The organism is Aquibacillus sediminis (genome assembly GCF_005870085.1).
GTDB classification, from domain to species: Bacteria; Bacillota; Bacilli; order Bacillales; family Amphibacillaceae; genus Aquibacillus_E; species Aquibacillus_E sediminis.
Genome location: NZ_SZNM01000013.1, coordinates 57,672 through 108,437, shown reverse-complemented (window position 1 = coordinate 108,437; position 50,766 = coordinate 57,672). Strand labels below are relative to the sequence as shown.

The following is a 50,766-nucleotide window of genomic DNA, read 5'->3' as shown; positions in this document are numbered from 1 at the left end:
CTGTTTCTTGCTTAAACTGCTCACTATATCTTTGCCTATGTTCACCCATGGAAACCCTCCTAGTTATTATCATCATATCCAAATATGACTTTCGTTAACGGGGTATCCACTTTTTATTCTAGCTTCAGTGATTCCGCTATTAGTAGAAAACAGCTAGTAAAATAGGTAAAAAGAGAAGAATAGTGGAATGAGGAACCGGAAAGAGAGCAAAAATGTTGTGTTTTCGTGAATTAACGGAATGAGAGACCACCCATCGAGGTGAAGCGGATCCTCATTCCGTTAAATTATCAATCTTACAAAGTCTGTTCAGCCAGATAATCCTCTGCATCTAGCTTCACGTTCACATTCTCATATGCTTCCAACAACAAATCCACAATATGAACAGCTCGCATCTGATCTGATAAGCCTTCTTTTTCAATGCCGAGCTTCATTTGCAATAGGCAACCAGGATTGGTGGTGACGACTGTTTTGGCCTTTGTTGCTTTGGTTTGTTTCATTTTGTAATCTAGAATTTGCATCGACATCTCAGATTCTACTAGGTTATAAATACCCGCAGAACCACAACAACGGTCAGCATCTTTCATTTCTACATACTGGGTACCATCAATTGATTCTAGTAATTGTCTTGGCTCCATAAAGGTTCGTTGGCCGTTTTTTAAGTGACAGGAATCTTGGTAGGTGATGATTTGTTCATCTAATTGAAGGGCCTCTTTATGAAAGTCAAGTTCCACCAATACCCGCGTGATATCCATAATTTTATTCGAAAAAGCTTTCGCGCGCGCAGCCCATTCAGGATCATCTTTTAACAAATGACCATAATCTACTAAAAAGGCACCACAACCACCAGCATTTGTAATGATATAATCAACATCAGCCTCTTCAAAGGCTTGAATATTTTTCTTTGCCATTTGTTTCGCTTGATCTCTTTCCCCGCTATGCCCTTGTAATGCACCACAACATCCTTGTGTCTCAGGAATCACAATTTCACAACCTGCATATTGCAATAATTTCGTTGTCGCATCATTGGTCGGTAAAAAGATCGTATCCATTAAACATCCTGAGAAAAAGGCGACACGCTTGGTTTGTTTTTTAATCGGCTCTAAATAGGTTGGACGGTCTCTCATCACTTTTTTCGTTGGTACATCAGGTAAAACTTTTTCCATTAATTGCATGGACTCTGGTAATTTGTTCATTAAACCTGTTTTTCTAGCAAAATCCTGTATTCCCGATCGTTGATAGAATCCTAGTAATCCTGTCATCTGAACCATTCTATTATGATAAGGAAACATGCCTTTTAAGGTCACAGAACGTAATGCACGGATTGGTGCAGAGGTCTTTTTATTTTGGTAAATGATGTCCCTTGCTTGCTCAAGCAGATGACCATAGTTAACTCCTGATGGGCAGACAGGTTCACAAGCACGGCACCCAAGGCACATATCAAGCGAGCGTTTGACATCATCATCAGGTTCAATGTCGCCATCAACAACTGCCTTCATTAACGCAATTCGCCCTCTTGGTGAATGTGCTTCGTCTTTCCCTGATTCAATGTAAGTTGGGCAGCTAGGTAGGCAAAAACCGCAGCGCATGCAGTTTAGGAGTTCATCATAGTCCATTTTTTCTTGGAACTGTTGTTGGATTCGTTGTTTTTCTGCTGTTTTCATGTTTGACTCACCACCACTCGTTTTCGATTTGATTTGGCGAATATTTTTCCTGGGTTCATTATCTGATTCGGGTCAAAAGCATCTTTGATAGTAGACATCGCCGCAATGCCTTCTTCTCCTAATTTTAGATGTAAGTATGGGGATTTCATCGCCCCAACACCATGTTCGCCTGTAATCGTGCCACCTAGTTCGACTGCTTTAGCAAAAATTTCATCGAGTGCTTTTTCGACGCGCTCCATTTCCTCTTTATCTCGAACATCTGTGAGACAAGTAGGGTGGAGGTTCCCATCACCGGCATGACCAAAGGTACAAATGTCTACTTGATTTCTTTCTGCGATTTCATTTATTGCTTTCACCATTTTTGCAATTTCTGAACGGGGAACAGTTGCATCTTCTAAAATAGTAGTTGGCCGCAAGCGTGCTAATGCAGATAATGCAGACCTGCGAGCGGTCGTTAGTGCTTCCGCTTCTTCATTTGACCTGGCTACTTGTACATCAACTGCTTGATTGGCTTTGCAAATGTCAACGATTTTATCGATATCTTTGTCTACTGTTTGGGCATCGCCGTCTTGTTCAATTAATAATACCGCCTTTGCATCGGTTGGGAGACCAATTTTGGAAAAGTCTTCGACGACTTCAAGTGTTGGTTGGTCTAAAAATTCGAGTGTTGTAGGAATGATGCGATTGGCAATAATTTTTGATACCGTTTCCGCTGCTGCATCCATATCCTCATATAAGGCAAGCATCGTTTTTTTCGTCTCTGGCATTGGAATCAACTTTAACGTTGCCTTGGTGATGATCCCCAAAGTCCCTTCAGAACCAACGAAAAGTCGTGTTAAATCATAGCCTGCTACATCTTTAGCTAACTTGCCACCCGTCTCAATAATATCGCCGTTAGGCAAGACGATTTCTAAACCGATGACATAGTCCCGTGTGACACCATATTTTAGTCCGCGTAATCCACCTGAATTTTCATTAATATTTCCTCCAATCTGGGAAATCTTCATCGAGCTAGGATCAGGTGGATAAAACAATCCGTTTGCTTCCACTACTTGTGTCATTTCTAATGTGTTGACACCAGGTTGAACGGTAATGGTTAAATTTTCTTCATCTATTTCTAAAATTTGATCCAAGTGTTTAAATAACAAAACAATCCCACCTTGTAATGGGGTTGTTCCAGCGCTCAAATTTGTGCCAGACCCCCTTGGGACAATCGGAATGTTGTGTTGATTACATAGTTTTACCACTTCAGCTACTTCGCTCGTATTACGAGGGGAGACAATTGCATCTGGCATCGATTGAAATTGAGGTGTCGCGTCAAACGAATAGACAAGCTGGCTTGCTTTGGAAGCAGCTACATTTTGTTTACCGACAATGTTTATTAAATCTTGTTTTATTTGTTCTGTTAACATAAAATTTCCTCCTTTTCTATTTGAATCGTTTTGTAAGGCTTGTTAATATTTGAATTCGTAGCTGATAGAAACTCCGACGTAACTGACTTCCTTACATCCTTTATAAAGATGAGTGCTAAATTACCGCTGCGGAAATACACTTCGCTTTCCGCGGGGGGCTGGTGAGCCTCCTCGTGCTGTCGCACTGCGGGGTCTCACCGAGGAAAATTAAGGACCACAGGCTAAAACCGTCCTTGTCGGACAACGCCTGCGTGACCCTTGCCGGGCCTCAGGAGTCTCCGTGTATTTCCTCCGCTTTGTTGTGTGCACCGTAATTTTATAGCTTTTTGCTTGATTATATACGTACAGAAAATCCCTTTTGTTGTAAATAACAATGTACTCAGACCCAGCAATTGGTTTAGGTGTTTTATTTAATGTTAATCAGAACACCACTAATAGCGTAGGTAGAATACGGAGCCTCCTCGAAAATAAAAATCGATTTTCTTCGTGCGATGTATCGCTTCCGCAGCCTTCCTTGTCCTAAGGGAACAGCGCGAGCTGAAGATCCACTTGGTAAAGTAAGGAACGTAGGCTAAGTTCGCCACGTCCTGTGGCAACGCCTGCGTGACCAACATCCTATTGGCCCGAGGCCGTGCCCTTGGAAAGCGGAGTATTCTACCGAAGCGATGTTATTTCACTCATTTGCAATCAGAAAATGGAATCATCTATTAAAGTTACGTCGGATTTTATGTTTGTTGTGATCAAAGCAACATGTTATGGAAATATTTTTTAATAAAAAGTTTAACTACATTTTATAAATAATATTCTGAAAAGTATATGTATGATGAAACAAAAACACAAATAGTTTTTAGTCACTATTTGTGTTTTCATCTAAAAAGGTGAGGGCGAGATATATGGTTACTAAAGAATCAACATTTTTAGGGTCTAGGGAAGTGATGTCATAAATTTTTCGTAACCGATAATGGACGGTATTAATATGGACATTCATCGTTTTAGCTGTTTCAGCTAAATTGAGGTTACTAGAATAATAGGTTTTTAATGTTTGCATGAGTTCATTTTCGGCAAGGATTGGACCGATTGTTCTGCCAATAAACTCCTTCCTTGTGTTCGGTAGAATATCTTGCAGGCAAATTTCTAGTTGTAAATCTTGGTAAAAGACAATCGTATCTTTTTGAATCGAGGCAACCATAGCTTTTTTTGCCTTTTGAAAGGATTGATGGACATCTAACATTGTCGTAGATGGACCAACACCAATCGCTGCAGTACAATCAAATCGTTTTCTTAGTTGTTGTTGGAATTGCTCAAATAAATAATGATAATAAGATACTTTAGGCTGTGAATGGTTATCCTCATTATGAAGAATAATAAATTTATCGTTTCCCCATCGAGCAACCACACCATTGATTACTTGTTGTAATTGGTGGTGTGAATAGTGCAGCATATCATGGGAAATAGGTTGGGCATTAGCTGTCAATGTGATGACGGTGCATCGTTTATTACTTGTCATATCAATCCCTAACAATTGCCCTTTTTCGATGTCCTCATCTATAGGGCGGGGACGTTGTAACATATCAATTACAAAGCTTTCTAATGCACGTGCTTCCCATTCAAGTTCTTGAAAGTAAAAATTTTCTTGAATGAGAAGTTCTGTCATTTTTTTCACTAAGGAACCAAATGGGATTACATTGTTGGGTTCTCCAGTTATACCAATCACACCAATTGGGACATCATGGACAAAGATAGGCAGGTTGATTCCAGCTTTAACCCCTTGGAGTCGGTGTTCATCTTCCACCGTAATCGTTCTTTCTTGTTTTTCCATACATGTACGTTTGGCCCCTTCATGAAAAGTGCCTATTCTATTTCTATCTGTTGAAGCAATGATTACACCTTCAGGATTAGCAATGATTAAGTGTTCATCAATTAAAGGTCTGACCTCTTGGACGATTTTCGATCCTAGATTTGAGGTAAGGAGCATGGCAGCTGGCCTCCTATGTTATCTCGGTAATTGAATTTTATATTTATATCGATCTGCACGATAAGCGGTACGAACATATTCGAAAGGTTGCTTTCCACTTACATAGGTTAAACGGTGAAGTAGTAATACTGGATCACCTTTTTTTAAATGTAAATGCTCAATTTCTGCTGGACTTGCTAGCGTTGATTCAATTTCTTGATCCCCATGGGTGATCGTTAGCCCTAACGTATCCTCTACATAATGGTAAAACGATTCTGAAAAATCTTGCTCGGTCATGTTCCCGACAATTGCTTTCGGTGTAAAAGTAGTTTCTACAGCTAAAGGGACATGATCTGCCAGTCGAATACGATAAATTTCTAAGATTGGATCATCTGGGTTAATACCAAGTTTCTCCGCAATGTGAATTTCAGCAGGTTCTTCTTGATAATGAATGATTTCTGTAGATGGCTCAAGTCCGCGAGCTTTCATATCTTCGCTAAAACTCGTGATCCCTTGTAAAGCTTGTTCAATCTTTTGTTCGGCGATGAATGTTCCTTTTCCTTTTTGTCGAACAAGTAATCCTTCTGAAGCGAGATTGTTAATTGCTTGTCTGACAGTCATTCTACTAATATCATATTTTTCTGCATATTCACGTTCTGATGGCAATAATTCGCCAGGTTTCAGTTGACCATTTTCGATCATAGTGCGGATGGATTGTTCTAGTTGGTAATAGATCGGAAGTGGTGAGTTTTTATCTAACATAAGATCCCTCTTTTAATGGCTATTTTCCCTCATTTTAACAAAAAATTGAAAACGTGTATACATGTATAGACAACTATATAACTATATGATAAAGTGAAAGTAGATGAAATACGAATGTAGAAGGAGTGGGAGCATGAAAGAAGCAACGTTACTAATTAAAAATGTGGAAGTTTATACGGAAAATGATGTGATAACTTCTGGGTATATACTTGTCAATGGGACAGATATTGTGGAAATAGGTATCGAAGAACAGCTAGAACACATTCCTTCATCTGTTGAGGTGATTGATGGTAAGGGAAAGAAAGCAATACCTGGATTTATTGACGGACACATTCATGGGGCAAATGGAGCAGATGTGATGGACGCCACTCCTGAAGCATTACGTGCAATGGCGACTATTTTACCCAAAGAAGGTACGACCAGTTTTCTAGCGACCACGATTACACAATCTCCTACTAATATAGAACATGCATTAAAAAATGTGGCAACATATCGAAATGAGGAAGGCGAAGCAGAAATCATTGGCGTACATTTAGAAGGACCTTTTATCGAGGAAAAAAAAGCAGGCGCACAGCCAAGGGAATATATTTTAGCACCAAGTAAACAACAATTTGATGAATGGCAACAATTGTCTGGTAACAAAATAAAAACAATTACACTTGCGCCAGAGAAAGATGTTGACGGTTCATTTATAAACTATTTATATGAGCAAGGGGTAAACGTATCGGCAGGGCACACAGAAGCAAGTTTTGAAGATATGAAAAGAGCAGTTGAATTTGGTGTAAGACAAGTTACCCATATTTGCAATGCGATGACTCCCATTCACCATCGTGACATTGGTGTAGTTGGTGCAGCGTTTCAATTAGAAAAATTACGTAGTGAATTGATTTCAGACGGTATTCACGTTAGTCCAGCAATGATGGATCTAATTTATCAAAATGTTGGTAGTGACCGATTAATGTTAATTACCGACGCATTACGGGCCAAATGTTTGCAACCAGGAACTTACGATTTAGGTGGACAAGAGGCCACAGTTTCCGAGGATCGGGCAACTTTAGCAGATGGTACGTTAGCAGGAAGTATCTTACGTCTAATTGATGGTGCGAAAAATATGATCGACTATACGGACGCCACGATGAAGCAGGTGATTGAAATGGCATCAACAAACCCAGCCAAACAACTCGATGTGTTTGACCGAAAAGGGACGCTAGCAATTGGCAAAGATGCGGATATTGTAGTAGTGGATGACGAATTGACCATCCACTATACGATTTGCCGAGGGAAGATTTCTTATAAGGAGGGATCGTAAATGAGACTTATTGAAGTGGAAAACTACCAAGAGATGAGTGAGAAGGTTTGTCAGCTAATGATTAATCGGATCACAGACCTAACCAAACCTGTACTTGGACTGGCGACAGGTTCTACACCTGAACGTCTCTATCAATTATTAGTTGAGGTTAATCAAAAAGACGTTGTTTCCTTCCAAGATGTGACAACATTTAATCTTGATGAATATATTGGACTTGAAGCAACCGATCCAAACAGTTATCGCTATTATATGAATGATAAGTTGTTTAACCATATCGATATTCCAGATGAACAAACTCATATTCCAAATGGACGTGCAGATGACTCGGAACAAGAGTGCGCTCGCTATGAAGCACTGATTCAACAAGTGGGTGGTATTGATATTCAGTTGTTAGGGCTTGGCTTGAATGGTCATATTGGTTTCAATGAACCTGGCACATCTTTTAAGCAAAAAACACATGTTGTGGAGTTAGAAGAATCGACAAGAAAAGCGAATGCTCGTTTCTTTGAAAGCATCGATGACGTGCCAACCCATGCGATTACGATGGGAATAAATACCATCATGCAAAGCAAAGAAATCATGCTTATGGTGTCTGGGGAAAAGAAAGCAGGCGCATTGGATCGATTGCTGAACGGAGAAGTGACAGAAGAATTTCCAGCATCAATCTTGAACGAACATGATCATGTAACTATTGTAGCCGATAAGGCAGCATTGTTAACATCTTCTAAAACAAAATAAATGAGACTATATAAAGGTCGAAATCATTTAAGGGTGGTTTCGGTCTTTTATGTTTTTACATTTTTATATAAAAGAAGAGTAGGGTGAGTTGTCACGGTAGATTCAGCCGGAAAATGACTGTGAATCAACCGAGAGAAGGTCAGTCACGGTAGATTCGGTCGGAAAGTGACCGCGAATCAACCGAGAGAAGGCCAGTCACGGTAGATTCAGCCGGAAAATGACTGCGAATCAACCGAGAGAAGGCCAGTCACGGTAGATTCAGCCGGAAAATGACTGCGAATCAACCGAGAGAAGGTTTGTCACGGTAGATTCAGCCGGAAAATGACTGCGAATCAGCCGTGAGAAGGTTTGTCACGGTAGATTCGGCTGGAAAGTGACCGCGAATCGACCGAGAGAAGGTCAGTCACGGTAGATTCAGCCGGAAAATGACTGTGAATCAGCCGAGAGAAGGTTTGTCACGGTAGATTCAGCCGGAAAATGACCGCGAATCGACCGAGAGAATGGCCTAATCATATTAGATCGCCTTACCCGACTTTAAATAAACAAAAATAGCATACCAATTGCAACTTGGTATGCTATCTGCTATGTTTGTTATTTTTAATAATGGGCTATTATTTTAATTGTATAGAACGCATAAATTAAACGTCAAATAAAGGACTAACAGATTTCTCTTCAAACACACGGATAATTGCTTCACTTAAAAGTGGAGCAACAGTTAATTGGGTGAGTTTATCATTATGCTTTGATTCATCTAATTTAATACTGTTCGTTACAACAAGCTCTTTAAGATCGGAGTGTTGCAGATTTTCAACAGCTATCCCTGATAATACAGGGTGTGTACAACAACCGTAAACTTCTTTTGCCCCGTTTTCCATTAATGCACGAGTACCGCGTGACATCCGTCTACCGGTATCGACAATGTCATCAATTAGGATAGCAGTTTTTCCTTCGATATCACCGACCACATTTAATTCTGCGGAAGGATTGTTTCTTGGGCCTCTTCGGTCAATGATCGCTAAAGGTGCTTTTAATCGATCTGCCATTTGTCTTGCACGTTTCACACTACCGTGATCAGGAGCTACAACAACAATCTCATCTAACTCTTTTTTTTCAAAGTATTCACTAAGAATTGGAATCCCTGTTAATTGGTCAACAGGAATATTGAAAAAACCTTGGATTTGAGGTGCATGTAGATCTAATGAAATAATTCTCGTTGCACCTGCTGTTTCAATTAAATCGGCAACTAGTTTTGCGGTAATTGGATCTCGTGGTTGTGTTTTTCGATCCTGACGAGCATATCCATAATAAGGGATGACCACATTTATGGAATTAACCGATGCTCGTTTTAATGCATCAATCATCACTAATAATTCCATGATATGTTGGTTAACAGGGTCACTAGTCGACTGAATGATGAATACATCACTGCCTCGAACACTTTCTTCCATGTTAATTTGAAATTCTCCATCACTGAATGTTGCAACCGAACTTTGTCCAAGATCAACCCCAATGGTTGCTGCGATTTCTTCTGCTAGTGGGCGATTGGAGCTAAGCGAGAAAACTTTAAGCTTTGAGTCATGGTATGTGTTTGCCAAAAAAATCCCTCCATCTCTTCTTCCTTTATAGCTAGTTGTTTTATGGTTTATTTATGTAAAACATTATTATATTAATTATCTCAGATATGTTGATTATTAACAAGTTATGTCGATTAATAGTTTGCAGAAAAGAAACATTTTGTTTAAAAAAGTTAATTAAACGTTTGATTAATGTGAAAGAACTCTACTAGCTTTCACATTCTGTTGATATGTTTGACAACCTTTGAATGGTAAGTTTTAGCCGTTCAAAATGTCGTATTCGGTAGAGAATACAATGTGGTGTTGCTGTGGAACGAAGGGGGACTCCTCACTCCGTCTCCGTTATTTTATTCTTTGCTATTACATCGCATTCTATAATAATTTGCCCTCCACCTACCTTATACTTTAGCTTTCCATGAAGATGAGCAAGCTAGATCAGAACACAAAATCTTTCTTAGGACATTCACCTATTTCATGTTCGAACATATAATAAAGGAGAAGAGCTAATCAAAAAAGGGGAGTGCTTTATGTCAGGGAAAGCAATTAACTATTATGCTGGTGGAAATACAGCAAAAGGTTTTTATGATTTACTCGCCTCTAATTTACAAGGATTAGAATCTGTTTATATCGTGAATGGTGGCCTTGGTACGGAAACTTCAACACTAATGAAAAAATTGGCTCAAACATGGCAAGAAAAAGGATATACAATTGAATTAATCCATAGCTCTTCCGACAACGACAGTTTAGATGGCGTCATTATTCCAAAGTTAAAGTTTGCCATTGTGGATGGAACGGCACCATACACGATCAAGCCAAAAGCTCCTGGTGCAGTGGAGCACTATGTGAACTTAGGAACTGCTTGGGATACAGCGGTATTAGCAGAACATCGAGATGACATCATTGAGTACCAACAACAAATCGATGAATTGTTTACAACAGCACATCAATCATTTAAAACAGGTCTGGAAATACATGATTATTTGGAAGAGATTTATATAAAAGAAATGGATTTTGAAAAAGCAAATAAGCTGACAAATCTGCTAATTGACACGATTTTTATTGGGGAGCAAAGTGCGACAGGATCAGCGAAAACGCATCACAGATTTTTTGGTGCATCCACCCCTGAAGGAGTCGTTGATTTTATCCCAAATATAACAGAAGGATTGGCTAAGCGTTATTTTATAAAAGGTCGTGCAGGAACAGGGAAATCAACCGTATTGAAAAAACTAGCCAATGCTGCCAAAGAACGAAATTTTGATATTGAATTGTACCATTGCGGCTTTGACCCGGACAGTATGGATATGTTGATTGTAAGAGAACTAGGTGTTTGTATATTTGATAGTACCGATCCCCATGAATATTTCCCTAATCGCCACGGGGATGAGATTGTTGACTTATATGAACAAACAGTAACACCTGGTACGGATGAAAAGTATGAGCAAGAGATAGCTGAATTCACCAACCGTTATAAGCAACGAATGAAAGACGGGGTTGCCTACTTACAAGAAGCGAAAGTGTATCATGATAAAGTAGCAGAGATCTATCATGATGCGATGGATGAAGCGGTTGTGGATGAAATATATGAACAATTGAATGAAGAACTTCTCAAACTAGAAAATCGGTAAACACATGGAAGCCTAAAGGCTGTCTTTCCAGGTCTTTAGGCTTTCATATAAGTATAGTGGATTACGATTGAAATTGATTATAATGAACAAGTTCATCCTTTGGTAAATATTTTTTCGGTTTTGGTTCTTGGTCAGGATAACCTAGGCCTAAAACTGCCACAACTTTTCGATCATTTGGAATATCTAAGTTTTGTTTAACATGCGATTCGCGTTTTTCAGATTCTTGTTGGTCTTGTGCATGATAGACAGCTCCGAATGCCGCTCCAATATCTGCTTCAACAGTTTCTAGCCATGCAAAAGCAGCGGCAATCGATGCGTCTTGTAACCAGTATTTGCTAACGTCTGGTCTTCCTGTAATGACAATTGCTGCAGGCGCTTGTTCAAGCCATTTCATAAAAGGCGTCGTTTTTGCTAAAACTTGAAGCTTTTCTTTTTCCGTTACAACAATAATATCTTTCGATGGTAAGTTATTCCCACTTGGTGCTAAATAAGCTGCATCAACAATAGCTTCAAGTAGGTCTGACTGAATGGGTTCATCTTTAAAATTGGTAATCTCTCTACGGTTTTTAATCGCATCTAAAACATTCATTTAAAATACACCTCCAGGAAGTTATAGGTTCATCCTAACATAAATGGTCTAAATTTTTATAATATTTAATCATCAAGAGGAATTCCGACGTAATTTAACTATTCTTCCTACTATTAAATGGATATAAATCAAGAAGCGACGAGAAAACAGCGAGAGTAGAGGATTTCCTGTCGTGATCGCTCCGAAGCGCCATGAAAACAGCGAGGATAGAGGATTTTATGTCGTGACTGCCGAGGACCAAAGGAGAATGAACATGCCGTGTACACTTGTTCGGTTAACAAATGGAATAAGAAGTAGGGTGAAATCTAGCTATATGGCAGTGCCGGTGACATCAAGTATGTTACGGTTTGTTTTAAATAAAAAAAGAAGAATCAACCAAATCAATGTGTTTATCACAAACGAACAGGTCATCATTTCAGGAAAAGTATGCTTGAAAAAGGTCGCTTTCCTACATGCGATTCCGTTTCGGGTGACATTAAAGCCACTTTGGGCAGAGGGAAGGAGGATGGCGTTTCAATTAGTCAAGCTTAGACCAGTTAATATACAGTTTATAACAAAACGAGTTCTAACTAAATCCTTTTTAAAGTATGAGAAATCGGTATTATATATTGATCTCAACCAAATACGTCCCCTTAACAGAATTCCGATCGGCAAGTTGAAGGGCATCATGTTAAAAGACGAAATAGTATACGTATGGATCGGGATATAAAAAAGGTGCCTCTTAGAAAAGAGACACCATCGTTTTACTATTTATTCTTATTGTTTTCGTCAGTTGTCTTTGATTCATCGGTATCTGAATCAAGCTCATCAATGATTTCTTCTTTCATCTCATCATAAGCTTCTTTTTTGAATTCGTCATAGACTTCTTCTTTCATCTCGTCATAAGCTTCTTTTTTGAAGTCATCATAGACTTCTTCTTTAAAGTCATCGTACACTTCTTTTTTCATTTCATCGTATACTTCTTCTTTAAATTCATCATATACTTCTTTTTTGAATTCGTCGTATATTTCTTCTTTGAAGTCATCGTATACTTCTTCTTTCATCTCATCGTAAATCTCTTCTTTAAACTCATCATAAAATTCTTCTTTGACTTCATCATAGACTTCAGATTTCACATCATCTAGAAACTCGCCACGAACTTCTTCTTTAACTGTATTGACTTGTCTTTTACGTCGACGTTTACGATGAATGCGGTAATCTTTCCCAAACATGATGAGAATCGAAACAATCATTGCAATCATCACAATCGAAAATGGCAAGGCAGCAATGATGGAAGCCGTCTGCAGTGCACCTAGTCCGCCACCACCACTAAATAGTAGAACACTGGCGGTACCTGCGATTAAGAATCCCCATATTAATTTTACATAGGTTAATGGTTCTAAATTACCACGAGAGGTCATCACACCAAGTACATAAGATGCTGAATCTGCTGAAGTAATAAAGAATATTAATATTAAAATAACCGCCAGTAAATTCGTGATCGCACTCAATGGTAATTCAGCTAATGTTGCAAATAGTGCTAATTCAACTTGTCCTGTAACAAGTTCTGAAAGTCCACCAACACCGTACATTTCGATGTTCAAAGCGGTTCCGCCAAAGGTGCTAAACCAAACGATTGCTAACAGTGCTGGTACAATCAACACGCCGCCCATAAATTCACGAATCGTACGACCACGCGAAATGCGGGCAATAAATAGACCCATAAATGGTGCCCAAGATATATGCCAAGCCCAGAAAAAGATGGTGTTCGTACCAAGCCATTCGCTTTCTGAGAACGGGGTTAAGGTTAAACTCATTGGTACAATATTGGAAACGTAACCACCAAGTGTTGTGACAAAACTTTCGGCAATAAATAAAGTAGGGCCAACCATAATGACAAATAATAATAACAATCCGGCAACAACAAGGTTAATATTACTTAAAATTTTAATTCCTTTATCAACCCCAGTAGAAGCAGATAACATGAATAATGCTGTTACAATTAAAATGATAATCAGTTGTGTGACTGCATTGTTTGGAATAGGTGAAATATGTGATAATCCACCTGTAATTTGCATGGCACTTAAACCAAATGTAGTCGCAACACCAGTAGATGTTGCTAGTACAGCTAAAATATCAATCGTTTTGCCAGCCCAACCTTTTGTATGTTCACCGAGAATTGGGTAAAAAGCAGAACTAATTAATGCTGGTTTATCTTTTCTAAATTGAACATAGGCTAGTGTGAGTCCAACGGTTGAAAAGATTGCCCAAGGATGTAATGCCCAGTGATAAGAGCCATAACGTAGACCAGCTAAGGCTGATTCTGTTGTTCTTGGTTCATATCCTAACGGTGGGTCCAAGTAGTAAAGGACAGGTTCAGCAACTCCCCAGAAAACGAATCCAACACCGATACCCGCTGCAAATAACATTCCGATCCAAGAAAACCATGAATATTGTGGTTGGTCATCAGGTTTTCCTAAGCGAAGTCTTCCGTATGGGCTAAGGGCAAGGACGATAACAAACAAAACAAAAAAAGCAGTGATAAGCATATAAAACCATCCGAAGTTTGTAATCATCCATCCTAGTGCATCGTTTGCAGCAGTGTTTAAAGAACTAGGTGATAATGCTCCCCAAAGGACAAATAATGCAACGACAATTGCTGAGACATAAAATACGGTTGCAGGTTTTTTATTTGAATATGTAAGATTTGGTTTGTCCATAAATAAATTGTCTGTTTAGGACACAGACGCCTCCTTTCGATAATTATCCCTACTATGTTTTGTCGTAGAGGAAATTTCTATTCTTGCAGAGATATTAGTTAATGTACCACTATTTACCAAATAATTAAACATAGGAGAAAATCTTCAAAATATTAGGAAAATAGATGAGGATGGAATAAGATAATAAAGAAAAGCAGAGTTAGGTGATCGGTGTGGCAACAGCAAAAAGCACCCAGAATTCTGGGTGCTTCTTGTGTACATTGTTATTACTATTTCCAGTTATGTTAGAAACAGAAATTAAGCGTTTGGTTTTACTGCTTAACATGATTCTACATAATGGTTTTCGACCATATATATTCAACACCCATACCTCCAAAAAATAATGGATGATTCTAAGTATTCGACAACTGGCTAGCCTAGTTTCCACCTTAGCCCCTTTAGTTTTGCGTAATTACTTTTCAGCAATCTTGCCTTTTTCGTACCTTTATGGGTAATGCCAATACATGTTAAGCTTGAAGAGCATTAAGTAAATGATGTAACGTTCATGTTACTTTTTCTTAGGTAACACGATGAATTCATTTAACAAGTCATCAAGTTTTTGTGATATATTGACTACTTCTTCCCCATAACGATCTTTTTTAAAGGAAAGATACATTTCTGAACGTAATTTTTCGATTTGTCTTTCTCGCATTGATAGATGTCCCAAAACTAAAAACCCTTTCATGTCTAAGATTTATTGTGAGATTCTGACCTATAAAATCAACTACACACGATCAGTATCCTATTCTAGCAAGATCTCTTAGCTTATGAATAAGCTTGTTGATTACTTATGTGTGTTGCTGAAAGAGCATGTGCGGAGTTATTTCTTGATGTATGTAAGGATTTCGATACGGTTCTCTCTATTTATATCCAGTCAGATAATCTACCTGTTATGTGTGTAGGGGATTCCTACATACATAACATACCCCCGTGAGCAAAACGTCACTTAAAACTAGTATTCTAAACTAGAATAAGTACTTCATTTCCCCCCCTTAGTATTGTAAAAGTATTGTAAATTCTTGCTTCATTTTTAGTTTATTATGACTATAAGTATCTGTAAATGGATGTATTTTTTGTTTTTTTGTCGAAATGCAAGTTTTATTGGAAAAATAGGTTTAAACGTAGATTTATCAAGGAATATAGTGTGTTAACCTTTCACTATTTTTAATGGTATGATGGAGTTTAGTATTGGAAACTAATGATAGAGAAAGGTTGTTGAAAAGGGGTTCCAACAGTGGAAGTTAGCTACTATTTACTTTTAGCTTTTTTATTAACAAAGTTGCCGGTTATTGGTAATTATCTTAAATTATTAAATACAATGGTACATGAGTTATTTCATGTACTGGCTGCAACATTAACGGGAGGTAAAGGATACCAAATAAAACTTTTTGCTGATACAACTGGACAAGCGAAAATTCATTCTAGTTCATGGATTAGTGGAGTGCTCGTTTCTTACGCGGGTTATACGGGCTCATCACTGATGGCGTTATTGTTATTCTATTTGCTTCATGAGGGGTATTATACCCCTATTATTGTATTGTTTTTCATTCTATCAATTACCACTGTTTTATTTTGGATTAGAAATTGGTTCGGTTTCTTATGGATTACGTCTTTCATCGTGATCTTATGGTTAATACTCAAGTATCAGTTAGTGTCAGTGATACAACATTTGAGTTATTTGTTGGCATCGATTATTCTAGTGGAATCAATCGTCAGTACTTTACATATTATGCTGATTAGTTTTCGACATCCACAACATGCTGGTGACGCAACTAGTTTGCAACAAACGACAAAACTTCCAGCCGTGCTATGGGGGAGTGCTTTTTTTGTTCAATCGAGTTATATTGGTTACACAGTTCTGCAAAACTATGTATTTTGAGAGAGTGGGGTGCCTTACTTGGACATTTGATCCGCTATTTTATAGAAAAATACGTTTTTTGTCAGGCGAACGGACATTTAATTCTCTATTCAAGCAAATATACGGCCAATGGACCGTTTTTTAGATGAAGGCTGTTTTGGTAAAGTTATGTTTCGTAGTTGATAAAAACCCCGTTCCACTCGTGTGATGTGTCACACAGTATAGCGGTGCGTATATGGTATACTTTTTGAAATAAGAAGTTACAAAGGGGATAGTTGGGATGGATCAAAATCATAATGAAAGGCTAGCAAAGTGGTTAAAGCGCTATCAAGATTATCGATATCAAGGAACAGAGGATACTACTGATCATGGTTGTAACCAAACGAAAGAGGCCAAAGAATATATTCATACTTATCAACCAAAACAAACAGAGGAGCAGTTTTTTGTTGGTTTTCAGCAAAGGTTTTATGCATTTGTGATTGATACACTAGCATTAAGTATATGCCTTTTTGAAATAGGGAGCTTGCCAGTGCTTCTGTTTATTTATTCACTCTATTATAGTGTCCTAACAGCATCTCCATTAAAAGGAACACTTGGAAAAGTAGCAATTGGGGCAGTAGTGGTCGACCAACATGGTGAACAAGTGACATTTATAAAGGCGGTAATAAGGTTTTACCTTAGTATTGTTTCTATATTATTGTTAGGTGTAGGTAATTTAATGGTTATTTTCCATTTTGAGAACAGAGCCTTGCATGATTTATGTTGCCATACATATGTGATCAATAAGCAATGGGATGTTGCAATGAATCCACATTGCTAACAGAATTTACCCCATATTTACAATAACATATTATTCGACGTATCATGGTTTGTTTACTTCCCTTATAAATAGATAACAAAAAAACCTCCATTCTTACATTAGTAAGGATGGAGGTTTTTTTTAGGAATCAACCAGTATTACGAAGGCCTGCTGCAATACCATTAATCGATAACAGTGCTTGTGTTAATAGATCACTAGATCGTCCACTAGATTCATCTGCTTGACGTAGTTCAGAGATCAGTTGAACTTGGAAGAAGTTTAATGGATCTACGACCGGATTACGTAGTCGGACAGATTCTTTAATATTTGGTTTATGATCCAATAGTTCCGTTTGTCCAGTAATTTTTAATAACATTTCCTTGGTTAAATAGTATTCTTCTTTAATTTGTGTGAAAATACGTTCTCTTATTTCGTCATCTTCCACCATTTTCGTATATTCTTTTGCAGTTGAAAGATCAGCTTTGGTTAATGCCATTTGTAAATTATTAATGGTGGTTTGGAAGAATGGCCATGACTGATACATGTTTTGTAACAGTTCAAGGTCACCACTTTGGTCTATAAATTTCTTGAAGCCTGTACCAGCTGCATACCATGCTGGGAGTAGTTGACGACTTTGCGTCCAAGCGAATACCCATGGAATCGCCCGTAAGTCATCAAATTTAGCACTACCTTTACGGCTCATTGGTCTTGAACCAATATTTAGATTACCAATTTCAGATAATGGTGTCGCTTGATTAAAGTAATCTAAAAAGCCTGGATCATTAAAAATGAGAGATTGATATTTGTCTAAAGCATAACCAGAGATGAGACTCATCGCTTGTTCTGCTTGTTGTGTTGGCATTTGCTTTTGATCATCCTCTTTATCAATGCCAACAATACCTTTCATTAACGTTGTGGTTGCTTGTTCTAAACTACGATAGGCAATGTCAGATAATAAATAACGGGATGAAAGGACTTCCCCTTGTTCTGTAATTTTTACACCATCACCAAGCGTTACAGGTGGTTGGGATAACAGACTGGAGTACAATGGACCACCACCACGACCAAGTGAACCACCACGACCATGGAAATACTTCAGTTTAATCCCGTATCGTGACGCGATATCATGAATTTCTTGTTGCGCTTTGTATAGTTCCCAGTTAGCTGTTAAGGTTCCGCCATCTTTACTACTGTCAGAATAACCTAACATAATTTCTTGTAGGTCATTTCTTGAGCGTAAATGTTTACGGTATAACGGGATTTCAAATAATTTTTCAATCATTTCAGGCCCGTTTTGTAAATCATCAATTGTTTCTAACAATGGTGCAACATGAAGTTTACTTACGATCGATCCATCTGGATATACTTTATATAAACCAGCTTCTTTTGCAAGAACAAGGACCTCTAATAAGTCACTGACAGATTGGGTCATACTAACCAAGTACACTTCTATCGAACGTTCACCAAACACATCATGCGATTTTTTAATCGTACGGAACGTGTTTAACATTTCTTGTGTCGTTTCACTATACTCATCATAAATCGAAATCATCGGACGAGGGTCTTGTAAAATCCCTGTTAAGACGTCGACTTTCTTACTTTCACTAAGTTCCGCATAGTGTGGGATAATGTTAACCGCTCGCAAAATCTCATCAATTGCTGCCTCATGTTCGCCACTATGATTACGTATATCAAGTGTTGCTAGATGGAACCCAAACAAATCAACTTGACGGATTGTCTTGCGAAGCAATTTAATTGGATTGCTTTTAGGGTGATGCTTTTCTATGCTATCTTTAATCATGTATAAATCGTTTAATAGCTCTTGTGCTGATTTATAGTTTGGTTCCACTTGCTTCTCGGTATTAGTTAATTTCTGTAGGATGATGGTGATTTTTCCACGGTAAATTTCATCTTCGTTGTTCCAAATATCATCCTGAATTAAATGCTTTTCGCTTTCAACTGAGCGAATTAACTCATCACTAACCGTTACAGCGCTAACAGAATGGCTAAGCCGTTCTCTTAGTTTTTCTAATGATTCTCTATATTTCTTCAACGCTAGTTTGCGATGGGTCAATAATGTATTAAAAGTAGTTGTTGCCTTGACGTTAGGATTCCCATCGCGGTCTCCACCAATCCAAGAACCGAAACGAAGGAATGAAGGAACAGTGAATCTTTTCTTATATTTTTCATAAAGGACATCTTCTAAATCTTCATGAATCTTTGGTAAAATATCAAATAATACATTGTCGAAATAATAGAGTCCGTTTGAAACCTCGTTCATGACAGTCGGTTTCTGTTTTCTAATTTCAGTCGTTTGCCATAAAATCGTTATCTCATTGGAAATCGTTTCTTCAATTACTTGTTTTTCATGTTGTGTGTACGCATAGTCCATTGCTTTTAATAGATTTGCAATCCGTTTGTGTATTTGTAAAATTGTACGTCTAGTTGATTCGGTAGGATGAGCTGTAATGATTAGTTCAAGGGATAAGGTTTCCAAGAGGTTTGACACCATATCAGGTGTAATGTTATTTTCCTGTAGTTTATTGACACCGTCTTCCAATGAGCCAGGCTGAATGATTGATGTATCCTGGGATTGATATTCACGACGTCGTCGACTACGATAGTTTTGCTCTGCGATATTTACTAAATGTAAGAATACCGAAAATGCACGTATAACATTTTGCCTCATCTTTGGTTCCAAATGTGTAATTTCATTTTGTATTTCGACATATGCTGCGTGATCATTTGTTTCTCGCAATGTTGTCGAAAGGGAACGAATTTTATTGACTTTATCGAGTAGATGTTCTCCGCCTTCATACAGGAGTACACGGTCTAGTAAATCACCAAGATATTCCATGTCTCTGTAAAGCGTATTATTCTGATAAGTTTCTTCGATTTTCAGATCCATTATGACACCCTTTCAAATAGTTGTTGTGTGGATTGTTGCTGCGATTCTTGTAATTGCAAAAATAAGAATTTTAGAACAATTTTCGGTATACGTTAACCAATTATATCATTTGTTCAAAAAAATTCAAATTTTTATCACAAGTTGGAATGATGGAAGGGTTTTTCTATATCAGGATTAGATTGTTTTGGGAATGGTGGTTTTTCTAAATAAAATTAACTCCGAAGTAATAGATGAGGATAGCGGAATGAGGGACCATTTCAAAGGATAAAACGGTTCGAGGTTCCGCTATTTCAAAAAAAGAGCCTTAATACAGGTGATAGCGGTTCATCGTTCCGCTATTAGGGTCAAAAGGGGTGGAAATCGCTAAAAAAATGACAAATAGCGGAACGAGAAACCGCTTTGTTCCTCAAAAAGGTGGATTTTTGTAAAATAACGGAATGAGCGCCCGCTTCCATCTCAGTAAGGTTCCATCGGAGTTTCTATTGACTTTGAAAGTAAAAAAGACATTCCTAAAATGATCCCATCATCTTAATCACGGCAGGTCCTAACAGGATAATAAAGATGGTAGGGAAGATGAAAATGACGAGTGGAAACAGCATTTTAATAGGTGCTTTCATAGCTTCTTCTTCTGCTCGTTGTTTTCTTCTTTCGCGAATTTCTACCGACTGGGCACGTAAAATGGTAACCATGCCAATCCCAAGTTGCTCTGCTTGAATAATACTTCCGATTAGGGCGCGAATGTCAGGGACGACTACTCGTTCTCTTACACCTGATAAAGCTTCGCGCCTACTTTTTCCAAGCCGCATTTCTTCCAAACAACGTTGAAATTCAATTGACAGGATGCCCGGTTTTTTGGTTACGACTTTTGACAGGGCCGAGTCAAAGCCTAAACCAGCTTCAATACTTACGGTTACTAAGTCTAAAAAGTCAGGTAACTCTCTTAACGCTTGTTTATTTCTGGCTTCTGTTTTTTGTTTTAAATAATAATTTGGAAAGAAACTAGCAATGAATAAACCGATCGCAAGGAAAGAAAACGTCATTCCTTGATTAAGTCCTAACAAAAGTCCATAGACACCAAAAAGGGTAGGGAGGCCTAGGAACAATGCAATTTGTATAATACGGAACTCAACAGGCGTTATCCCAAATGGGTTTCCTGCTCGTTGCAGTTTAATCTCGATCTTTTCCGATTTTTCATTTGTTAAGTTTTTTTGAAAGCTTCGTTTTAATTGCTTCCAGATTGGCGCGATGACACGTGTTGAAAAGCCGGCTTTTTCTTCGTTACGATCCTGTTCCTTGACAGTTTTGGCCGGTGTCCGAAAGGCGCTTTCCATCCGCTTTTTTACGTGTTGTTTTTTTTCTTTTTGATAAAGAAAAATTCCATATAAAACTAAACAGACAGTGAGTAGATAAAAAAATACCATCGTGTTACACCTCAATTGTTGTGAGCTTGCGAATTAAAAAGAATCCAATGGTGCAGGAAATAGCAGCAACGACAAGCAAAATAATCCCGATCGGATGGCCGATCAATGCGCCAATATAGTCAGGTTCAATTACAAACAAAATAAGTCCTAAGATAACAGGTAACAGTCCAATCACAACGCCGGAAAGTCGTCCCTGGGCGGTTAAGGTACTAATTTGACCTTGGATTTTAATTCGATCTCGAATTGTTTCAATAATTTTATCTAAAACGGTTGCTAAATTTCCTCCAACCTGACGTTGGATGATAATCGCTTGAATCATTAAGTCCAGGTCATCACTAGGCATGCGTTCCTTTAAGCGTGATAGTGCATCCTCCATTGATGTACCATACTGCATCTCGCGAATAACCGATTCTAATTCTTCCTTCATAGGTGACTGCGCTTCATCTGAAACCGATTTGAGTGCTTGTGGGAAACTAAAACCAGCTCGTAATGCACCTACAACAGCCGCAATCATTTCAGGAAGTTGATCATTAAAAGCTTTGAGGCGATCTTTTTGTTTTTTTTGCAAAATAACTTTTGGTAGGATGAATCCGATGATCGCCCCAATCGGTAAAAACAAAAGATTTCCAGTAAATAAGTTAAACAAACCAGCGATCAGAGCGGTAGAGATCCATTGAAATAAAACAAACTCTTCTGGTTTTAAAGGAATCCCCGCTCGATTTAACAATACTTCCACTTTGTTTGTTTTGTCTTTGGTTAGGATCCTTTTTCGAACGCTCTCCTTTGTACGTTGTAGATTGATGTTAATTCTAGGTTGTTTGGGAGTAGTTATTTCTGTTTCCTCATTCCCCACCCCAAGTAAATAGCGGTTCATTCGTTTTTCGATTCGATTGTTTTTAGCAAAAAAACGTTTGAAAAGGATCCAAAACCATAACAATGATGTGGATAGAATCATCACAACTAACAGTGCTTGCATTATTGCCACTCCTCATTGTCCCCAATAAATACATTCGGAGAAATAGAAAATCCAGCACTTTCCAATCGTTCATAAAACTTTGGTCGAACTCCAGTAGGCATGAGTCGACCAATGATCTTGCCGTTTTCGTCACGCCCTTGTTGTTCAAAGGTAAAAATATCTTGAAGAACAATAATATCCCCTTCAAGGCCCTGAACTTCCGTGATTTTAACAATTCTTCTTGACCCGTCCTTTAAGCGGGATTGTTGGATAATCAGGTCAATCGCACCAGCGATTTGTTCGCGAATCGCTTTGATCGGCAAATCAACCCCACCAAGAAGCACCATTGTTTCCAGACGGGAGAGCATATCACGAGGGCTATTTGAGTGACCGGTTGCTAGAGATCCGTCATGCCCGGTATTCATCGCTTGTAACATATCTAATGCTTCAGCCCCACGAACCTCCCCGATCACAACACGGTCAGGGCGCATACGTAAGGAATTTCGTACCAAGTCACGAATGGTAATTGCCCCGCGCCCTTCAATGTTAGGTGGTCTAGATTCAAGCGAGACAATATGTTCTTGACCAAGTTGTAATTCAGCAGCATCCTCAATCGTTACAATCCGTTCATCGTTAGGTATAAAGTTTGACAAAACGTTTAGTGTTGTCGTTTTTCCAGAGCCAGTACCGCCACTAACAAAAATGTTTAAGCGTGCTTTTACACAAGCATCCAGAAATTCTGCCATATCTTTTGTTAGTGTTCCGAAGTTGACAAGGTCTTCAATTGTAAATGGATCTTTGGCAAACTTTCGAATCGTAATCGTTGGTCCGTTAAGTGCCAGCGGAGGAATGATCGCATTCACACGTGACCCATCAGGTAAGCGGGCATCGACCATTGGACTGCTTTCATCGATTCGTCGTCCAAGTGGGGAGACGATTTTTTCAATTACATTTAAAACATGTTCATTATCGCGAAAGCTAACATCAGTTAAGACTAATTTTCCTTTTCGTTCACAGTAAACTTGGTTCGGTCCGTTGACCATTACCTCGGAGACATCTTCATCTAATAAAAGTGGGTTAATCGGGCCAAACCCTGTTAAATCATTTATTAATTCGTCAACAACCCGTTTTCGGTCGACTGTACCTCGAAACGATTCATTCTCTTTGATGATATCAATTGCCATCTCATCAATTTTACCCACAATTGTATCGATGTCTGCTTTTTCTTTCAGTTGTTGCAAAATTTGTTTGTGTAGCATGTCCTTTAGTTCATCATGTTTGTCATCTGCTTGTTTTACGACAGCTTTTTTTCTTTGGGTTTCGACCTTTGGTTGTTGATCTGAGGGTGATGTCGTCAAATTTTTCCTCTCTTTTGTTGTTTCTTGCTTAGGCAAAGAGCCTTCAGTTTTTGGGTTGTTTTTATCATGAATACGACTTAATAGACTCATTTACCATCTCCTCCTTTTTTTCGCTTGAAAGAAAACCACTTTTTTCGGCGTTGTTTGCCTTTTTTTCTTGATCCAAGTTTCGATTGATTGTCAATGTCAACTGGTTTTGGCTGTATAGGATCGGATGTTAGACTGGAAGCGATTTTAAACATTGCTTTAGCAATATCTGACTTTGCATGACTTGTGACGATTGGGATCCCTAAATTGATCGATTGTGATGCGACTTTAAAATTATTTGGCACATAAAATTCATTCTCAATTTCAAACATACTTGCAACATCTTCTGACTTGATTAAACTTTCCATATTGTATCGATTAATAATTAAGCGCACTTTATCACGTAATCCTAATTTTTCTAAAGTCTCAAGCATCATTCTCGTGTTTTTTAATGCGGTCATTTCTAAATTAGTGAGTACTAAAATTTGGTCCGCCTTTTCAATAATATCAACGGTCTGTTCCTGGATCCCAACACCATTATCAACGACCACATAGTCATGTTGTTGTTGAAGTAAGGTTAAGATCTTTTGCAGGTTTTCACTTGTTACTAATTCAGCATACTCAGGTTTTTCGGGAGCTGGTAGGATGCTAACTCCTGATGAATGACTTGCTAAGTAATGTTTGATATCTTGACTATCTAACCGATCGATTTCCTCGATGACATCCTTAATCGTAAAAGAAGGCTGCACATCCATGGCTAAACTAACATCACCAAATTGAAAGTCTCCATCAAGGATTGCGATATTTAAATTTTTTTTGGCTAATGCTACCGCCAAATTTACCGTATGAAGCGTTTTGCCAATGCCGCCCTTCGCACTACAAATTGCAATGACTTTTCCTGGTGAAGGGATTTCGATGTTTGATGGTTCAGCCATGTGTGTACCTCCTTTTTTGGTCTTTAGTTTTTGGCGTTGTTAATCATTTGTTTCTGTAACACCGGAATGTAACATCAGGTGAATATTCCCATTTTCATGTGCTTCAATTAACGTGTTAGCCTCTGAAGCTGTTAATTCTAATGTAATGGAACTATATTCATTCAGGGTTTCCCCTTCTGTAATAGGAGTCATTCTCCTACCAGTAGCTAAAACGCGTACATTGGATAATAGAGGAGTGGACTGGTTTGTTTCGGTATCGGTAAAGACTACATCAACATAATCCTCTGGTTGAATCAGATTTGAAACGGACTGCACCACATTAACCCCAATCGATACAGCGCGGTTCCCATTGGCAATTTTACGTGATAGAACTTGTTGTTCTTCTTCCTGTCCTTTCACACGATGTGCTAACACAATTTCACCAGTTTCAATCGTTGTGACAGCATACATGCCGTCAATGTCTTCCAAACTGGTAAGGGCAGAAGGGTGGACGTTTTCTGTAGGCAGTCGTCTTATTTCAACGAGATCCCGATTAACCATTTGATTAGGTGCAATACTTTCCACAGCAACGACAACATCTGTTAATGGTTGTTCTGCTATGTCTTGCGTATCTTCTTGGTTAATAAACTGGAAAAATAATATCGTTGTAATGATCGACATAATGATAGCTAATAAAAAAATAATTCTTGATTTCATGGTTTCACCTACTCTGTAAGTCTAATCGTATAGGCTCCTCGATCAACAGCATCAGGCTCAAAATAACCAACATTGGTTCGTTTTATGAATATTCCAGTGATTGATGTGTCGGTGGAGCTCATTGGCTCTGTAATGTAAAAATGAGCAAACCCGGTAATTTCGACTTGTTTTAATTGGTCACTCGTTTGGTTATAAGGTTTATAGACAAGAACCAATAGTGTTCTTGGGCAGTCACGTTGCTCATAATTTTCACAACTATTGACCAGTTCATTCACAACTGTTCTTGTTTTTCCAGCGATATTCCCTGTTTGAGTGTTGACAACATCTCCGACTGCTAATGGTTCTTGGAAACCATATCGTAAATTATCCTCATATAAATTTGCTCCGGGTCCTTCTAAAGCTAAAATCCCAAAATATCCTGAAACAGAATCAGATGAGTCAACCTTCAACTTGTATTCCTCGCCATATTGTAACTCTGTTGTTTCAGGCACCCCTAATGGCGCCGCTCCGACAGCACGTCCCATTACACCCAAACTTGCAGTAGCATTTGCGGATATGTTAACTGTTTCTATACCGAACAAAGAGGAAAAGGTGAGGGGGACAGGCTTTTGTAATTCAATTGTAACCTTACTGTTTGGAATAATTCCTAATGCTTGTAGCGAATCTGATTCATCGTGATGAACCAAGATATCGTCAATAATAGCTCGAACCTTTAGTTGGTCATCGGAAGTTAGTTCTTGTGCCCCCGATAGAACCGAAGCATTGGCTACCTTTTGCAGATGACTTTTCGATGCGTATAGCATACCACCGTCAACGACGAGACCTGTTATCCCGACTAGGCCGATGAATGCAAATGTAACAAGTGCCAATGCACTTCCAGATTCATTGTTCAGTAATGCCCTTACTATTTTCATTGTTTCTCACCCTCACTCGACTCGGACCGTTGAGTCTGTTCGTAATAAAATCTGGTCTGGAAGCGTATGTTTGACGATAGGAATAAATGGTTCAATTGGATAAGCTAATGCTACTTGAATATAGTCACCAGAAGTTCGCATGTTCTGTGGAGGTGAAATCGTAACTTCCAGTTTAGTGGGATCCCCAGTTTGGAAGTGATTCTTAGCGAACTGAATGATTTCGTCATCACTGTAACCAAGTCCGCCAACCCTTACTGTTTCTTGTGCTGTGAAATGTAAAGCAGAGTAAGTAAAAAGTGTCCTTCCAAGGTCAAAAATTCCAACAATTAATAGTAATAACACAGGAATCACAAGTGCCATTTCCACTAATGACTGGCCTTCTTGTTTCCGAATCATAATAGGACAGTCCCGTGAAAAATATAGGCAAGTACTGCTCCACCAGTAATGGCAACCCCATATGGAAACATGGCCTGCAAGTTATTTTTATCAAAAAGGGGATCAGGTTTCAGTCCATAACGAACCCGCTTAATTGAGAACAAGAATTTTTTTAATCGGCTAAGGAAACGTCTGTTAAAAACTAGGATAACAATACCAATAACGCCGCCTAACATTGCCATATAGACGGATGTTAAGACAACAAACGTCGTTCCTTTGATCGCGCCAATTAAGGCTAACAATTTGACATCTCCAGCTCCCATACCACCCATCAAATATGGAATTAACAATATGGCTAAACCAACCCCAAATCCAGACAAACTAAACAGAATACCTGAAAAACCATAAAAAATTCCGTGCAGAATAATTGCAAGGAGCAATGATGGGAAAATGACTTTATTATATATTTTTCTTTCTTTTAGGTCTGTGATGATACAGATCAGCAAAACAGTGAAAAGTAATACAGTTAGAATCATGCATCATTGTCCTTTCTTAGGTACTAAAAATAGCTTTACACGAATGTAAAGCTATTTTTAGTATTATTTAGTTTTCATTCTGTATACGTGTTCAAACAGTTATTTTAAATTACTGAGTCGTTGTAGTTGAGTCCGTTCCCACAGTTTTACCAGTAATATTTTCAACTGTTGACTTAAACATACTAGTAATTTCGTCACCAAAGAACGAGATAACACCGACAGCACCAACAGCAATCACACCAAGTACAAGTGCGTATTCTGTCATACCTTGACCTTGTTCTTCTTTAATTAGACCTGTTAATTTATTGTTCTTTTTCATTGTATAATCCCCTTTTTATTGAAGTATTTTTGGTTTGTTTTATTGTGCTTGCTTTAAGGCACATTGTCTCAAATAACTTATCATTTATTGCCTGAATAAACGGATTTTTTTCCGCCCTTCTACTTACTCTTCAATAAAAGGCTTTTCACTTGGTGTATTCCCCCATTTATTAGAATAGTACAATGTAGCTGATTTATTCGGACAAAGTGATGCCAGTATTTGCTTGCGTTCGTTCCTATTGTTGTGATTGAAATGAAATCTTGTCTCCAACTTTTGTATTTGTCAGATGTACTGTCCCTGCAGGTAACTCAACAACTGAATTTGCATCAGCGTATCGTTTACCGACCTTGTCAGGTTCCAGTGACTCATCGATCGCAACGATGATTTGGTCTTTGTTCAGGTATAAAATATCGAGCGGATAATTCATAAAGAACATATGAACCGATTGACAAGGTTTAATGTGTAAACCAGAACCTGAGTCTAGCTTGTCTGTAAACATTAATCCTTTTAACCGCTTGAAAAAACTATACGCTTGTTTAACTTCTGATGCGATGAGTTGATTGTTACTCAGGTTAACTAGCTCCACTTATTCACCTCCAACTTTTTCGTATTAAAAAAACCCCACTTTTTTACCGAAAAAGGGGGTGTTCATGTAGGAATTTAATAATTTCCTACCCCTGATCTTTCGGTAACTGGCTGGCTTGATGTAGTGGATACACTTTAGCCCCTATAGCTTTGCGTCACTGGCTTTAACCAGCTTTGCCTTTATCGAGATGCAGTTATGTTATCCGTCTGATCTCTTAAGCTAATCATAAGGCAAAATGTAAAAATAAGTAATATGCCAATGGATCTATTTATAATATGGAGAAAATGGTTGTATATGGTAGTATTTGAAATTTATATTGCATATTTGAATGTATTTGGTTTATTTTATAGGTATTTCAATCTAAAATAGTGAAACGGATAGTGGCATTGTATCCAGAAAGGCTAACGTTTTTTTGGTGCATTGGATACAAGTTTTCTTTTTATATCTTTCCTAAGACCGGTGTTTTCATCCACTTTTATCGGATGGTAAACATTAAAAGCGTGGTGTCATGGCAGATTCGCGGGTTAAATTGGTTTGAATCAACCGAGAGAGAGTACGTATATATTCTTTTTCGTGGATTACATAATAAAAAAAGTCCAGCAAATACTAAACCCATAAAGGAGGAGGAATCAAAATGGTTAAAAGAAGAGATGAAAAACAGCAATATTTTGATCATTATGCACAGCAAAAGAGACTAAAACAAACTGCTGATGAAGAGGAATTAGCTAAGTTTTACAACAATAATCAAACGATTCCGATCGATGTTTCTAAATTTGATAAATAATAATCGGCCCAAGGTATTATTGGTTACCTTGGGCTTTTGTGTGATGTATGGTTGTGATCGAGTTTCTACTATTATACATATAAAGTAGGTTTTATTTCATCCAGTCAGAAAATTGTCCTGTACCAGCACAACTTGGGCATTCATAGGGAGAACTAAAGAAATGTTCATAGGGCATCACTTCAATCCCATGTCCGTTACAGTCAGGACATTTTCCTAACTCACGCATTTTTGCTACTTTTTTTTCATATCTTCCATTCGACCACTCAGAAATTGCACTAAATAGTCCCATCTTGTTTCACCTCCGTTTCCCAATAGTTTTTGGATAAATGTTCAAAATATTCATGGGAGATCATAGTGGAGGTGGATTTGTGAAATGGGAGTGACGGGGGAGATGGGAGGATTGCTATAACAGTTGATAGGAAATCCGACGACATAAAGTATTTCTAGTGGAGTGGGGGGCTTATTGCCAGTAACATACGGGGCAATAAAAAAATCCGAACTAAAGACAATAGTTCGGATTTTTTTAATCATAAACTTATCCCGGTGCAACCGTCCGTAAGACTCCCACTTCAAATATGAAGTGAAACGGGGATGTTTAAGTGGGAGTAAAACTTTCGCTTTCACCCCGAATGGTTCAAGGGCCTGCGGGTCTTTCCTTGTGGTACTAACACTCGGTGGGGAAGAGCAAAAACCCCACTGAGTGAAGTTTCACTTTATTTCACACTTTGTGGATGATCATCTGACACGAGATCAAGGGAAGCAGCTTTTGCATTTAGTTCCACTTGGTCTGGGGTCTTACACCCAGGAATGACACTTGTCACAGCGGGATGTTTTAAACACCAAGCAAGTGCCCATGATGCCATTGGGACACTTTCGGGAACTTCTGTACGTGCTATTTCTTCAACTACTTCTAATTTTTTCGCTGTTTCGTTTTTGTCATGTCTTGAGCGTACATCGTTTTCGGTAAAAGTAGCACCAGGCTTATATTTACCGCTTAAATAGCCACTTGCTAATGGTACACGTGCTAAAACGCCTAAGTTTTGCTTTTGGGAAGAAGGGAATATTTCTTTCTCTGGTGCCTGATCCAAACGATTATACACGACTTGAATCGCTTTAGCGTTTACTTCAGTAGCCTTGTCTGTTTGATACGGATCTTCATTATACTTTAAAGAAATCCCAAGGTTACGAATTTTCCCGGCTTGCATTTGTTTATCTAACATCGTCCATAACGCATCATTTTTGAATTCTTCATCAAAAGGGGAGTGCGCTTGGAAAAGATCAATATAGTCAGTGTTTAACGCCTTTAAAGAACGATCCAATTGTTTAAGTACATCGTCGGCATCCCAATGTCTTGTCCGTTCGAAATTATCATGGAAATGATGGCCAAATTTTGTTGCCACAATCCAATCTTCGCGATTATGTCTCTTTAAATAGTCTCCAATAAATTTTTCAGAAAGATGATCTCCATAACATTCAGCGGTATCAATTAAATTAATGCCTTGTTCATTTGCTTTATCAAAAATGGCATCAACCTCAGTCTGGGTGAAATCTTTACCCCACTCACCACCAAACTGCCATGTGCCAATCCCGATTACAGAAACATTAAGATCTGTGCTACCAAGTTTTCTATATTTCATTTGCTTCACCTCAAGTTATGTAGTTTATGTTTCTTATTATTAGTATAGCGCGAAATGTTTATGAACAAAAGGAACCGAATAAATTCGGCAAGTGAACAGTGAACGATTACGTGCGGAATGTGACCAGGTTCTGCGCTAAAGAGCGAAACCGGTAAACGATTACGTGGAAAACGTACCCTGAATCATCGTAAAAGAGCAAAACCGGTAAACGATTGAGATCAAAACGTACCCTGAATCATCGTAAAAGAGCAAAACCGGTAAACGATTGAGATCAAAACGTACCCTGAATCATCGTAAAAGAGCAAAACCGGTAAACGATTGAGATCAAAACGTACCCTGAATCACCGCAAAAGAGCAAAACCAGTAAACGATTGAGATCAAAACGTACCCTGAATCATCGCTAAAGAGCGAAACCGGTAAACGATTCAGATCAAAACGTACCCTGAATCACCGTAAAAGATCAAAACCGGTAAACGATTCAGATTAAAACGTATCCTGAATCACCGTAAAAGAGCAAAACCGGTAAACGATTCAGATCAAAACGTACCCTGAATCATCGTAAAAGAGCGAAACCGGTAAACGATTCAGATTAAAACGTACCCTGAATCATCGTAAAAGAGCAAAAACGGTAAACGATTGCGTACGAAACGTGCCCTGAATATGCACTAAAGCTTAGAATTAGTAGAAGTTAAAAGTTCATAGAGCTTATATGCATTAATTAATTTACCCATTTAGTGTGGTAGATGCTTTTTAAATACGTCGGTTATGTAATTTAACAAAATTAAGTGATAAAAAAAGAAGCACCCGTAACCGGATGCTCAATGGGGGACAATCTATCATTGAATCATTCAATCCCAATGTTGCATCCATTTAACCACAATAACTTATGGTGATTGAATGATTGCAACAAAATGGAAACACTCATGACTTGTAACCGTTTTCATTATAACTAGTTTATCATGCGTTTGTATATAGGAAAAAAGTATCAAAGTAAGGGTGCCAAACCTCACAGTTGACAAGCAAAACGACTATTTCTGTTTTATTTTGAATACATTTAAACAAAGTTAAACTAAAGGGAGACGGATCGCATGAGGAAAAAACTTGGATTTGTTCTTGCGGCTATCATTTTAATTGGAGGCACGATTGTTATCAGTATCCAGTTATCCCCACGTCATCAAGCTAAAAGTGCTATTGATGCGTTCTATAGCTATGAACAAGAGGGGAAGTTTGCGGAATCATGGGAGATGTTTCATCCACAAATGAAGGAAAAATTTGAGAAGGGAACTTACATGGAAGACCGTGCACATGTGTTCCTAAATCATTTTGGCGTCAATACATTTTCATACACATTAAGTGATGTGGACAAAAAGTCAAATTGGCGAATGGAAAATGGAGCATCAAGGTTGAGTGAAGTATATGAAGTTACCGTAACTCAAACATACAAGGGAACCTATGGAAGATTTGAATTATCACAACCCGTTTATGCAACGGAAGAAGAAGGGGAGTGGAAGGTGTTGTGGGATTATAAAGAATAAACAAAAGCAAACTACACAAAATTCCATTCCAGTTATTTTTTAGGGGGGGTTATTTGTCAAAATATTGACAATTTACAGTTAAACTTTGTTTATCCACTGTACGAACGAAGAGTTTGTTGTTATAATGTAAGCGTGTTCAAAAAATTGAAAGGGGTTAGGTCATGAGAAAAATAGTTAAATCTTTATTTGTGTTAACTTTGTTGGTAGCGTTATCACTACTCGTTGCCTGCGGTCAAGCAACAGAGTCAGGAGGACAAAGTGATGGTGGTTCAGATGGAAATAATGATAGTGATAATGAAAGTGCTAGTGAAGATCAGCTAACAATTGGTTTATCTGTAGCAGATCTATCATTAGAAAGGTGGCAGCACGACCGAGACATCTTTATAGAAAAAGCAGAGGAATTAGGTGCTGATGAAATACTTGTTCAATCAGCTGACGGTAAAGATGAAAAGCAATTATCGCAAATCCAAACGATGTTATCACAAGGTATTGATGTATTAGTTATTATCGCAAATAATTCAGATGCATTAAGCCCTGTAGTTAATCAAGCAAAAGAAGAGGATATTCCAGTCGTTGCTTATGATCGATTAATAAACAATGCAGAGATTGATGCTTATGTTTCCTTTGATAATGTTCGTGTCGGTGAAATGCAAGCAGAATATATTACTGAACAAGTACCTACTGGAAAATATTTTATGCTAGGTGGGGCACCAACAGATAACAATGCTCAAATGTTTAGAGAAGGACAAATGAATGTTGTTGAACCACTAGTTGATAATGGTGATATTGAAATTATAGGTGACCAATGGGCTGATGGTTGGTCAGCAGAAGCTGCCCTAGATATCATAGAAAATGCTTTGACAGCCAATGCAAACGATATAGATGCAATTGTTGCAACAAATGATAGTACTGCAGGTGGTGCCATTCAAGCACTATCCTCACAAAACCTAGCTGGGGAAGTAGCTATCTCTGGACAAGATGCTGATTTGGCTGCTGTGCAACGAATCGCGGAAGGTACACAATCTATGACAGTTTACAAACCAATTCGTGACATAGCTGTTAGAAACGCTGAAGTAGCGGTTCAACTGGCGAATGGAGATGAAGTAGAAGCACAAGGTACTGTTAACAACGAAACAATGGATGTTCCTTTTATTAAATTAGAACCTATTAAGGTACACCAAGATAATTTAATGGATACAGTCATTGCAGATGGATTCCATTCCTATGATGAAGTTTATAAAAACATTCCGGAAGATGAGCGTCCAGAAAACCCAGAGTAAATGGAACAATAATTTACAATTTCATAGGATCTCCTTTAGAAGTTCATAGATTTAAAAAAGGGGGCCATGTGCTCCCTTTTCCTTATACTTGTGTTAGTAGGAGGTTAACAACGAATGACTGAATATGCGCTACAAATGGAAAATATAACCAAAGAGTTTCCAGGAGTAAAAGCACTAGATAATGTAACTTTTTCTGTTCGTAAAGGAGAAATTCATGCTCTGTGTGGAGAAAATGGTGCTGGTAAATCTACTTTAATGAAAGTCTTAAGTGGTGTTTATCCATCAGGTGATTATGATGGAAACATAAAAATTAACGGAGAAGAAGTTGAATTTAAAAATATTAAAGAGTCACAAGAAGCAGGGGTAGCTATTATCTATCAAGAGCTTGCCTTAGTACCCGAGATGACCGTCGGTGAAAATATTTTTTTGAGCAGTGCTTTAATGAGAAAGAAAGTAATTGATTGGAATGAAATATACGCACAATCTCAATATTGGTTAGATCAAGTTGGTTTAGACATTGATCCACAAATGAAGTTAGGCGAATTAACAGTTGGGAAACAACAATTAATTGAAATTGTAAAAGCACTTACCAAACATGCAGAAATTCTTATTTTAGATGAACCAACAGCCGCATTAACGGAAAGTGATGTGGAAATTTTAGTACGAATTTTAAGGGATCTGCAAAAAAAGGGTGTTACATGCATCTATATTTCTCATAAGCTAGGAGAAGTTTTGCGTCTTGCTGATAGTGTCACCGTCTTAAGAGATGGGCAAACAGTAAGTACGGACCCGATAGGAGATCTCTCTGAGGATAAAATTGTAAATAAGATGGTAGGTCGAACATTGGATGAGTTTTTTCCCTATGAGGAACGGCAAATTGGAAAAGATATTTTAGAAGTAAACAACTATGCGTTTACTAGTGTGTCTGGAGAAAAAGTGGCAGCAGAAGTTAGCTTCTCACTTAAACGTGGAGAAATTCTAGGAATCTCTGGACTAATGGGTGCAGGGAGGACAGAATTATTTACTAGTTTGTTTGGAGGCTATCCAGGAAAACAAACTGGAGAGGTGAAAATAGATGGTGAAGCAGTTAACATAAAAAAACCATCCGATGCGATTGAAGCTGGACTAGCTTATGTTTCAGAAGATCGCAAGCGTTACGGATTAATTCTAGGAATGGAAATAACGAAAAATTCAACACTAGCAGCTTTAAAGAAAGTGATGCCTAAACATATTATTGACTCTGCACTAGAAATGAAGCATGCTCAAGAATTAACAGATAAAATGAATTTAAAAGCACCTACCTTAGAAGCAACAGTTAATCAATTGAGTGGTGGAAATCAGCAGAAAGTTGTACTCAGTAAATGGTTATTTACCAACCCAAAGGTTTTAATTTTAGATGAGCCAACAAGAGGGATCGACGTTGGAGCTAAATATGAGATTTATAAAATTATTAATGAACTAGCTGATCAAGGTGTCGGCATCATTATGATATCCTCAGAATTACCTGAAATTTTGGGAATGTCGGATCGGATATTAGTTATGTCAGAAGGCATTATCAGTGGTGAACTTTCAAGAGAAGAGGCCACACAAGAAAAAATCATGAAGTATGCTACTACAAGGAGGGAGCAACGTGAGTCAGCCATCAATTGAAACGGAAACTGAAACTCAAAAACAACCTAAATTAAGTTTTAAATTTAATATGCAATCTTATACGTTAATTATTGCATTACTTTTAATCGCGATTATTTTTGGTGTGTTTACCGGGGGAGAATTCTTATCTGCACGTAATCTATCGAACTTGTTTACACAGATGTCTGTTATCTCCGTTTTAGCTATTGGAATGACATTGGTCATTGTAGCAGGACACATTGACTTATCTGTTGGGTCTTTAGCCGGTTTAACTGGTGGTATTTCAGCCATTCTGCACGTATGGTTTGATTGGAATACAGTATGGGTTGTATTAGCGGCGATAGCAGTTGGTGCTTTATTAGGACTATGGCAAGGTTGGTGGGTAGCTTATCGTGCTGTACCTGCATTTATCGTAACATTAGGTGGTATGTTAATTTTCCGTGGGATTTTAATTGGTATTAGTAAAGGGCAAACAGTAGCACCATTAGACCCTAGTTTCAGCTCAATAGCAAATAGTTACTTGCCTTATGCATTAGGTTATACGATTGCAGTACTAGGTGTGTTATTGCTCTTTTATGGTACGTGGAAAAATAGACATAAAAGATCAAATATGGGATTGAATCTAGCAGCACCAGCTGTGGATTATGGTAAGGTTACGGGCTATTCCATTGCAATATTAGCGATAACTTACCTGTTAAGTCGTTACTATGGATTACCGGTTCCAATGATGATCGTTGTCGTCCTTGGAGGCTTGTTTATCTTTATTTCTAGTAAAACAGCGTTCGGTCGGTCTGTATATGCGATTGGTGGAAATCAAGAAGCTGCAGCATTATCAGGGATTAATATTAAGCGCAATACCTTATCTGTTTTCGTAATCATGGGTGCACTTGCAGGGATGGCTGGTGTAATTCTGACAAGTCGTCTAAATGCGGCAACTGTAAGTGCTGGTGATATGTATGAGTTAGATGCCATTGCAGCATGTGTAATAGGTGGAACCAGTTTAATGGGTGGAAGAGGAAATATTGTTGGTGCTGTGATTGGAGCTCTAATTATGGCCAGTATAGATAATGGTATGAGTATGATGAACATCCAAACATTCTGGCAATATATCGTAAAAGGTTTAATTTTAATTGTAGCCGTTTGGATTGACATTTCTAGCAAAAAACAAACAGCTTAAAGATTAAAATAAGTTGTATAGGTATGATTTACTAATAAATTTTGTCGAATAATGAAAGTAGCGCCCTCACATAATTTTGTGGGGGTGAATGTTTAGTTATCAATAACTTAGTTTAACCTATAGACAAACTCATCAAGTGTTGTTATAATGAAAGCGTACACAGAAGTGTTATTGCAATGAATTGATAGTGTTATATAAATAATATTATAGATTTGTTAAACAAAGTAAAGTTAATTAAGTTTAAAACTACAAACGAGGTGTATCTATGAAATATGTTATTGGTGTTGATTTAGGGACGAGTGCGGTTAAATTGTTACTTGTTAATCAAAAAGGTGAGGTTGCACATGAAGTGTCCAAATCTTATCCACTTATTCAAGAAAAAACCGGCTATAGTGAACAAGATCCAGAACAATGGGTAACGCAAACCACTGCAGGGATTAAAGAACTTATTGATACCTTTGATGGAGATGCAAATGATATTGAAGGCATGAGTTTTTCTGGTCAAATGCACGGATTGGTATTGCTTGATGGGCAAAATCAAGTATTGCGAAACGCTATTTTATGGAATGATACGCGTACAACAAAACAATGTGAGGAAATCTATGAAAAAGTAGGGAAAGACCGTTTTATTTCGATAACAAAAAATATGGCCCTAGAAGGGTTTACGCTACCGAAGATCCTCTGGGTGAAAGAAAATGAGCCAGAACTATTTGAAAAAGCAGCAACATTTGTCCTTCCTAAAGACTATTTACGTTACCGCATTACCGATCAATTACAAATGGAATATTCGGATGCTGCGGGTACGAGTTTACTAGATATTAGTGCAAGAGAATGGAGCAAGGAAATATGCGATAGCTTGGATCTAGATCCTTCCATTTGTCCACCACTTGTTAACTCACATGATAATGTAGGAACGATTACGTCTGATTTTGCAGACCAAACAGGTTTGTCCGAGGCAACTAACGTGTTTGCAGGTGGAGCTGATAATGCTTGTGGGGCAATTGGTTCAGGCATTCTATCAGAAGGAAAAACATTCTGTAGTATCGGGACATCTGGAGTAGTATTGTCTTATGAGCCAACAGGTGACAAAGACTTTGAAGGGAAAGTCCATTACTTTAACCATAGTGCGCCAGGTGCGTACTACACGATGGGGGTAACTTTATCTGCCGGTCATAGCCTGAACTGGTTTAAAGATACCTTTGCAGCCGATGAGGATTTTGATAGCTTACTAAAGGAAGTTGACACAGTACCAGTAGGTTCAAATGGGTTGTTGTTTACACCTTATTTAGTTGGAGAAAGAACACCACATGCGGATGCAACCATCCGAGCAAGCTTCATTGGCATGGATAGTTCGCATCGTCGTAAAGATTTTGCAAGAGCGGTATTAGAAGGGATTACCTTCTCCTTAAATGAATCGATTGATCTTTTTAGAAAAAGTGGTAAAACCATTGATACGATTTATTCGATTGGTGGTGGTGCCAAAAATAAAGAATGGTTGCAAATGCAAGCAGACATTTTTAACGCTAATATTGTGAAACTAACAAGTGAACAAGGACCAGGTATGGGAGCAGCGATGCTAGCAGCTTTCGGTAGTGGCTGGTTCGAAACGCTTGAAGCTTGTGCAGATGCATTCCTATCCGAAGCGGAAATGTATCAGCCAATCCAAGAAAATGTTGAACGCTATGAAAAACTATTTACAACCTATAAAAAAGTATATGAGCAAACAACAGAAATTAACCAAGATTTAATGGAGTTCCGAAATTAATCTAGCATATTAAATGGAAGTATTAGCATAGGATGCTAATGCTTCTATTTTTTTAGATGCATGTTTTAATGGAAAAAACTAGAACACCTAAACACAGAAGTGTGAGAAAACAGAATGGTCATTTCAATGTAATTTTGTTTTTTCAGAAAAATGGGGTACAATAGAAAGAAGTACATAGAAAGGGGGATGTTGGATGGCTTATAATAACCAAAGAAAAGAGCCCGCTCCCGAAGTAAACACTGTTGTGTGGACTTGTACCAATGACGATTGTTCTGGCTGGATGAGAGAGGATTACTCATTTGACAAAGAACCACACTGTCCATTATGCCAGTCTGAAATGGTAAAAGAAGAAAAAACTTTACCAAAAATCGATTAATTTTTATTCATGACCAAAGAGGCTACCACAGCCTCTTTTTTGGTGGGACAGGGGGGGCTTGTCTCACTGTGGTACTAGACACAACCAAAAAAGTGAAACGTCACTCAGTTGGGGATTCTACACCCACTGAGTGTTAGTACCACAAAGAGATCCACAGGTCCTTGAACCAATCGAGGTGTTACCATCCGTGTGCTCCCACTTATTCAGTTTTTTAGTGGAAGTATACGGACGGTTGCACTGTGATAACTGAAGCAGGTGATTATCTTGACACAATGGCATATTTTCTTAGCTTTTTTTCGAGTAGGAATGCTTGGTTATGGCGGTGGGCCATCATCGATTCCGTTAGTACAAAAGGAAGTAGTTGAAAAATATAAATGGATGAGTGATGAAGAATTTGCTAATGTTCTTGCTATAGGGAATTCCTTACCAGGTCCAATAGCTACAAAAATGGCCGGCTATATTGGCTACCGGGTTGCTGGTATTATAGGGATGATCAATGCTGTATTAGCAACGATTGTTCCGACAATTGTTATTATGATTGTTTTGTTAACCTTTTTGACGTCTGCTAGTGAAAAACCATGGGTGAACGGCATGACACAAGCTGTCGTTCCTGTTGTCGGGGTTATGTTGGCTGTGTTAACTTACCAATTTCTGAAAAATGCTAAGGCGGGCTTAGGTTGGTTCTGGACAATCGGACTAGCAATTGCATCACTCGGATTGATTCAATTGGTCGGTATTCATCCGGGCATTGTGATTGCCATTTTACTACTTTATGCATTACTTAAACCAGAAAAGGAAAAAAATAGCTCGCAACAGGAAGGATAATTGGCATGATCTATTGGGAGATTTTTATTGCTTTTTTCATACCGGGAATTGTTGGCTATGGTGGGGGTCCCGCATCAATACCGCTCGTTGAAAATGAGGTCGTCGATCGGTTTGGATGGATGACGGTGAACGACTTTAGTGAGATGTTAGCAATGGCCAATGCTTTGCCGGGACCGATTGCAACGAAAATGGCTGGCTTTATCGGCTACCAACAAGCAGGAATACTAGGTTCTTTGGTAGGTGTTTTTGCAACTGTGATGCCATCCCTTATTCTAATGATTGTGCTATTAAGTGTATTGCAGAAATTTAAAGATTCCCCGCGGGTAAAAAAAATGACAAGTTTAATTCGTCCGACCATTGCTATTTTACTTGGTGTAATGGCATTTAACTTTTTTCATACATCTTATCAGCAAACAGGTGTATGGCAATTTATTATAATTGCGGGGGTTAGTTTTCTACTATTAGAAAAATGGAAAGTGCATCCTGCATTTGTGATCATAGCCGCATTGGGGTATGGTGCTATTTTTCTAGGTTAGATGATATTGGGTTAACTACATAAAGGCTATTTTACATTAATTTGCTTTGGCAGGCTTTGGACCAACAAGATGTTGGTAACCGAGGTGTTGCTTGTAGGCTAACGAAAGCGGTCTATATTTAACTGCAACTACTACCAACGAAACTGCCTAAGCTGTGACTTGCAAATTATGGGTGGACATGTCAAAATAAGAAGACAGTATGTAATAGAAAGAGGGTTAGCCATGAAGAAGGTATTACTTATTGCTTTACTGGGCTTGTCTATGTTTTTAGTAGCATGCTCTGACAATGAAAATACAGCAGAAGAACCAGAGCAGGAAACAGGTGAAACAGAACAAGAAACCAATGAAACAGAACAAGAAACAACTGAAGAAGATCAAGAATCCGAAGAAACTGATTCAGAACCTGCTGGGTCTCAAGAAGTTAATATAGAAGAAGTTGTAGCAAATGTACAGGTTGAGGAAGATACAGTTGTTGCGAATGTTAATGGAAAAGAGATTACAGGACAAAAGTTCAACATGCTGTTAAATCAAACAGTTTCTATGTTGCAACAATATGGTCAAGATGCAAGTGACGAAGATTTAGTGAAGCAACAAACGTTAGATGCCGCGGTTAGTCAAGAAGTTCTTTCACAGGAATTAGATAATCAAGGCATTGAAGTTTCAAGTGATGATGTGGAAGCACAAATTGATCAATTAAAACAAAACTTTGAAACAGATGAACAGTTCCAAGAGTATATCAGTCAAATGAGCTTAACTGAAGAAGGGTTACAGCAACAAATGGCTTATGAAATGAAAGTACAGCAGTATCAAGATGCAGAATTAGATGTTGAAGTAACGGATGAAGAAGTGGAAGAAATGTATGACCAGCTAAGTAGTCAAAATGAAGAGGTTCCTGAATTATCTGAACTACGTCCTACTATCGAAGAACAATTAGAAAATCAAAAGAAAAATAGTCAACTAACACAGCGTATCCAAGAATTACAAGAAAACGCTGAAATTGAAACACTAATATAAGGTGATAGAAGAGTTTACATGCTTAGCATGTAAACTCTTTTTTTTCGTAACCAAGAGAACACATGCACGGTATATTTACCTAAAAAGACCGAATCCACTATAATGAATGAGATATTCACCACTATTTTACTTATCAGCCTTCACACAACGAACGATCATCCCCAAAAGAGTCAATTACGATTTTTTACCGGAAAGTGGAAAGGGATAGAGGTAATAGCCATCAAAGCTCATGTGAAAGTAACTTGCAGCAATATAAAGATCAAACATAGAAATCGCCCCTGTTACCGCTAACCGATAGTATTGTAGCTTTTGATTTTCGGGAATGGCGGGGTGTAAATAGATTTCATTCACTAAATGGGAGGTTCCAGTGCGGATCGCTTGTTGTTTGTATTCATCAGGGATTTCCTCATAGAGTAAGTAGGCTTCCACAAACGAGCGCTCTTTGTTTAAGTATGTTGCAATGGTTGCCGGTTCAACTTGATGCTGGTTCGTTAATTGATCAATCAAATAGTATTTGAATCGCCAACTTGTCACTTCTCGATCAATCCCTTGTTTCAATTGTTTTAATAGTATTTCCTCGGTCGTATTACTCTTGGTTGGTAATAGTCGAAATGGAATCCGATCATAAACATGTAACGAATAGAGCACGTTAAACAATGAAAAACCACTCATGAGATAATACTGCCCATCCTTTTGTTCGACTGTTAATGGAGTAGTTTTTGTTGTATTCCATGTTAGTTTAGCTGAATTCATGGGAATATCTTCTATATAACTGGACATAATATCTCTTATGGACAAAAACTTATAAGTTAGCAAATAAAGGCCATCCTTTCTTTGCACGGTAAAAAAATTGGTTTAGAAGTGCAACGATGTACTAGCCAAAGGTTTTGCGGTCGTAAAGATTACTGTAAAAGAAGGTTTATCCTATTCTATGGAACTTCCAGCTTGTCTCATACGTAAAAAAAGGAAGAACCACCTTCGGACAGATGGTTCTTCAGCATAGCACGTAGAGATTCTTGATAAACCCTATGGGTAGTGCACTACAGTATAGAATATGTCATAAATGAGAGGTGGAATCGGCATTTATCAGTATTTTATACAAATTAATGGAACAGTCTAGTATCTAACAGAAATAAAACTAAGGTAAAAAGATTCTGAAAAGTTTGTAACTTTTTGTGTTTAAGCAACGTCTAATCAGTAAGGGTAACTATATCATTCAATGAGTTGTAAAAATAAATTTTGTCAAGAGAGTGGGGGCGTATCATGAAACTAAATCAGTTATTAGTAGGTATGTTATTGCTCGTTGTTTTTATACTTGTCGGGTGTGGACAACGTTTGGATTCCCCTTCTACACAATCCGGAGAAGACAAAGCAGGGCAATCGGATATTCAAGCGATGCAAATCGATAATAATCACTCAAGCAAATGGAGTGAGTTAGCAGCATCAACTAAACAGCAAGAACAAGTAGACACGAAAGAAATCATCCAATTATTGGAGCCAATTGATCAAGTGCGACAAGAAGTAGTCGATCAAATTGAGGACAATGGTTGGTATCAATCAGTCGAAGAAATTGAGCCATCCTTACAAGAATTTGAAACAGTGGTTCGTCCAATTGTAACGCCATATTTTACAGATCGTTTTATTGACGAAGAAATCTTAGCAAATATGGAAGCGTTCTTCTGTTTTTGCGATGCAACGGGGCCAATGCTTGGATCGATGTATCCTGATGTCGTAAATGGATTCAATCAAGATGAGAATGAGCTGGTATTTGAAGCCTTTTTACCATCTGATCAAATTAATAGTGGGCTAAAGGTAGAGGTAACTGCAGTTAAGGCGGAAGATAAATGGAAGGTCGACAGATGGCAACCGCTTTACAGTACACACCAAAAGTCCTTTGATCTATCGGTTGATGAAATTAAAGCCTACTATCAAGAAAAAGGAATGGCGATCAAACATGTTGATACGATAACAGATCCTCATTCACAAGAAAAAGTATATCTGTTTGAACAAGAAACTTCCGATCAGTTGATTGCGATTCAATCGAGGGATTGGTTAATCGTTGAAGGAAGCGACCGAATTGAAGCGTTCTATGAGTGGAGTCCAGCCTAATTAATTCGCATTGAGCATCACCATTTCCCCAATCCGGACGGGACACTTGCAGCGTGTATCTGGTGAGAAACCAGATACACAGTGCCTCATTACTCTCGTGTTAGCAGGTCTTCGACAATATTGTAGATCGATAACAATTCATAAAGGATAATAATTTCAGCACTGAAAAACGTAGCTGTCTCTGAATTCGATTGGTTTGTCGTCCTTTTTTTATTATCCCAAAACTGTTCCATGATTTCTCTAACTGCTTTCTGATGTTCTTTAATTGAAAAGTGATCAGGATGTTTCATCGCATCCGAAATAGTTTCCACTGTAGCGATAATTTTTTTGCGGTCTTCCTCACTCCATGACACATCTTCCAATGGTGTGTTAATCAAGTTTCCTATGTGATAATGAATCAAACGAAGATCTTTCATCATTTCTTGCTCATTGTTAAAAATCGTTCTTGCTTGTTTATCTAACCGGTGATATTTCATCTCTTCTTTTTGAAAGCGAATCAACATATCTGTTCGGTCTAATTTTCTTTTCAATTGTGCAAATGTCGCTCGGATCGTTGCTTCATTATGTTTGGTTGATGTTCCCTCAATAATCAATTTAAGAATGCTTTCCAATTCACTCCCTGTTGTCTTCAGCATAGAATGGATATTAGTTAGAATCCTTTTTGAATAGTTAGGTGGTAAAACAAACATATTGACTGCTGTTGAAACGAGCAGCCCAATGGATGTGGTTCCCAAACGAATGAAAAAAGAAATGATAAAATTACTATGGATCACTTCAATCATTGCAACTGATGTCAATGTTGCTACAAGCAGGCCATCATGGAGTTTTAATTTAAAACAGGTTATAATAGTAAATAAAGCTGCTGCTGTATATGTGATTGGAGAGTTTCCAAACAAGTAAATGAATAACACGGCATATGCTGATCCAATTGCGGAGGCAGGAAAACGAACAATTCCTTTCCGAATCGAATCAGATACGGTTGGTTCAACAGTAACAATTGCCGTTATGACTGCAAATACAGCAGGCCATCCTAACCAATGACAAATCAAAGAGGTTATAAAAACAGCAATACCAGTTTTAATTATTCTACTTCCAAAGATTTTGAATTTTTTCATGATCGTCACCTTTTAACTTGGTGCAACCGTCCGTTTTACTTCAAAACATAAAGTGAAACGGACAATAACACCCTGATTGGTTCAACTAACACTCAGTGGGGAAGAGCAAAAACCCCACTGATTGAAGTTTTCACTTTATAAATGATCTCTATCTCTAGTATAACGAAAGATGGAGCTGTAAAACCAGCTATATGTCATAATTCCAACATAAATGTCGTCCCATCGTACTAAAATAAAATGTAAACGCATACATTTGGTGTAAAGCTACTTAATGGATATACTTCAAATGCAGAACGGCGGGTCGTATGGTTTAAAGTGATATGAGGGGTGATGTGAAAATGTGCAAAAGACTAAAGTTGAAAATGTTGAAATAAATCGTCAAAAAGATTAACTTTCACCGCATTCTTTTCATATAATACAATAAAAATAATCGCTATATCACTTCGTGTAGACAGGTTATTTGCCCATTGATTAAATGAAAGGTTTGGTGATTCATCTGGGTCATTTGAAGGGGGTGACAGGATGCTTTCTGTAAATCGGTTAAAACCATATTATGTCAAGGAAGAGACCAATTGTATCCGCGTTGTATTGGCTTACCAATATTTTTCTTTATCATTAGATGACAAGGTGTATCAGTTTGTTCCACTGGAATCTAGAGAAATCCGGATCAACCGAGAAACACAGCAAGTGGAGAATGAAAATGATGTATTTGTTTTTCAGAAAGGCAAGGAGTACAGTCGTGTAGCATTATCGGAATTGTTAAAGTTAAGTGATTTTAAGGCACACCTTAACTCCATCATTCATCCTTATCTAAACAATGATAAGACCCCTATAAAGACAGAAGAAATTAATCACGTGATCATCGATTTAGAAAAACAAAATTTAAAACGATTAATTGATGAAGCGTTAGAGAAAAGAGATTATGACAAATTTATCGAGTATACGGATAAATTAAAGGAAATGTAAAAGTTTTTGAAACGGTCAATTAGATAGAAACCCTATATCATTACTTAACAAGGAAATGCAGTTCACAGCTCAATAATTATAGCGGCTGTAACGGTTGTAGGGAATAGGTAATCGGTAAAAAACGCTTGAATGTTTATATTCGAGCGTTTTTTACTGTATAATTAACATTGACAGCGATTACATAGTTTGTTGGATGTTGAGGTGAAGGGGCGGATTCTGTTGCATGTCAAACGTAAACAACTGATTTATAGTATTGTTTTAGTTGGTTTTGGGATTAGCTTTGGTTTGATGCTCTATTATGGAGTTAAGACATTTCAAGTGGATGAAGTAAGCACGGCTGGACAAGCTTCCTATGATGTCCATATCGCATTGATTATGGAAGAGGAAGGGAATGAGTACTGGCACTTCATTGAGCAAGGGGCAAAACAGCAGGCGAGACACTATTCCTTATACTTAGATGATATAGGACCGAAGAAATCCGATCCTGAAGAAAAACTTCTAATGATTGATCGAATGATTCGTGCAAATGTCGATGGTATTATTACACAAGGGATTCAAGGCAGTCGGTTTAAGGAGCTAGTATCGAAGGCTGTTGAGAACGGGGTTCCAATCGTAACAATTGATACGGATGTTCCATCTAGTGAACGTGCATCCTATGTGGGAACAGATAATTACCAGGCAGGTGTTCTTGCTGGGGAAACATTAATAGCAGATACAACCGGAAAAAAATTTGTCGGTGCAGTGATCGGCAAGTTTGATGCCCTAAACCAACAAGAACGGTTACAAGGATTTAAGGATGCGATTGCAGAAGTCGAGCGGATTGAGCTTGTTGAGGTCGTTGAATCCAATATTACAGAAATTGGTGCAACCCAAGCGACCTATACACTTTTAAAACGAAACCCGAAAGTCAATGTTTTAATTGGGACGAGTGCACTCGATGGGATCGGAATTGTCCAAGGTATTGAAGAAATGAATTTAAGAATGGGTCATTACATACTGGCATTTGACACATTACCTAGAACATTAGAGTTAATCGAACAAGAAAAAATAGATGCTACAATTGTGCAACATCCATTTGAAATGGGGAAACTAGCTGTTCAACAAATGATGAAGCTCCAAAATGGTGAACAAGTTAAAACAAAAGAATTTACGGATACTGGAGTGATTAGAAAACAAGATGTTCATCAGGGACAAATGACTTCCACGGGTGACTTGCCATGAAGACAATTCGTAGTAAGCTATTTGTATATTTTTTAGTATTCGTTGCCCTTTTCAATGTCGTGTCCCTATCCATTTATGTTAGTTCAAGTAAGTTAATGGACGAATATCATGGTAGTTTTGAGCACTTTCTATTATTTAATTCGATTTCACAAACATCGAATGAGCTTTATGAAAATACGAAATCCTATGTGTTGGAGCAAGAGGATCAAAATCTAACAAACTATTATCAAACATTTGCAAAGTTAGAAATAGAAAAGGATCAACTGCGATCTGTTCAAGACAATGACCAAATTCAACTGAAAAATTATTTAAATATGATCGAGTCACATATGCGACAAAGTGAATTAACGGTAGGGTTTGTAATACGTGATGATATGGAACGGTATACACTACATTTAAATGAATTAGAAAATATAAATGCCTATATTCAAGATATGACTTTAACATTAATTGATATGGAGTTAACCAACTATCAATCTTTTTATATGGACATGCAAGACCGTGAAAATACGTTTCAGTGGTTTATTGTTTTCTTGTTTGTCACAACGGTATTGTTCGCAATCGTGATAGCGATCAGTTTAACAGATGGGATAACAAAACCAATCCAACAATTGTCTACTGCAGCAAAACAAGTGTCTGCCGGAAAGTTTGATGGGGAGCCTGTTACGATCGCATCTAATGATGAATTAAAATTATTGGGCGATTCATTTAATACGATGCGGACAAATATCCGTGATTTAATTTCGGAAATGAAAGACAAATCGGAACAAGAGCGATTGATGAAGGAATTGGAACTAAAACATTTGCAAAATCAAGTCAATCCACACTTTTTATTTAATACGCTTAATACGATTTCGAAAATGGCGTATTTAGAAGATGCAAAATCAACTTCGAATTTAATTGATTCTGCTGCTACATTACTACGACATAGTTTAGGTGATTTAGAAAAATTTGTACGTTTAGAAGATGAGGTCAAGGTTGTTCAAGAATATATCACAATCCAAAAAACGAGATTCATGGAAAGGATGGAGTTTTCCATTGCGATTGATGAAAGTTGTCTATCGATCCCTGTTCCTCGTTTAACGTTGCAACCGATTGTTGAAAATGCGTTTATCCACGGTCTTGAACCAGTAGAACAAGGTGGAAAATTAGCAATAACGATTAACCAAACCGAAGAACACGTCGTGGTAGAAGTAAACGATAATGGGATAGGGATGACAGAGGAACAAGTAAACCGTATCTTGTCCTTATCAAAACCCGAAGATGAGGAACATGTCGGACATTCTACCGGGTTAGGGATGACAAACGTAATCCGCCGACTGCAATTGTTTTACCAACAGGAAGATGTGATTGAAATTGACTCACAAGTTGGACAAGGGTCATCGATACGGTTGTTGTTGCCGAAGGATGTTTTGTAAAGGAGTGTTTTTCGCTGTATAAAAGCTATATTATACGACATAACCTTCGTAATTTTGCTCTCACACTTTTCTGATTGTAATAAGTGTTATACCATCGCTACGGCAGAATACTACGCTTTCCGCGGGCACGGCCTCTGGCCAATTGGTGACGCAGGCGTTACTCGCGTGTCCGTGGCGATCTTAGCCTGTGTTCCTTTATTTACGGTGGTTCTTAGGCTCGTGCTGTTTACGTAGGACAAGGAAGGCTTTGCAGCGATACTTTATTTTCGAGGAGTCTCCGCATTCTGCCTACACTGGGATACGTTATCTGATTAATGATTAGTATAAATACGCAACATATTGACCACATATAGCTATCTGAAATCAATGCACTATATATAGCGAAGGAAATACACGGAGACTCCTACGGGAGGAAAGGCCTAGGTGAGACCCCGCAGCGAGGGACGAGCGAGGAGGCTCATCAGCCGCCCGTGGAAAGCGTAGTGTATTTCCGAAGCGATTATTAGCACTTATTTTATAAAGGACAGTGGAGGTTAATGCGTATTATATAGCAAATGCAAACTGTGCTTAACAAAAGAGTTTAAACACGAAATTGAATTCATCGTTTCTAGATATAGTTTGAAATGGAGGGCGATAAAGTTGAAGCTTGTGATTGCAGAAGATGAGTTGTTAGAGCGGAAAATGATGTGTAAATTTATTGATGAAAACTTCTCTGATATGGAAGTGATAGGTGAAGCGCCGAATGGGCGAGTAGCAATTGAATTAGCCAATCAACTACAACCTAATATAATGCTAATGGATATCAAAATGCCAGGGGTTAGTGGCATTGAAGCAATTGAACAAATTATAGAACAACACCCATCCATGAAGTTTATCATCGTTTCTGCTTATGATTCATTTGACTATGCCAAACAGGCGATGCAATTTGGAGTAAAAGAATACATATTAAAGCCGAGCAAAAAGGAAGAGATGATTCGCGCGATCTTACGAGTTCGAAATGAAGTGGAACAAGAACAGGAAACGCTAAATCATAAAGCGCATTCGATTGAAATCGCTAGAGAACTATTTTTATCAAAAGTGATGAAGCAGGAGATACAAGAAGAAACGATCGAACTACAACAAGAGCTGTTCCCACAATTTCAGTCCGGCTTTTTTTGGACAATAGAAGGAGTTGCAACCGAGAATGTCCCCAGGTTAAAACAGTTTTTGCGCTCCCGTACAGATGACGATGTACTAATCCATCATGATGATCATAGATGTAGTGTTTTATTTATTAGTCATCAGCAACAGACAAAAGCGTTTCTTTTACAATTAGCAAGAAAAGTTCAACTAGAACTAGGGGAGGATGTCTACATCGGCATCGGTTATCCAGCTAGAAAATTGGCTCAGCTCCCACGGTCCTACCAACAAGCCTTTAAAGCAGTCCATATTTTAATGGAAAGAAAACAAACAAACTATGGCTTTCCGGAGGAGAAACGAACAACTGAACAGGATCAGTATACCCGTTTAATAACTGCGATTGAAACAGGTAATGAACAAGAAGCAGTCACTTTTTTTACACAAATCTATGAAACAATAGAAGGACCATTAGACCAGCTCGCTGAAGTCTTTTATACAATCAAACAAATGCATGCAGATAAAGTAGACATGCTAAATACTATGTCGTTTTACCAGTTACAAACAAGACAGGATTGGTATGATTTTATAAAGGTCATTTGTTTACAAATTCAGCAGTATTATCAATCCCAAAATAAAATTGAACGTGCGAAAACTTACATCGAACATCATTATGATCAGCCCCTTAGTTTAGACCAAATCTCCCAATACATTGATTTAAGCACCAATTATTTTTCCAACCTATTTAAAGAAGCAACAGGAGAAGCATTTATTGATTATCTAACAAGATTACGGTTGAATAAAGCAAAGCAATACTTGAAAGAAAACCATTATAGTTTAAAACAAATAAGTGCCATGGTTGGCTATAAAGATCCTAATTATTTTAGTCGTGTTTTTAAGAAGCATGTGAACATGTCCCCAAAACAATATCAAAACAAGATCATAAAAAAATGAAGAGAATCTTTAAAAAGTACAGAAAAAAGTTTCGTTTTAACCGAAGCTATCGTCTTATACTTATACTGTAAGCGTTAACAAAGTTAAACAATTTTGAAGGGGGCTTAGAAAGTGAAAAAGTTACTAAGTTTTTTGTTGTTGGTCGTGATGGTTGTTGCATTAGCAGCATGTAATTCTGACACATCTTCTGATCAAGAAACATCTCCAGATGATTCGAATGACACGCCTGATACATCGGAACAAGAAGCAGAAGGAACCTCAGATGAAGGTAATGATGAAGGCGGCTTAGTTGAGATCTTTAGTTGGTGGACTGGAGCAGGTGAAGAAGATGGGCTACTCGCACTCATTGATTTATTTGAACAAGAACATCCAGACATTACCGTAGATAATGCAGCAGTTTCTGGTGGTGCTGGTACCAACGCCAAAGCTGTATTAGCAACACGGATGCAAGGGGATGATCCACCTTCTACATTCCAAGTACATGGCGGGGATGAACTAAACGAAGGCTGGGTTGCTGCAGGCAAAATGCAACCAATTACAAGCTTTTTTGAAGAACAAGAGTGGATGGATAAATTCCCTGAAGACTTAATCGACATGGTAAGTAAGGATGGCGAAATTTATTCAGTTCCAGTGAACATTCACCGTGGTAATGTGATTTTCTACAATATGGAAGTGTTCGAGGAGCATAACATTGAAGTTCCAACTACATTTGATGAATTTTTTGAGGTTGCAGATCAATTGCAACAAGCTGGTGTAACTCCACTAGCCTTGGGGGATAAAGAATCTTGGACAGCGACTCAAATCTTTGAAAATATTTTACTAGGTGTACTAGGTCCTGATGATTACGATGCATTATTCAGTGGCGACATACCGTTTGATGATGATCGCGTAGTGGAGGCTGTTGAATTATTCGAGCAAACGATAAATTATGTAAACGAAGATCATGCTTCACGTAACTGGCAAGATGCTGCTCAATTAGTAGCAAATGGGGATGCTGCAATGTTGAACATGGGTGATTGGGCCAAAGGTTATTTCTCTAACGACTTAGATCTTGCGACAAATGAAGACTTTGGTTACTTCCCATACCCTGAAACAGATGGTAATTTCATGGTTATCACCGATACATTCGGATTACCTGATGGAATCGACAACGAAGATGATGTAAAAGACTTCCTAGCTGTATTGGGTTCTGTGGAAGGTCAAGATACATTCAATCCATTGAAAGGTTCGATTCCAGCTCGTGTTGACGCAGATCCAGCT

46 protein-coding genes and 2 riboswitches (1 of these 48 cut by a window edge) are annotated in these 50,766 nt (G+C 38.1%); of the genes, 22 read left to right on the top strand and 24 right to left on the bottom strand.

Annotated features, from left to right (window positions below; translation table 11 throughout):
• Positions 1-293 precede the first annotated feature (293 nt).
• The 4 genes from FCI53_RS13240 to FCI53_RS13225 form a co-directional block, all read right to left on the bottom strand.
• Positions 294-1,661: a (Fe-S)-binding protein gene (locus FCI53_RS13240; protein ID WP_138419538.1), complete on the bottom strand. Its 1,368-nt coding sequence runs from the start codon at positions 1,659-1,661 to the stop codon at positions 294-296.
• Complete coding sequence (glcD, locus tag FCI53_RS13235; RefSeq protein WP_138419537.1) at positions 1,658-3,073, bottom strand: glycolate oxidase subunit GlcD; 1,416 nt, start codon at positions 3,071-3,073, stop codon at positions 1,658-1,660. The genes FCI53_RS13240 and glcD overlap by 4 nt, the downstream gene beginning before the upstream one ends.
• Before the next feature lie 847 nt (positions 3,074-3,920).
• Positions 3,921-5,048 (bottom strand): CdaR family transcriptional regulator, encoded by a 1,128-nt coding sequence (locus tag FCI53_RS13230; protein ID WP_138419536.1) that lies wholly within the window; start codon positions 5,046-5,048, stop codon positions 3,921-3,923.
• 18 nt (positions 5,049-5,066) lie between these two features.
• Positions 5,067-5,789 (bottom strand): GntR family transcriptional regulator, encoded by a 723-nt coding sequence (locus FCI53_RS13225; protein ID WP_138419535.1) that lies wholly within the window; start codon positions 5,787-5,789, stop codon positions 5,067-5,069.
• Between the two features lie 133 nt (positions 5,790-5,922).
• On the opposite strand from FCI53_RS13225, the gene nagA reads away from it, so the two are divergent.
• Together nagA and nagB are read left to right on the top strand one after the other, a co-directional pair.
• Positions 5,923-7,098 (top strand): N-acetylglucosamine-6-phosphate deacetylase, encoded by a 1,176-nt coding sequence (gene nagA / locus FCI53_RS13220; RefSeq protein WP_138419534.1) that lies wholly within the window; start codon positions 5,923-5,925, stop codon positions 7,096-7,098.
• Entirely contained in the window at positions 7,099-7,836 is a 738-nt protein-coding gene (gene nagB, locus FCI53_RS13215) for a glucosamine-6-phosphate deaminase (RefSeq protein WP_138419533.1), read from the top strand.
• A 638-nt stretch (positions 7,837-8,474) separates the two neighbouring features.
• On the opposite strand, the gene FCI53_RS13210 is transcribed toward nagB, so the two are convergent.
• Complete coding sequence (locus tag FCI53_RS13210) at positions 8,475-9,431, bottom strand: ribose-phosphate diphosphokinase (protein WP_138419532.1); 957 nt, start codon at positions 9,429-9,431, stop codon at positions 8,475-8,477.
• A 506-nt stretch (positions 9,432-9,937) separates the two neighbouring features.
• Between FCI53_RS13210 and FCI53_RS13205 the strand changes: the two genes are divergently transcribed.
• Positions 9,938-11,035: a PRK06851 family protein gene (locus FCI53_RS13205; protein WP_138419531.1), complete on the top strand. Its 1,098-nt coding sequence runs from the start codon at positions 9,938-9,940 to the stop codon at positions 11,033-11,035.
• Positions 11,036-11,096: 61 nt separating this feature from the next.
• On the opposite strand, the gene FCI53_RS13200 is transcribed toward FCI53_RS13205, so the two are convergent.
• On the bottom strand, positions 11,097-11,624 hold the full coding sequence (locus tag FCI53_RS13200) for a nitroreductase family protein (RefSeq protein WP_138419530.1): 528 nt from the start codon (positions 11,622-11,624) through the stop codon (positions 11,097-11,099).
• 253 nt (positions 11,625-11,877) lie between these two features.
• Between FCI53_RS13200 and FCI53_RS13195 the strand changes: the two genes are divergently transcribed.
• Complete coding sequence (locus FCI53_RS13195) at positions 11,878-12,333, top strand: hypothetical protein (RefSeq protein WP_138419529.1); 456 nt, start codon at positions 11,878-11,880, stop codon at positions 12,331-12,333.
• 37 nt (positions 12,334-12,370) lie between these two features.
• On the opposite strand, the gene FCI53_RS13190 is transcribed toward FCI53_RS13195, so the two are convergent.
• From FCI53_RS13190 to FCI53_RS13185, 3 genes are all read right to left on the bottom strand, one after another.
• Positions 12,371-14,323: a BCCT family transporter gene (locus FCI53_RS13190; protein WP_138419528.1), complete on the bottom strand. Its 1,953-nt coding sequence runs from the start codon at positions 14,321-14,323 to the stop codon at positions 12,371-12,373.
• 199 nt (positions 14,324-14,522) lie between these two features.
• Complete coding sequence (locus FCI53_RS21495; protein WP_171038172.1) at positions 14,523-14,684, bottom strand: hypothetical protein; 162 nt, start codon at positions 14,682-14,684, stop codon at positions 14,523-14,525.
• A 38-nt stretch (positions 14,685-14,722) separates the two neighbouring features.
• A riboswitch (cyclic di-GMP riboswitch) is annotated at positions 14,723-14,805 on the bottom strand.
• A gap of 65 nt (positions 14,806-14,870) precedes the next feature.
• The gene (locus FCI53_RS13185; protein WP_246050104.1) at positions 14,871-15,029 is read right to left on the bottom strand and encodes an aspartyl-phosphate phosphatase Spo0E family protein; all 159 of its coding nucleotides are present in this window, start codon (positions 15,027-15,029) and stop codon (positions 14,871-14,873) included.
• A gap of 567 nt (positions 15,030-15,596) precedes the next feature.
• Here FCI53_RS13185 and FCI53_RS13180 point away from each other — a divergent pair.
• Together FCI53_RS13180 and FCI53_RS13175 are read left to right on the top strand one after the other, a co-directional pair.
• Positions 15,597-16,241 carry a M50 family metallopeptidase gene (locus FCI53_RS13180; RefSeq protein ID WP_138419527.1) on the top strand — a complete coding sequence of 215 codons (645 nt, stop codon included), beginning with the start codon at positions 15,597-15,599 and terminating at the stop codon, positions 16,239-16,241.
• Positions 16,242-16,500: 259 nt separating this feature from the next.
• Positions 16,501-17,040, top strand: a complete 540-nt coding sequence (locus tag FCI53_RS13175) for an RDD family protein (RefSeq protein ID WP_138419526.1) — start codon at positions 16,501-16,503, stop codon at positions 17,038-17,040.
• A 127-nt stretch (positions 17,041-17,167) separates the two neighbouring features.
• On the opposite strand, the gene ppc is transcribed toward FCI53_RS13175, so the two are convergent.
• The 11 genes from ppc to FCI53_RS13120 all read right to left on the bottom strand — a co-directional run bounded on the left by ppc (position 17,168) and on the right by FCI53_RS13120 (position 28,049).
• Positions 17,168-19,927: a phosphoenolpyruvate carboxylase gene (ppc, locus tag FCI53_RS13170; RefSeq protein ID WP_246050103.1), complete on the bottom strand. Its 2,760-nt coding sequence runs from the start codon at positions 19,925-19,927 to the stop codon at positions 17,168-17,170.
• Between the two features lie 509 nt (positions 19,928-20,436).
• Entirely contained in the window at positions 20,437-21,348 is a 912-nt protein-coding gene (locus FCI53_RS13165) for a type II secretion system F family protein (protein ID WP_138419525.1), read from the bottom strand.
• Positions 21,349-21,352: 4 nt separating this feature from the next.
• Entirely contained in the window at positions 21,353-22,324 is a 972-nt protein-coding gene (locus FCI53_RS13160; RefSeq protein ID WP_138419524.1) for a type II secretion system F family protein, read from the bottom strand.
• Positions 22,324-23,751: a TadA family conjugal transfer-associated ATPase gene (locus tag FCI53_RS13155; RefSeq protein ID WP_138419523.1), complete on the bottom strand. Its 1,428-nt coding sequence runs from the start codon at positions 23,749-23,751 to the stop codon at positions 22,324-22,326. The genes FCI53_RS13160 and FCI53_RS13155 overlap by 1 nt, the downstream gene beginning before the upstream one ends.
• Entirely contained in the window at positions 23,748-24,623 is an 876-nt protein-coding gene (locus FCI53_RS13150; RefSeq protein ID WP_138419522.1) for a CpaE/TadZ family protein, read from the bottom strand. Before FCI53_RS13150 ends, FCI53_RS13155 begins: the two co-directional genes overlap by 4 nt.
• Before the next feature lie 39 nt (positions 24,624-24,662).
• Positions 24,663-25,319: a Flp pilus assembly protein CpaB gene (gene cpaB, locus FCI53_RS13145; protein WP_138419521.1), complete on the bottom strand. Its 657-nt coding sequence runs from the start codon at positions 25,317-25,319 to the stop codon at positions 24,663-24,665.
• Between the two features lie 8 nt (positions 25,320-25,327).
• Positions 25,328-26,233, bottom strand: coding sequence for a Tad domain-containing protein (locus tag FCI53_RS13140; RefSeq protein ID WP_138419520.1), 906 nt, complete (start codon positions 26,231-26,233; stop codon positions 25,328-25,330).
• A 12-nt stretch (positions 26,234-26,245) separates the two neighbouring features.
• On the bottom strand, positions 26,246-26,629 hold the full coding sequence (locus FCI53_RS13135; RefSeq protein ID WP_138419519.1) for a TadE/TadG family type IV pilus assembly protein: 384 nt from the start codon (positions 26,627-26,629) through the stop codon (positions 26,246-26,248).
• Positions 26,626-27,144, bottom strand: coding sequence for an A24 family peptidase (locus FCI53_RS13130; protein WP_138419518.1), 519 nt, complete (start codon positions 27,142-27,144; stop codon positions 26,626-26,628). The genes FCI53_RS13135 and FCI53_RS13130 overlap by 4 nt, the downstream gene beginning before the upstream one ends.
• Positions 27,145-27,253: 109 nt before the next feature.
• On the bottom strand, positions 27,254-27,463 hold the full coding sequence (locus tag FCI53_RS13125) for a Flp family type IVb pilin (protein WP_138419517.1): 210 nt from the start codon (positions 27,461-27,463) through the stop codon (positions 27,254-27,256).
• Between the two features lie 235 nt (positions 27,464-27,698).
• Positions 27,699-28,049: a DUF192 domain-containing protein gene (locus FCI53_RS13120; protein WP_138419516.1), complete on the bottom strand. Its 351-nt coding sequence runs from the start codon at positions 28,047-28,049 to the stop codon at positions 27,699-27,701.
• 98 nt (positions 28,050-28,147) lie between these two features.
• Positions 28,148-28,237: riboswitch (cyclic di-GMP riboswitch) on the bottom strand.
• 446 nt (positions 28,238-28,683) lie between these two features.
• Between FCI53_RS13120 and FCI53_RS21490 the strand changes: the two genes are divergently transcribed.
• Positions 28,684-28,833, top strand: coding sequence for a hypothetical protein (locus FCI53_RS21490; protein WP_171038171.1), 150 nt, complete (start codon positions 28,684-28,686; stop codon positions 28,831-28,833).
• Between the two features lie 91 nt (positions 28,834-28,924).
• Here the strand turns inward: FCI53_RS21490 and FCI53_RS13115 are convergent, their stop codons facing one another.
• Positions 28,925-29,122 carry a methionine aminopeptidase gene (locus FCI53_RS13115; protein WP_138419515.1) on the bottom strand — a complete coding sequence of 66 codons (198 nt, stop codon included), beginning with the start codon at positions 29,120-29,122 and terminating at the stop codon, positions 28,925-28,927.
• 424 nt (positions 29,123-29,546) lie between these two features.
• Positions 29,547-30,470, bottom strand: a complete 924-nt coding sequence (locus FCI53_RS13110; RefSeq protein ID WP_138419514.1) for an aldo/keto reductase — start codon at positions 30,468-30,470, stop codon at positions 29,547-29,549.
• 1,088 nt (positions 30,471-31,558) lie between these two features.
• Here FCI53_RS13110 and FCI53_RS13105 point away from each other — a divergent pair.
• From FCI53_RS13105 to FCI53_RS13065, 9 genes are all read left to right on the top strand, one after another.
• The gene (locus FCI53_RS13105; RefSeq protein WP_138419513.1) at positions 31,559-32,005 is read left to right on the top strand and encodes a hypothetical protein; all 447 of its coding nucleotides are present in this window, start codon (positions 31,559-31,561) and stop codon (positions 32,003-32,005) included.
• Between the two features lie 161 nt (positions 32,006-32,166).
• Positions 32,167-33,285, top strand: a complete 1,119-nt coding sequence (xylF, locus tag FCI53_RS13100) for a D-xylose ABC transporter substrate-binding protein (protein WP_138419512.1) — start codon at positions 32,167-32,169, stop codon at positions 33,283-33,285.
• Between the two features lie 114 nt (positions 33,286-33,399).
• Positions 33,400-34,935, top strand: coding sequence for a xylose ABC transporter ATP-binding protein (locus FCI53_RS13095; RefSeq protein ID WP_138419511.1), 1,536 nt, complete (start codon positions 33,400-33,402; stop codon positions 34,933-34,935).
• Positions 34,936-34,984: 49 nt separating this feature from the next.
• On the top strand, positions 34,985-36,091 hold the full coding sequence (locus FCI53_RS13090) for a sugar ABC transporter permease (RefSeq protein ID WP_246050108.1): 1,107 nt from the start codon (positions 34,985-34,987) through the stop codon (positions 36,089-36,091).
• Positions 36,092-36,356: 265 nt separating this feature from the next.
• Positions 36,357-37,856: a xylulokinase gene (gene xylB, locus FCI53_RS13085; RefSeq protein WP_138419509.1), complete on the top strand. Its 1,500-nt coding sequence runs from the start codon at positions 36,357-36,359 to the stop codon at positions 37,854-37,856.
• Positions 37,857-38,049: 193 nt separating this feature from the next.
• Positions 38,050-38,232, top strand: coding sequence for a cold-shock protein (locus FCI53_RS13080; protein WP_138419508.1), 183 nt, complete (start codon positions 38,050-38,052; stop codon positions 38,230-38,232).
• Positions 38,233-38,496: 264 nt separating this feature from the next.
• Entirely contained in the window at positions 38,497-39,057 is a 561-nt protein-coding gene (locus FCI53_RS13075; RefSeq protein WP_138419507.1) for a chromate transporter, read from the top strand.
• Between the two features lie 5 nt (positions 39,058-39,062).
• Entirely contained in the window at positions 39,063-39,593 is a 531-nt protein-coding gene (locus tag FCI53_RS13070; protein ID WP_138419506.1) for a chromate transporter, read from the top strand.
• A gap of 222 nt (positions 39,594-39,815) precedes the next feature.
• Positions 39,816-40,607 carry a SurA N-terminal domain-containing protein gene (locus tag FCI53_RS13065; protein ID WP_171038170.1) on the top strand — a complete coding sequence of 264 codons (792 nt, stop codon included), beginning with the start codon at positions 39,816-39,818 and terminating at the stop codon, positions 40,605-40,607.
• A 174-nt stretch (positions 40,608-40,781) separates the two neighbouring features.
• Here FCI53_RS13065 and FCI53_RS13060 read toward each other — a convergent pair whose 3' ends face one another.
• On the bottom strand, positions 40,782-41,360 hold the full coding sequence (locus tag FCI53_RS13060; protein ID WP_138419504.1) for a hypothetical protein: 579 nt from the start codon (positions 41,358-41,360) through the stop codon (positions 40,782-40,784).
• Between the two features lie 510 nt (positions 41,361-41,870).
• Here FCI53_RS13060 and FCI53_RS13055 point away from each other — a divergent pair.
• Positions 41,871-42,716, top strand: a complete 846-nt coding sequence (locus tag FCI53_RS13055) for a hypothetical protein (protein WP_138419503.1) — start codon at positions 41,871-41,873, stop codon at positions 42,714-42,716.
• Between the two features lie 89 nt (positions 42,717-42,805).
• Here the strand turns inward: FCI53_RS13055 and FCI53_RS13050 are convergent, their stop codons facing one another.
• Entirely contained in the window at positions 42,806-43,831 is a 1,026-nt protein-coding gene (locus FCI53_RS13050) for an aromatic acid exporter family protein (RefSeq protein WP_138419502.1), read from the bottom strand.
• Positions 43,832-44,353: 522 nt separating this feature from the next.
• Here FCI53_RS13050 and FCI53_RS13045 point away from each other — a divergent pair.
• The 5 genes from FCI53_RS13045 to FCI53_RS13025 all read left to right on the top strand — a co-directional run.
• On the top strand, positions 44,354-44,797 hold the full coding sequence (locus tag FCI53_RS13045; RefSeq protein WP_138419501.1) for an IDEAL domain-containing protein: 444 nt from the start codon (positions 44,354-44,356) through the stop codon (positions 44,795-44,797).
• 219 nt (positions 44,798-45,016) lie between these two features.
• Complete coding sequence (locus tag FCI53_RS13040) at positions 45,017-46,018, top strand: substrate-binding domain-containing protein (protein ID WP_246050102.1); 1,002 nt, start codon at positions 45,017-45,019, stop codon at positions 46,016-46,018.
• Entirely contained in the window at positions 46,015-47,436 is a 1,422-nt protein-coding gene (locus FCI53_RS13035) for a sensor histidine kinase (protein WP_138419500.1), read from the top strand. The genes FCI53_RS13040 and FCI53_RS13035 overlap by 4 nt, the downstream gene beginning before the upstream one ends.
• 648 nt (positions 47,437-48,084) lie before the next feature.
• Positions 48,085-49,506: a response regulator gene (locus FCI53_RS13030; protein WP_246050107.1), complete on the top strand. Its 1,422-nt coding sequence runs from the start codon at positions 48,085-48,087 to the stop codon at positions 49,504-49,506.
• 147 nt (positions 49,507-49,653) lie between these two features.
• Positions 49,654-50,766, top strand: the 5' portion of a protein-coding gene (locus tag FCI53_RS13025; protein ID WP_138419547.1) for an ABC transporter substrate-binding protein. It continues 195 nt past the right edge of the window; 1,113 of the gene's 1,308 nt are visible here — the first part of the coding sequence; it begins with the start codon at positions 49,654-49,656; its stop codon lies beyond the right edge, outside the window.

Excerpts from the sequence above, each read along its gene's own strand:
- FCI53_RS13035 (WP_138419500.1), top strand. The coding sequence starts at position 46,015 with ATGAAGACAATTCGTAGTAAGCTATTTGTATATTTTTTAGTATTCGTT.
- nagB (WP_138419533.1), top strand. The coding sequence starts at position 7,099 with ATGAGACTTATTGAAGTGGAAAACTACCAAGAGATGAGTGAGAAGGTT.
- xylF (WP_138419512.1), top strand. The coding sequence starts at position 32,167 with ATGAGAAAAATAGTTAAATCTTTATTTGTGTTAACTTTGTTGGTAGCG.
- FCI53_RS13115 (WP_138419515.1), bottom strand. The coding sequence starts at position 29,122 with ATGGGACTATTTAGTGCAATTTCTGAGTGGTCGAATGGAAGATATGAA.
- xylB (WP_138419509.1), top strand. The coding sequence starts at position 36,357 with ATGAAATATGTTATTGGTGTTGATTTAGGGACGAGTGCGGTTAAATTG.
- FCI53_RS13060 (WP_138419504.1), bottom strand. The coding sequence starts at position 41,360 with ATGAATTCAGCTAAACTAACATGGAATACAACAAAAACTACTCCATTA.
- FCI53_RS13190 (WP_138419528.1), bottom strand. The coding sequence starts at position 14,323 with ATGGACAAACCAAATCTTACATATTCAAATAAAAAACCTGCAACCGTA.
- FCI53_RS13110 (WP_138419514.1), bottom strand. The coding sequence starts at position 30,470 with ATGAAATATAGAAAACTTGGTAGCACAGATCTTAATGTTTCTGTAATC.
- FCI53_RS13150 (WP_138419522.1), bottom strand. The coding sequence starts at position 24,623 with ATGGCTGAACCATCAAACATCGAAATCCCTTCACCAGGAAAAGTCATT.
- FCI53_RS13200 (WP_138419530.1), bottom strand. The coding sequence starts at position 11,624 with ATGAATGTTTTAGATGCGATTAAAAACCGTAGAGAGATTACCAATTTT.
- FCI53_RS13135 (WP_138419519.1), bottom strand. The coding sequence starts at position 26,629 with ATGATTCGGAAACAAGAAGGCCAGTCATTAGTGGAAATGGCACTTGTG.
- FCI53_RS13175 (WP_138419526.1), top strand. The coding sequence starts at position 16,501 with ATGGATCAAAATCATAATGAAAGGCTAGCAAAGTGGTTAAAGCGCTAT.
- cpaB (WP_138419521.1), bottom strand. The coding sequence starts at position 25,319 with ATGAAATCAAGAATTATTTTTTTATTAGCTATCATTATGTCGATCATT.
- FCI53_RS21490 (WP_171038171.1), top strand. The coding sequence starts at position 28,684 with ATGGTTAAAAGAAGAGATGAAAAACAGCAATATTTTGATCATTATGCA.
- FCI53_RS13105 (WP_138419513.1), top strand. The coding sequence starts at position 31,559 with ATGAGGAAAAAACTTGGATTTGTTCTTGCGGCTATCATTTTAATTGGA.
- FCI53_RS13140 (WP_138419520.1), bottom strand. The coding sequence starts at position 26,233 with ATGAAAATAGTAAGGGCATTACTGAACAATGAATCTGGAAGTGCATTG.
- FCI53_RS13070 (WP_138419506.1), top strand. The coding sequence starts at position 39,063 with ATGATCTATTGGGAGATTTTTATTGCTTTTTTCATACCGGGAATTGTT.
- FCI53_RS13080 (WP_138419508.1), top strand. The coding sequence starts at position 38,050 with ATGGCTTATAATAACCAAAGAAAAGAGCCCGCTCCCGAAGTAAACACT.
- FCI53_RS13155 (WP_138419523.1), bottom strand. The coding sequence starts at position 23,751 with ATGAGTCTATTAAGTCGTATTCATGATAAAAACAACCCAAAAACTGAA.
- nagA (WP_138419534.1), top strand. The coding sequence starts at position 5,923 with ATGAAAGAAGCAACGTTACTAATTAAAAATGTGGAAGTTTATACGGAA.
- FCI53_RS13050 (WP_138419502.1), bottom strand. The coding sequence starts at position 43,831 with ATGAAAAAATTCAAAATCTTTGGAAGTAGAATAATTAAAACTGGTATT.
- FCI53_RS13230 (WP_138419536.1), bottom strand. The coding sequence starts at position 5,048 with ATGCTCCTTACCTCAAATCTAGGATCGAAAATCGTCCAAGAGGTCAGA.
- FCI53_RS13125 (WP_138419517.1), bottom strand. The coding sequence starts at position 27,463 with ATGAAAAAGAACAATAAATTAACAGGTCTAATTAAAGAAGAACAAGGT.
- FCI53_RS13225 (WP_138419535.1), bottom strand. The coding sequence starts at position 5,789 with ATGTTAGATAAAAACTCACCACTTCCGATCTATTACCAACTAGAACAA.
- FCI53_RS13065 (WP_171038170.1), top strand. The coding sequence starts at position 39,816 with ATGAAGAAGGTATTACTTATTGCTTTACTGGGCTTGTCTATGTTTTTA.
- FCI53_RS13130 (WP_138419518.1), bottom strand. The coding sequence starts at position 27,144 with ATGATTCTAACTGTATTACTTTTCACTGTTTTGCTGATCTGTATCATC.
- FCI53_RS13045 (WP_138419501.1), top strand. The coding sequence starts at position 44,354 with ATGCTTTCTGTAAATCGGTTAAAACCATATTATGTCAAGGAAGAGACC.
- FCI53_RS13205 (WP_138419531.1), top strand. The coding sequence starts at position 9,938 with ATGTCAGGGAAAGCAATTAACTATTATGCTGGTGGAAATACAGCAAAA.
- ppc (WP_246050103.1), bottom strand. The coding sequence starts at position 19,927 with ATGGATCTGAAAATCGAAGAAACTTATCAGAATAATACGCTTTACAGA.
- glcD (WP_138419537.1), bottom strand. The coding sequence starts at position 3,073 with ATGTTAACAGAACAAATAAAACAAGATTTAATAAACATTGTCGGTAAA.
- FCI53_RS13240 (WP_138419538.1), bottom strand. The coding sequence starts at position 1,661 with ATGAAAACAGCAGAAAAACAACGAATCCAACAACAGTTCCAAGAAAAA.
- FCI53_RS13165 (WP_138419525.1), bottom strand. The coding sequence starts at position 21,348 with ATGGTATTTTTTTATCTACTCACTGTCTGTTTAGTTTTATATGGAATT.
- FCI53_RS13095 (WP_138419511.1), top strand. The coding sequence starts at position 33,400 with ATGACTGAATATGCGCTACAAATGGAAAATATAACCAAAGAGTTTCCA.
- FCI53_RS13195 (WP_138419529.1), top strand. The coding sequence starts at position 11,878 with ATGCCGTGTACACTTGTTCGGTTAACAAATGGAATAAGAAGTAGGGTG.
- FCI53_RS13090 (WP_246050108.1), top strand. The coding sequence starts at position 34,985 with ATGCAATCTTATACGTTAATTATTGCATTACTTTTAATCGCGATTATT.
- FCI53_RS13160 (WP_138419524.1), bottom strand. The coding sequence starts at position 22,324 with ATGCAAGCACTGTTAGTTGTGATGATTCTATCCACATCATTGTTATGG.
- FCI53_RS13055 (WP_138419503.1), top strand. The coding sequence starts at position 41,871 with ATGAAACTAAATCAGTTATTAGTAGGTATGTTATTGCTCGTTGTTTTT.